We start from the raw sequence: 57,671 nt of genomic DNA, 5'->3' as shown, positions 1-57,671 counted from the left end.
AAGCATCACCGTGGTGAAGATTGTGCATGGCAAGGGCTATAGCCTGGATACCGGCGGCTCATTGCTGAAGACATGCGTCAACGGCTGGCTGCAACAGCACCCCGCCGTGCTGGCTTTCTGCAGCGCCACCTCCAAGGATGGCGGCAACGGTGCGGTGCTGGTGTTGCTGAAACGACAGGCTCCCGCTGCGAATGCTGGATAATCCACAGATTGCACCCCGAGACTGGAATTCGGGGTTTGTAACCTTTACCCTGTGCCCGCTTTCCGCTAGGGTGCGCCTACCCGTCCGCTTTGTATGAGACAAACCATGGAAAAAGCCTACGCTTCGATCATCAGCGCCGTTGGCGAAGACCTGACCCGCCCCGGTCTGGCCGATACGCCCAAACGCGCCGCCAAAGCCTTCCAGTACCTCTGCAAGGGTTATCAGGACGATCTGGACACGCTGGTCAACAACGCTATTTTCCCGTCGGACAACGACGAGATGGTGATTGTGAAAGACATTGAGCTGTATTCCCTGTGCGAACATCACCTGCTGCCGTTTATCGGCAAGTGCCATGTCGCCTACCTTCCGGACGGCAAGGTGCTGGGCTTGTCCAAATTTGCCCGCATCGTGGACATGTACGCGCGCCGCCTGCAAATCCAGGAAAACCTGACCAAGCAGATTGCCGACGCCGTGTTGCTGGTGACCGGGGCCAAAGGCGTGGCCGTGACCATTGAAGCCAAGCACATGTGCATGATGATGCGCGGTGTGGAGAAACAGAATTCGGTGATGAAGTCGTCGGTGATGCTGGGCCGGTTCCGCGACAGCCCGCAGACCCGCAACGAATATCTCAGCCTGATTGGTTGCTGAGATTGCGCCCCCGGCCGTGATTGTCGCCGGGGGCTGTACAGCCTGCCATTCCCTGCTATCCTGTTTGTCCTGATGTCCCCCACATAATAACTATAATTCATGAACAGCCAGAACATGCTGGACGCGTTGATGAACAACACGAACCGGCTGATTTACTTCAAGGATCTGGAAGGCCGTTATACCTTCGTCAACCGTGAGTGGTTGCGCAAAGCCTTTCAGGACGAACACAACGTCATTGGCCGCACCGACCCGGAGCTGTTTGGGCCGGAATGGGGAGACCTGTTCCGTCGCAACGACCTGAAGGTGCTGCAAACCCGCTCCCCCCTTGACTTTGAGGAGCAAATCACTTTGCCGGACGGCACGGTGATCATCCACCAATCCATCAAGTTTCCGGTTTATGACAATCAGGGTTCGCTGTGCGGCACCGGCGGCATTTCTTCGGACATTACCGAACGCAAGCACCTGGAAAACTCGCTGAAGCTGTCCAACCAGACCAAGGACAAGTTCTTTTCCATTATTGCCCATGATTTGAAAAACCCGCTGAACGGTTTGCTGGGCCTGACGGACTTGTTGCTGGACGATTATGTTCTGGCCAGCCCGGTGCAGATTGAGAAGGAACTGCGGCTGATCAACCAGACCACCAAGGTGCTGCACAATCTGCTGGACAATCTGCTGACCTGGGCGCGTTCCCAGACCGGATTGCTGGAGTTTCGGCCTCGAAGCCTGCCGTTGTGTGCGTTGGTGCAGGAATGCGTGGAGCTGGTGCAGCCTTCGTTGCAGGCCAAGAATTTGAGGCTGGAAATTGAGTGCGATCAGGGTTTGCTGGTGCATGCCGATCCGCAGATGACCTCCACCATTTTGCGCAACTTTCTGGCGAACGCCATCAAGTACAGTTTTCCGGATAATACGGTGCATCTTTCCGCCCGCCACGGGGGTGATCAGGTGGTGGTTGAGGTCAGGGATGCCGGGATCGGGATTTCGGCGTCCCGTATGGACAAGCTGTTTCGGCTGGAGAGCAAGTCGTCGACGCCGGGCACCGGGGGGGAATTGGGCAGTGGTTTGGGGTTGCTGTTGTGCAAGGATTTTGCGGAGCGGCAGCAAGGGCGGGTGGAGGTGAGCAGTGAGTTGGGTAAAGGGACGGTTATGCGGGTGTTGATTCCGCATGGGGGAGCGGAGGCTATCGGGAATTTGAATGTGGCTTGAATGGCTCTCCGCAACAATCCTGCGTAGGGGCGCAGTGCCTGCGCCCTCTCGACCGAGCACGCTGTTTTTGCCGAAAATGCCCTCCTGTTCGATGGAGATGGGCGCAAGAATTGCGCGCCCAAGAGGCGAAATCAAGACGGGTCAAACGGCGCTCATCTATTGCTTTGACCACTATTTCCTTTATTCGTTGCACTGACCTATTTTTGCCCTTCATATTCCTTGCGCCCCCAAACATCCACAATTCCAGGAAAAAATTTCCGAATTCTGATCGCCTCATTTTCACTGAAACAATTTCCAACAAGTCCAAGCTTTTTCAATTTACTGAGCGCCCTGAATTCTTCAGGAACCAACGACAATTTATTATCAGATGCATACAACTCTTTTAAGTTTTCTAATTGTCCAATTTCCATTGGAAGCGAATGAAGATTATTATTACCAATTTCCAATCTTTTTAGATGATAAAGTCTATTAATATCTGAAGGAATGGCTGAAATATCTGTTCCTCGTATAGTTAATTCTCGCAACTCGCTAAGCGAACAGATCCATTCTGGGAATTCATTTAACGGAACATTTAATATCCGCAATACGCGAAGCTTTTTCAATGATGCAATATCTAACGGAATTATCGATGCAGTAGACCAGCTTATGTCAAGATTTTTCAGGCTGGTAAATTGTGAAAAACGGCCTTCATAACTTGAAATATCAACATTCCAGAGCCGAAGGTATTTTACTCTCTTAGGTTTATTTTCTGCTTCTTCCACCGAGGCATAATATTTATTACTGAATAGCATCATTCCCTGTCTCCCCCTCACTGGAATACCTAAATTTCCGCGCAAGTACAAGCTCAAAAAAAATCGGTAATCACTGAATCTGAAAATATTTATGTTGCTCTGTTCCTAATTTCCTACTAATTTCCCTACCACCGCCCGCCGCATCCGCTCCGGCAACAAATACACTACCGCCACCCGCTGCAAATCCGCAATACTCACCTTCAGTAAAGCCGATCGCATCTCCCGACTCTGCTCCGGCGAACGCCCGTACAACGCATTATGGAAATGCACTGCACAACCATTTGTTGCTCTGACCGTATTTTCCTATCCTTTTATTGATGAAGCGTTTGTTGATAAGCATCCAATGATCTACAATTACCCACCTCAAGTGTTACGCTATCATTATTTTTAGAAGTACACTTAACAATTTTTCTATCATTGCCATCTCGTGCAGACAACGGAATAACTGGCTGCACTTGCGTCCTAATATCAGTCGCCGCTTTACATTCCCGATGCGTCAAATAGCTATAAGACCCATCCACAGCTGTGCATCTTGACATATCCGAAGCTAATGCTGAAGGCACCAAAAACAGTAACAATAACCCTAAATTTATTTCACAATTATTTTTCATATTAACCCAAAAATAAAGGCAAGTATAACTTTTTTACAGAAACACACTCATGACTGTAACAATTAAAATAGATGACACAATAATCACCCCTGTGCCTAGAAAAAACTTCTTTGTTGAATTTAATTTCGACCATGAATCTTCGACCTCAGAAATAGGCTGATTGGATATTAATTCAATTAAACCTACCAGCGCAACCATAGCAGGAAGACACATAATTATGACTCCTCCTATCCCAGCAGGATATAAACCAAATGGGTAGGTATTTGGATGAGCTATCCAGGATACAATTTTAGCAAAAATCAAAGCCCCGAAAACCAGCTCAAAAAATCCAATAAACCTAATCATTACTAACCCTTTCACTACGACGACGCAATTCGCCATAAATAAAATCAGCCCAGAATGGATTTCCTTTTATAACCTACCCTTTAATATCAGCAGCTTACTCATTTATCCTAAAAAAACCGGCTCTCGGTGACCGAAGCCCAACGGACTACGCTCCCCGAAAACTAGCACCACAACTATCTATCGTCAACCGCCTCTCTCTTGAAAAAATCCATCTCAGCAAACAACAGGGAACCCCGCCGCCCATCTCCGGCGCAAGATTCCCCCAAAACCTCAAATCTTCTCCACCACAAACCCCATCTTCTCCAACACCCCCGCCTGCCCATGCGGCGCCACCACCGCCCTCCTCATCCGCTCCGGCAACAAATACACCCCCGCCACCCGCTGCAAATCCGCAATACTCACCCTCAACAACGCCGACCGCATCTCCCGACGCTGCTCCGGTGAACGCCCGTACAACGCATTATGGAACGCACTGCGCGCCTCACCCGACGGCGACAACGGCTTGTCCAAAGAAGCAATAATCCCAAGAATCGCCTCCTCCAACTGCCGCTCCTCATGCGCGTTTTCCTGCAACCACACCAGACTGGCCAGGAAATCCGCATACGTCGCTTCCAAACGCGGATCGCGATAGGAAAAGAAACGGAACGCACAGGCATTGCTGTCATAACCCGCCCCGCCGCCATACGCACCACCCTGCTCGCGAATGGCCCGATGCAGGAAACCGTTACGCAGGAAACCGCCCAGCACCATGAACGCCGGAGCATCCGGATGGTTCACCGGCACCGCCGGATACGCCGCCGCACAGAACTGCACCTGACTGTTCACCAGCCACGCAAAATCACGCGGCGCATCGGCAGGCACACCGCTCACCACACCGGCAGCAACCGCACCCACCGCCTGCAGCGGCGTGTCTTGCCACACCTTCTGCAGCTCGGCCACCAGACCGGGCAAACGCTCCTGCTCGGCAATCAGCAAAAACTGGCGCGGGGCAGCCAGCACCTTGGCATGCAGCGCTTTCAGCGACGCCAGCAACTCCGCAATCCCGGCCTCCTCCTGCACCGCCAGCACCTGCTTGCGCAAACGCGGCAAGGCCGGCAAGCCGGAAATACGGTATTCCATGGCCGCCACCGCGCTCATGCCATGACTGGCGGTTTGCATGGCCAGGCCGTGGCCGCTGTCGGTAATGCTGGCCTCAAAACGCGCCTTGCGCTGACCCAGAAACTCCCGCACCCGCTCGCTTTCCTCAAACCGCAAATCCTGCAGGCTGGTGCGCACCAGCTCAAAACTGTCGGCGTGGTAATGCAGCGCCTTGCTCGACACCACCAGATGCCCTTGACCATAAAGGGGATTGTCCAGCGAAGTGCGCATGCTGAGGCCCATGCGTACACCGCCGCTGACCCGCGACTGCCATTGCTGCATGGCCAGATAATCGTTTTCCCCGGCGCCCAGCTCGCTGAGCAGACCGGCGTACAAGGGCAACAGCACCTGCTCGTCGGCATCCAGCAGCGGCAGGTCAATGATAATCTGGTGATAGAACAGGCCGTTGGTGCCGGCGGCAAACGTAGTCAGCGGCATACTTTGCCCGGCCAGCGTCAAGGTGGTGGTTTGGCCTTCGGCAATCTTCAGGTCGGCCGGAACATCCACCAGACCCACTTTCGGCAAAATGCTGACATCGTCCACCATGGTCTGGCGTTCGGTCAGGGCCAGGGCGCGGTCGATAATGGCCTGTTTTTCCGACTCGGGCAGCTGCGACTGGATCTTGGCCAGACGCGCCGCTTCCGCCGCCTGCTGGCGGGCGCTGAGGCCGGTGTCGGGCTTCAGGGTGAGGCGGACACGGTGCGGATTATCCAGCAGGTTCTGTTGCAGCAGGCCGCGGATATAGTCCGGATTGCGGATCGATTCGCGCATTTCCGCCAGCACCGCATCCACATCCCACAGCGCCAGCGGGTCGCTGTCCTGCAAGGCGGCGCTGAGGCCGTTGAGGATCAGTTGCAGGCCATAGGGATAAGAGTCGCCGCCGATTTCCCGCTGCGACAGTTCTACCTGATGCAGCACGGCTTCCACATCTTCCTGCGGCACGCCCTGTTCCGCCACTTGCTTCAAGACAGCCAGAATCCCGTCTTCAATTTCCTGGGCCTTGTCGGCGGCGCTGCCTTCCAGACCGCAGCTGAAGCTCATTTCGCGGCCATTGTCGTCCAGCCCGCACATCGGCGATGGCGACTCCCCCAGCCCGCAGGTTTCCAGATACAGGCGCAACGGCGAGGCGGAGTTTTCCAGCAGCACGCCGTTCAGCAAATGCATGGCCAGACGGTCGCGCACGTCGGCGGTCTGGCCCAGCAGCCAGCTCAGCACCACATGGCACTTTTCACCGTCATCGCCTTCGTCCAGCGGATAGAACTCTTCCACCGTCACCGGCGCCAGATAACGCTTTTCATCACGGCCGCGCACCGGCTCGGAGGCTTCAAAATTGCGCAGCGCCTGATCTTCAAAACGCGCCTGCAGTTCGGCGGCGGGAATGTCGCCATAGGTCATGAACACGGCGTTGCTGGGGTGATAATGCTTGCGGTAGAAAGCCAGCAGGTCGTCATAACCCAGTTCGGGGATTTCAGCGGGATCGCCCCCGGAATTGAAGTGATAGGTGGTGGTGGGAAACACGTACTTGTTGAGCACGTCAGAAAGAATGCTGTGCGGGGAGCTCATGGCCCCTTTCATTTCATTGAAGACCACGCCCTTGTACACCAGCGGGCTGTCCGGGTTTTGCGGTTCGGTGAACTCGACGCGGATGCCTTCCTGCGCAAAATCCAGCGGGTCCAACCGGGCGAAGAACACGGCGTCCAGATACACCGACAGCAGGTTGTCGAAATCCTGGCGGTTCTGGCTGGCGAAGGGATACGCCGTCCAGTCGCTGGAGGTGAAGGCGTTCATGAAGGTATTCAGCGAACGGCGGATCATCAGGAAGAACGGGTCACGCACCGGGTACTTCTGCGAACCGCAAAGCGCGGTATGTTCCAGGATGTGCGCCACCCCGGTGGAGTCCATGGGCATGGTGCGCAGCGCCACCAGGAACACGTTTTCGGGGTTGTCCGCCGCCAGATGGTAGTGCATGGCGCCGGTCTGGATGTGCCGGTATTCCTCCATTTCCAGATTCAGGGAAGGAACGGGAACCTTACGGCACAATTCAAAGGCGGGATGCGTGGCGGCAACGGTCACAGGCGGACTCCGGAAACAGGATGGCAAGGAGGATGATTATCCGGCTGGGGCCGTCAATGTAAACAGCGCATGGCCGGTTTTTGCGGAAATGATACGCAATGACGAACAAGACCTGTCCCTGAACGGCAAAAGCGGCGAAAGGCTCCGCAAATTTCGCTAGAATCCGCTTCCAACCCAGAATCCCCACGGAGCACAACCATGGCCTCCAGCCTGCTGGCGCTGATTGATGACATCGCCACCCTGCTTGACGACGTTGCCCTGATGAGCAAGGTCGCCGCCAAGAAAACCTCCGGGGTGCTGGGGGACGATCTGGCGCTGAACGCCCAGCAGGTGGCCGGGATTCAGGCCGACCGCGAGCTGCCGGTGGTCTGGGCGGTGGCCAAGGGCTCGTTGCGCAATAAAGCCATTCTGGTGCCAGCGGCGCTGGCCATCAGCGCGCTGCTGCCCTGGGCCATTACGCCGTTGCTGATGCTGGGCGGCCTGTTCCTGTGTTTCGAGGGCTTCGAGAAGCTGGCGCACAAATACCTGCATGGCGCAGAGGATGAACAGCATCACGCCGAGAAGATCGAGGCGCTGGCCAATCCGGCGGTGGACATGGTGGCGTTCGAGCAGGAAAAAATCAAAGGCGCGGTGCGCACCGACTTCATCCTCTCCGCCGAGATCATTGTCATTACCCTGGGCACGGTGTCCAGCGCGCCCTTCACCAGCCAGGTGATGGTGCTGAGCCTGATTGCGCTGATCATGACTGTGGGCGTGTACGGTATTGTCGCCGCTATCGTCAAGATGGATGACGCCGGTCTGTATCTGAGCCGTCGTCCCGGTGAAAGCCTGGCGGCCGGGTTACAACGCCAATTCGGGGAACTGTTGCTGAAGGCTGCGCCGCTGTTGATGAAAACCCTGTCGGTGGCGGGAACCGTGGCCATGTTCATGGTCGGCGGCGGCATCCTGATGCACGGGGTGCCGGGCGCGCATGAGCTGTTCCATCATCTGGCGCATGGCTTGTCGGGTGTTCCCGGCGTCGGTGGCGCGCTGGCGGCCGTTACACCCAGCCTGCTGGATGCCGTGTCCGGCGTCCTGGCCGGGGCGCTGGCGCTGGCCGCTGTCACGGCAGCCGTCAAGTTGACGGCTCTGATCCGTCGCTGAGATTCAGCCCAGTTCGCCCGCCACCACCGCCACGGAGGCAGTGTCCGGCAAATGCGCCAGGCTGGCCAGCAGGCTGTCCTTGACGATCGCCTGCAACTCGGCAAGCCGGGACAGGGTGATGTCCATATCGGCGGCCAGCCCGTTCAACACGGTTTGTTCCTGGGCGGAACAGTGACCGTCGGCGTAGGCCGTCAGCACACACAGGGTCAGCAACAGTTCACGGTTTTCGCTGTCGCTGAAACGGGCGGCATCGACATGGAAATCGCCGGTGCTGGAGGACAGGATATCGTCAAACAGGGGCAATCCCGAGGTTTCGACACCGTCTTCATAGAATGCACGGATCAGGGCGACTTCGGCCGGGTGAATGCCATCGGTATGGGCCACCTTGAGCATGGCGCGGGCGGCAATGCTGATCTCGGTATCCGACAACTGTCCGGCTGCGGCAAATGGCAACATGATGAACTCCTTTGTAGTTATTCGTTGATCTGCAGGCGCAGGGCCTGCAGTTGCTGGTGGACATTTTCAGCGCTGAGGCTGCGGAAGCGCGCCGGTAACATGGAACGGCGTGAACATTCAAAAACGGCCAGCATTTCCATGAAACGGATCATGGCGATGTCCTGCGGCGGCATGAAGTCATCCATGGCGCGCGCCAGCAGGGCTTCGCTGAACGGCAGCCCTTCCCGCCCGGCAAACTCCAGCGCCAGCAGCGCCACCGCTTCCAGATCCGCATTTGAATAGCCTTCCAGCCGCCCCATCAGGCTTTCCGCCAGGGGCCAGTCGGTCTGGCCGGTGCTGACATAACGGCCAAGAATGGCCTTGATGATGGCCAGCCGTTCGGCGGCGGTTTCGGCATAGAAAAAGGGAATCTTGCGGTCGAGGCGACCGGGGCGCTTGATGTCGGCATCCAGCTTGTCCGGGCGGTTGGTCATCAGGATGAACAGCACCTGCCCCCGGTTTTCGGTATCCGACATGAACTCCTTCAACCGGGCGATGATGCGGGAACTGGTGCCGCCGTCCGAGTCTTCGCTCTGGCGGCCGAAACTGCGGTCGCCTTCATCAATGATGACCGCAATCGGTCCCATGGCCTTGACCGCACCCAGCACCCGTTCCAGGTTGGCTTCAGTGGAACCCACCCATTTGGAACGGAAATTCTTCAGCGCGACGCCGGTCAGCCCGGCTTCCTTGAGGAAGGCCTTGATGACAAAGGTCTTGCCCGCCCCCATCGGCCCCACCGCCAGCAAGCCCATGGGGCAACGGGCACGCTCGCCCGAACGGATGGCGCGGGCGATTTCCATCAATTCCGCCTTGATGCCTTCATTGCCGCCAACCACGCTGAGACCGTGTTTCGGTTCAATGAACTCGATCAGCCCGGCGCACTCTTTCTCAATCAGTTCGCGTTTGCGGCGGCGCACCAGCGCCAGCATTTCTTCCTGCGGCGAGGCGGAATCCGGCAAGGGCCGCGTCGGGTCCACCATCTGCCGGATTTCCTCCGGGGTCATACCGGCGGTGATGCCCGCCAAACGACCGGCGCGCTCGTCCGCCTGCGGCTGACCGGACAGCAGCCCGGCAATCAGGCGACGGCGTTCTTCTTCATTCAGACCCTGTCCGCCGTCACCCGCCACTATGCCCGCCAGCTGGATGACCCGCAGTCCGGCCGTGTGTTCAGCCATTTGCCGCAACTGTTCGGCGGGCATTTGCGGCGCATAATGTCGGATGGCGCGCTCACGCTCGGCCAGGTCGGGCACCGGGACTTCGACGGCGGATACACGGGGATTGGTCAGCAGCGCCGGGCTGATTTCCGACAGTGACTCGCAAATCAGGATGATGACATTGTCGTTGGCGTTGATTTCGTCATCCAGCGACCAGCGGTGCAAGGTGGTCTGGGCGCTGCGGTCGTCCACGGACAGGAATTGCGGGTCACCGGCCGGAATCACCGTCCCGGCGTAGGGAATCAGCACGCCATTGGAACGATGCTCACGCAATCGCCGCTCCACGGAGGCCAGGATGCCCGGCATGCCCTTGGCTTCGAGGTGCTCATACAAGGCGGCCTTTTCGTCCGCCGCAATCCCGGAAAGCACCCGCAAGCCGCGATCAACACTGATTTCGAAAAGGCGTTCCTTGTTGCCCTTGAGCAGCACCCCGGCGAGGAAGTCGACCATTGAAGGCGCTTTCCCGTCGACCAGATATCGGTCAAACACATTGCGATAGAGCACAAAAACCGAGGCTTCCCCCGCCAGATAACGGGCGCGCACGGTTTCGGCCCATGCCGGCAATACTGGTCGGATCTCCGGGGCGCTCATGGCTACATGCTCTTGCCGGTGCTGTTCGCCGCCGCTTGCGCGGCCTTGGCGCGCTTCATTTCCTCCAGCTCCTGGCGGGCGGTGACGGCGCCGCTGCTCTGGCGCAGTTGGGCCAAACGGACATCCAGGTCGGATTCGCGCAGCTCCTTACCCAAGTTAGCCTGGGCAACGGTATTCTTGATGTGGTCGCGGACGTTTTCCAGCGCCCGGACTTCGGCATCCACCGACAGCCCTTCCAGCTGGTCGTTGATTTTGATGCGGGCCTGCGCACTTTGCATCTGCGCCAGCATCCGGTCTTTTTCAGCCTTCAGCTTGTCAATTTCACCCTTCACCTGCAGCAACGACGACTTGGCGTCCTCGGCATCGCGGGTGGCGATATCACTGTCGGCCTTCAGGGTGGCCACGCTGGCGGTGAGCGCATTCTTCTTCTGGATCAACACCACGGCCAGATCATCCTGCCCGGTGGCCACGGCGGTTTCCAGATCGCGGCTGATCGAAGCCAGATCGGCTTCCTCGCGGCCAAGGCGGGTTTCAATATCCTGGCGGCGGCGAATTATGGCGGCCGTTGCGGATTTAAGCTTGTCGTACTTGCCGATCATGCTGTCAATGGAATTCTGGTAGGCGATTTCCGGATGCCGCTTCTCGACATCGGTAATCCACAGCGAAACGAATCCGCTCCACAGATTGGAAAGTCGGGCGATAAAATTGCTGTCAGCCATGTTGAATATCCCTGGTGGTCTGTTGTGGCGAACCCAGTCGCCGGTTGGTATGGGGTGTCATCCGGATTTGCCCTGACGCAGGGGAACGGGCCTGACCGGCGCTGCCGAAGCTACAGTCCGGCTGCCGAACGACGGCAGCGCTTCACCCAGGTCAGACGCCAGTTCCGCTTCAATATCCTCTTCCAGCCGCAGCCGGGCAATCGATTCCTCCAGCCGCGAATCAAGACCGCCGGCGGAGGGCGCAGAAATGATCGACTGGTAAATTTCTTCCATCTGGTCCGGCATTGACAGCATGGCGGCTTCGATGGACCGACGGCGGCTGAGCATGCGCCGGTGACGCACCGTCAGACTCTGGTATTCAGAGCGCGCCTTCTGCAATTGCCTGACATCGGTTCCCAGCCCGCCCTGTTCAATCTCATGATCCAGTTCGCGGATACGGCGCTCGACGTCGGTCAGGCTGACCACCTCGGCGCGGTCATCAATCACCAGCGCCGCCAGCCAGATGCCCAGATAATCCAGAGTCGAATCATCCAGCCGTTCGACATCCCGCAACGACAGCCGGGCGCTGTTGTCACGGGCGAACCGGTACAGCGACTCGACCCGCTCCACCATGCGGTTATAGGCCTCCAGCGAGCCAATGTGCATTTTCCGGCTTTCGGTGCGCTTGCGGATTTCATCCTGCAACTGCCAGCGGGCGTTCTTCCGTGCCTGGTCCCGGTAGGATTTGTCGACCTTGGCGCGGAAATGCGGCAGGGATGGCACATAGAGGGCGGCAATCGCCTCCCCGGCAGCGAAGACCACCAATGGCACCAGCGCCATGCCCAGGCCGAAAGGAATGGACAGCACCACCCCGGTCGCCACTGAGGTCAGGAAGGCATAGACATTGGTCTGGCTCTTCAGCATTTCACCCAGGTACGACGGCTGGCTGTTCTCGCTCACGGGCATTTCCCCTTAGACAGATACACGCAGCGAGCCCTTGCCGGGGCTGACCTTGTGCAATTGGGCGAGAATGCGCTCTTCCAGCGCCAGCGCTTCCGGACCGCGTTGCCAGCCGGCCGCACGCGGGCGCGGCTCTCGAATCAGGAAGTCATCGGCAATGGTGGCAGGCTGCGTGGACAGCACGATGACCCGGTCGCCCAGCCGCAAGGCTTCCGTGACATCGTGGGTGACAAACATGACCATGCACGGATGCGTGTCATACAACCGGATCAGCAAACTCTGCATTTCCTCGCGGGTCTGGGCATCCAGCGCGCCGAAGGGTTCATCCATCAGCAGGATGCGCGGCCGCAGCACCAGCGCCCTCGCCAGCGCCACCCGCTGGTTCTGGCCGCCGGACAGTTGCCGGGGATACAGCTTCTGCTTGTCGGTGAGGCCCACGGCCTCGACCAGTTCGTTGACGCGGGCGCGCCATTCAGACTCCGGAACGCGTTTCTTCCAGAGGGCGAAACGGAACGGGAAGGCCACGTTTTCCCAGACCGTCAGGTCGGGTCGGTTGGCATAGCGCTGGAAGACCATGATCGAATCATCATGGGCATCATGGCACGGGTCGCCGTCAATCAGGATGGAACCGGACGTCGGCGTCTGCACACCCATCGGCCGCACACCCCCCAGCATGTGCAGTAAGGTGCTCTTGCCGCAACCGGAAGGCCCCAGCAACATGTTGATGCCGGGCTTGTCGAAATCCAGGCTGATGTTGTCGAGCACGCGGGTTACCCCGCCTCCGGGCTTGGGGTATTCCTGGATGATGTTGCGAACAGCAATGCTGACCTGCCGGGGTGTGGGCGTCTTGGCGGCGTCGCTCATTGTGTACCCTCCCAGGGATAGAGGCGGCGCTTGGCCATCACCATCAGCTGATAAGTCACCAGCGCCAGCGCAATAATGACGAGAATTCCGGCAAATACCTGATCCATGGCGCTGAAACGGCGTGCGTTCTGGATCAGTTGTCCCAAGCCTTCGCGGGCGTTGACGTATTCGGCAACGGTAATATACGTCCAGCTGACCGAGACACTGACAATCACCGCATCGGCAATGCGCGGCATGGCAATGGGTACAATAGCCTTGGTCACGCACTCCCAGGGCTTGCCGCCCAGGTCACGGGCGCTGGTCCAGTAACTTTGCGGCACCGCCTGGATGGCATCGCGGACCATGGGTATCAGGTAGACCACCGCCCCGATGAACAGGAAGGCAATCTTCATCGCTTCACCAATGCCCAGCCACATCACCAGGATTGGCAGCAGCGCCACGACCGGCGCCGAACGAAAGGGGTCAATCAGCGGCGACAGCACGGCGTTGATACGCGGCGCAGCCCCCATCAGGATACCCACCGGAATGCCGATCACCACCACCAGCAATGCCGCCGACAACACCCGGCCCATCGACCACAAAGTGGCCGTCAGCAACAGGCTGTCGCCTTCATGCCAGGACAAATAACCCAGCGCCTGCAGCACGCTCCACGGCGCGGGCAGCTTGTTCGGCCCCACCAGCCCGGTTCCTGACAGCAGGCTCCAGACCAACAGTACGGCGGCCACGGCGCCAATACCCAGCCAGCGGCGGGTGCCGGCCGGCAGATTCTCGTAGGGACTCCAAAGACTATTCATGCATCACCGCGAGTACACAGCCACACGGGTGGAGCGATTGAGGGCGCGGCACTCTTCCAGACTCATGCCCTCGCCCGCAGCGGTGGCTTCGTTGCAAATGGGCTTGTCAGGGCCATTGCCGACAATCTTGAAACGCTCACGCGGAAACTCCCACTGCGCCGCCAGGTATTCCACCACGGCGGCGGCGCGGGCGCGGGACAGGTTCATGTTGGTGTCACGTGCGCCGGTGGCGTCGGTGTTGCCGCTGATCTCGAAATAGGCCTTGCCGTTGTTTTCAATGAAGGGAACCATGTCGGTATCAATGGTCTTCTGCGCACGCTTGGTCAGTTCGGCAGAACCGGAGGCGAAGCTCACGGTCACCGGCTTGGTGACCTGGGCCTCCTTGCCGGACGCTTCGTCCAGCGCCTGACGGCTGAATGTTTCCGCCGGTTTGGCCGCCGCCACGGAGGCTGCGCTGTTCTTGGCCAGCATGGCCTTGATGAAGCGGTAATCAAAACTGTCCTGCGGCGCAATCACCGGCGAATTGGGATTGGCCAAGGCCCCGGCGCGACGGTAAATTTCGTCAAAACGCTGGTAGACGCGTTCGTAATGGTTGGCCCCGCCCGCCAGACCAAGAATGCGTGCATTGTCTTCCAGACCGGTCCAGACGACATTTGCAAACAGGCTCTTGATGAAGGGCAAGCCTTCCTGTTTGCCCAGCAGGCCGAAGAATTCCTCGGTTTGCACCAGCGCATTGGCGGCGGTGTCATGATCCGCGCGCGCGGCCTTAACGCCTTCCATCCAGCCTTCCACAAACTTCTGGAACACCGCTTCGTTGGCCGGTTGGTTGAGGGCGCGGGTATCGCAAACCATGACGTCAAAAATCAGGTTGGACGCGGTCTTGGTGGAATAGATGACCTTGGCGCCCTTGACGTTGCGCAGCGCCAGCGCCAGGTCGGGGTCCCACAACGCGGCGGCGTCCACATTGCCCGATTCCAGCGCCGCCCGCACCCCGGCTGTGCCTTCCTCGGCGTTGATGTAGACATACTTGACGCTGGATTTCTTGCGCGCCGTCATGGAGGAGTTGTCCACGGCATCAATGGTCATGCCATGCGAGGGGGTGAATTGCAGCAAGGCGATGGAGTGATCCGCCAGATCCTCAACGGTATTGATGGCCGGATTTCGGGTAATAATCGCATCGCCGCCCTGGGTATTGTCGACTATCATCACGGCCCGGCCGTCCTGACCGGCATTGCGCAGGTTGGGTTGTTCCTGCGCCCAGAAGTCGGAGGTGCGCCAGGCGCACTGGGCTGTCCCGGATTCAAAAATGGTGGCCAGCGTCGGAATATCGTCCTGAATGACGAACTCCACATTCAGGCCGGCTTTGCTGTAAATGGAGCCGGGCCGCGTCTTCAGGCTGCTACCGTTGGCGACAATGGCCGGAGCATAGCCGTGAAAGCTGACCAGACTGACCCGCAGCGGGTTTTCCGGAGTTCCCAGCGGCGCCCCGTTGTCCGGCCTGGCGGAAACCTGACCGGCAACCGCTTTGCCGTCCTTGCCCTTGATCATGTCCTTCACGCCAAGATGCCAGGCGGCTGACGAAGCGGCGGCAATAATAATGACTGCAATCAGTCCTTTCGCAAGGGGGGTGGCCTGTGCCATGAGCAATCCTCTGTAAATTGAGCGCCGGATTAAGGCTGGGTCGACGGTGTTGCCGGAGGGGTGAAGTGGGCAGGTATTTCACGCAGCCGCTCGATTTCCTGATCGACACGGCGCGCTTCACGGGCGGCGGTTTCACGGGAGGCGCGCAACGCCGCTTCCAGCTCACCGGCCTGCCGGGCCGATTGGGCGATGTCTTCCTGAAGCAACTGCTCCAGTTCGGTCATTTTGCGGCGGATGATATCGGCGTTTTCCGCCTGTGAACGATGTACTTCACTGATGCGGGCCGCTGTCTGTTCTTCCGTCTCGCGAATGCGGGCTGTCAACGATTGCTTGTAGCCGTCCAGAATACGGATCTTCAGCCCGGCGTCGGCAATCGGATCATCAATGACCCAGCTGTCGTCGGCGGCGTCCATGGCCAGCACCGCCATTTTGCGGGTGGCGGCATCCATTGCGCGCAGGCCATCCAGCAGTTTCAGCAACCGTTCGGCAGGAAAGGGTGAATGAGGCAGTCCGGCATTGGTGTAGATGATGTCAAATCCCAGCCCTTCAACCACCGCGCTTCCGTCCGGGGAAACCGGCAGGCTGACGGCAACGGGCTCGGGCTCGACGGGGAGCGGTTCCGCCACGGGGTCGATAGCAGAAACCGCCGATTCCGTACCGGCATCGGCCAATTCGTCATCGGACAGCTCCACCAGCCTGGCCTTGGCCAGAAACCTCATCAGACCTTTCACGCGGTCCACTCCCTGCAATAGGTTTTGAATTGTCGTTGTACAGCGGACATGGGGACGAAAACCGGCCCATGATGCACTTTTGCCAACAGTAACGGGATGTTTTCGGCAAATCAAGCAAGGGATGGACGCTGCCGGAGCCCTTTCAGCCCGCTCCCGCTTAAATCGGTTACACCATGCGCTTAAACTTCGCCGGCTTTTCAGGTATAAAGGCGCTTTCCAGACAACCCTGCCGCCAAAGGCCGATTCCATGTCCCTTGATTTGTATGCCATCGGCAATGCCCTCGTTGACAGCGAGTATCTGGTCAGCGAGGAATTCCTGGTCCGCCACACCCTGGAAAAGGGCTGCATGACCCTGATTGATGGCGACCGCCAGCGCGACCTTATTGACGCCCTGAACCGGGAGTTCAGCTGCGCCAAGCGCGCCTCCGGCGGTTCGGCGGCCAACAGTGTCATCGCGTTCAGCGCCTTCGGCGGCAGCGCGTTTTATGCCTGCAAGGTTTCAGACGACGACAATGGCGCGTTTTACCTGCATGACCTGCAACAGGCCGGTGTCAGCGCCCCGGCTCATGCCCGTGTTCCCGGCGGCGTCACCGGCACCTGCGTGGTGATGGTGACCCCCGATGCCGAACGCACCATGAACACCCACCTCGGCATTACCGCCGAGATGAGCGCCTCGGAACTGGATCTGGAGCAACTGGAGCAGGCCCGCTTCCTGTATATAGAAGGTTATTTGTCCACGTCTGACAGCGCCCGGCATGCGGTCGCTACCGCCCGGCAGATTGCCGCAAAACACGGTATCCGCACCGCCCTGACTTTTTCCGATCCTGCCATGGTGCAATACGCCCGTCATGGTTTGCAGGCTATGCTGGCGGACGGTGTCGACATCCTGTTCTGCAATGAATCGGAAGCCATGCTGTGGGCGCAAACCGACCATCTGGATCAGGCGCTGGAAGTGCTGCACCGCCACAGCCCACTGGTGGTGGTGACCTGCGGCAGTCGCGGCGCGGTGGTCAGCGAGGCCGGAAAACAGATCGTCATTGACGCCGTACCGGTCAAAGCCGTGGACACCAACGGTGCGGGTGACGCCTTCGCCGGCGCTTTCCTGTTCGGACTGAGCCGTGACTGGTCGCTGGAAGCCTGCGGCAAGCTGGCGGCGCGCACCGCCGCACAGGTGGTGAGCTGTTTTGGCCCGCGTCTTGCTAATGAAAACTATCAGGCTATCCTCAACGGGGAGGCCTGACACTGATGCACCGTCTTTGCACCCTGGGCGACATACCCGACCACGATGCACGCGGCTTCCGCACTCCGGAAGGCGACATCGTGGTAGCGCGTCAGGGAATGGAGGTTTTTGCTTATCGCAACCGCTGTCCGCATATCGGCATCTGTCTGAATTTCCAGCCGGATGTCTTTATGGACCTGACCGGGCGCCACCTGTTGTGTTCCAATCATGGTGCGCTGTTCCGGGTCAAGGATGGTTACTGCCTGCGCGGCCCCTGCAGCGGACAGTCCCTCCGGAAAGTGGAGGTGGTGATTGAAAACGGGGTCATCTGGATGCCGCCTTCCGCGGCGAAATAGTATCCGGATATTGCGGTGCGGGCTTTTGGCCGGGCCGTTGTTTGCAGGAGCCACGGGTTCCTGATATAGCTATCCGTTAACGTTTGTGTTTTGCCTGTTTGAGGAGGGTCAAATAATGACCGCAACCGCCGCCGCAACCCGAAAAGAAAAAGAAAGCATGCTGATTTACGGCTTTGCTCCGTACCAGCCCAAAGCCGGCGAAGAGTATATGAGCCCGGAGCAGATTGCACATTTCCGGGGCATTCTGCTGGCCTGGAAAAACGATCTGATGGAAGAAGTGGACCGTACCGTGCACCACATGCAGGACGAATCCGCCAACCTGCCGGACCCCAATGACCGCGCCACCCAGGAAGAAGAGTTCTCGCTGGAACTGCGCGCCCGTGACCGGGAACGCAAGTTGATCAGAAAGATCGACGAAGCGCTGAAGGATATTGATGGCGGAGACTATGGCTACTGTCAGGCCTGCGGCATCGAAATCGGCATCCGCCGTCTGGAGGCCCGTCCCACTGCAACCCAGTGCATTGACTGCAAGACACTGGCGGAAATCAAAGAGAAGCAACTGGGGGGCTAATCCCCGGTGCCTGTCTATATTGGCCGGTTTGCGCCGTCACCGACCGGGCCGCTGCATTTTGGCTCGTTGCTGACGGCTGTCGCCGGCTGGTGTGACGCCCGCGCCGCTTCCGGACGCTGGTTGCTGCGTATTGAGGATGTGGACGAAGTCCGCACCCGTCCCGGCGCAGCCGACGGCATCCGCTATACCCTGGAGGCTTTTGGGCTGGCGTGGGATGGCGATATCCGCGTGCAAAGCCTGTGCAAGGATCGTTACTACGCCTGTCTTGAGCTACTGCGGCAACAAGGCGATATCTATTGGTGCACCTGCACCCGTCGTGACCTGGCCCTTTACGGGCAATCTGTCTATCCCGGCTTGTGCCGCGCCCATGTTTCTCCCCGCCCCGATGCCGCCATCCGCCTGAAGGTTCCCGCTCCCTGCCCTGTGCATTTTCACGACCGGGTTTTTGGCAGGCAGCAGGAGGATGTTGCGCTGACTACCGGCGACTTCGTGATCCGGCGGCGTGACGGCTTCTTTGCTTACCAACTGGCGGTGGTGGTGGATGACGCCGACCAGGGCGTGACTCACATCGTGCGCGGCGCCGACTTGCTGGACAACACCTGCCGCCAGATTGTCCTGCAACAGCGCCTGGGCTTTGCCACCCCCATCTATGCCCACATCCCGCTGGTGGTAAATGCCCGGGGCGAAAAACTGTCAAAGCAGACCGGCGCGCTGGGACTGGATGCCGCCAACCCCGGCCCGGTGCTGTGGCTGGCGCTGGAATTGCTGGGGCAGCAGCTGGAATCGGCTTTACGGGAAGCCAAACCGGAAGTGATTTTGCAGGAAGCCGTCCGCCGTTGGGACATCAATAATGTGCCGGCAGCCCTGCAACTGCCTTCGGACAACCGGGTGGCGGTGGATGCGGCTTACGGAGCAAAGCCCGAACAAGCCCCAACATCCGATTCCCCCACACACCCGTCCGGGTTATCCTAAGTCATTATTCCTTTATCGCCGTGCGTTCGGCTCACCCGGGATTCGCCATGTACATTGACCGGCTGGTGCTCATCTTCATTCTGGGAGCCTACCTGCTCTCGCCCGCCATCATTGAATGGTGGAGCGTCGGCGGAACCGCGTGGCTGCGCCCCTATTTCATCTGGATCATCCTGATCGTCCTCAGCTACTGGATCGGCAAGAGCCGCGACCTCCATGATCTTTGAACCGTCCATCCTGCTCGGCCTGGGGCTGGGCTACCTGCTGATCCTGTTCCTGGCCGCCCACCTCAGCGAAACCGGCATCATCCCCACCCGCTGGATTCGCAATCCCGTGGTTTACGTCTTGTCGCTGGGGGTCTATGTCAGCGCCTGGGGCATTTACGGCATCGTCGGTTTTGCCTATGAAACCGGTTACAACTTCCTGGCGTTCTATCTGGGTGTTTCCGGCGCGTTTTTGCTGGCGCCGGTGATGCTGAGCCCCATACTGCGGCTGTCAAAGAACCATCAACTGGGCTCCCTGCCCGACCTGTTCGCCTACCGCTATCGCAGCCAGACCGCCGGTTCACTGACCACCATCGCCATGGTGCTGGGCTTGCTGCCCTTGCTGGCGCTGCAGATACGCACCGTTGCCGATACCGCCGAGATACTGACCCAGGGCCTGCACCATCAGGTGATCGCCATTACTTTCTGCGTCATCATTACCCTGTTCACCCTGCTGTTCGGCGCCAAGCCGCTGACCACCCAGTACAAGCACGACGGGCTGGTGGTGGCCATTGCCGTCGAGTCCGTGATTAAACTGACCATGATGCTGGTGCTGTCCGGCTATGCCCTGTATTCGGTCTTTGGCGGCCCTTCCGGACTGGAACAGTGGCTGACCCAACACCCCGATGCCCTGGAATTGCTGTATTTGCCGCTCAAGGAAAGCGGCATCTGGCACAGCATGATCCTGGCCTTCCTGTTCTCGGCCGTGGTAATGCCCTACATGTACCACATGGTCTTCACCGAGAATTTCCAGCCGCGTGCGCTGCTCTCCGCCAGCTGGGGTTTGCCCTTTTACCTGTTCCTGATTGCTCTGGGCATTCCCGTCATTCTCTGGGCCGGCATCAAGCTGTCGCTGGTGTCTTCCCCGGAGTATTTCTCATTGGGCGTAGCCCTGGCGAGCAACAAGCCGTGGCTGCCGCTGCTGGTTTTTGTCGGTGGCATGGCGGCGGCCAGCGGCACCATCATGGTCACGTCACTGGCCTTGTCCTCCATGGTGCTGAACCATCTGGTGCTGCCGTTCACCCAGCCTGCCCCGGCCTACAACCTCTATCACTGGCTGATCTGGGTCAGGCGCGGCCTGATCATCCTGATCACGGCGCTGGCCTATACCTTTTACCGCCTGTTCACCCGCGAACACAGCCTCACCGAAATGGCGATGCTGACGTTCATTGCCACGCTGCAGTTTGCCCCGGGTCTCATCGGCGTATTGTTCTGGCCCCGCGCCAACCGCGCCGGATTCGTCTCCGGGCTGCTGGTGGGGCTGAGCATCTGGTTTGTAGTGCTGGTCATGCCCTACCTGCTGGACTTGCCCGCCCTGTTCCCGCATTTCGCCAACTACAACTTTTCCTTTTTTGCCGATCCTGTCTACTGGCACCATGTCGGACTGGGCAGCACGGTCATCAATGCCGCTATCCTGGTTGTGGTTTCGCTCTCCACCAAGCAAAACGCCTCGGAACAGATGGCCGCCAACAGTTGCGCGGTTGACAACCTGCGCCGCCCCTACCGCTGGTCACTGAAAGCCCGGGATGTGGATGACTTCAGCATCGCCCTGACCAAGGCCCTGGGGAATCTGGCTGCGGAACGCGAAGTGAACCGGGCCTTGCATGACCTGGCCATGTCCCGCGATGAAAAACGCCCTTATGCCTTGCGACGCCTGCGCGACCAGATTGAGTCCAACCTCTCGGGCCTGCTGGGGCCGTCGGTGGCGCATGAAATTCTCGACACCCACCTGCCCTACCAGATTCGCCCCGAAAACGCCGGGGGTGAAGACATCTACTACATTGAATCGCGGCTGGAAGAATACCGGCACAAGCTGTCCGGCCTGGCGGCGGAACTGGACGCCCTGCGCCGTTTCCACCGGCAAACGCTGTACGACCTGCCCATTGGCGTCTGCTCGCTGGGGCGTGATCTGGAAATCCTCAGCTGGAACCGCTCACTGATGGAAATGACCGGCATCAGTGATGAAGACATCATCGGCTCCCGCCTCAGCAGCCTGCCCGAGCCCTGGCAGCGGCTGCTGAACGACTTCCTGCACAGCCCCAGCGTGCAACTCTATAACGAGGAAGTGGTTAGTCATGGCCGCGACCGCCGCATCAACCTGCACCGCGCTTTTATCGGTGAAGAAGAACACAGTGAAGACATGGGCGGCAGCCAGGTCATCGTGATGGAAGATGTCACGGAACTGGACCGTCTGGAGGCGCAACTGGCGCATAATGAACGGCTGGCGGCCATTGGCCGGCTGGCGGCCGGGGTGGCGCACGAAATCGGCAACCCCATTACCGGCATTGCCTGCCTGGCGCAAAACCTGAAGGCGGAAAGCGCCGAGGAAGAAACGCGCGAAGCCAGCGAACAGATCCTGACCCAGACCAAGCGTGTCAGTGAGATCGTCAAGTCGCTGGTGGGCTTTGCCCGCGCTGACCAACAAATCAGCACCTACAGCTATGGCGCGGTCAACCTGTTCCATGTGGTGAATGAAGCCATTCAGTTGTTGATGCTGACCGGCAGCAAGGACTACCATTTCGATAACTTCTGCCCCGATGACCTGCTGGTGCGGGGCAATGGACCGCGACTGACGCAGGTGTTCATCAACCTGCTGAACAATGCCCGCGACGCCAGCCCGTCCGGCAGTCATATCCTGGTGGAGGCCCGCCCCAACGGCATGATGATTCATGTGGAAGTGGAAGATTTCGGGCACGGCCTGCCGGGCGGCAACATCCGCGACAGCCTGTTTGAACCTTTTGTCACCACCAAGGAAACCGGCAAGGGCACCGGCCTGGGACTGGCGCTGGTGCACGGCATCATTGGCGAACACGGCGGCCGCATCCAGCTGATGGACAAAGCGGATTATGACCAGGGACACGGCGTTATTGTGCAATTGACCTTGCCCGCCTGCGAGGCGGATACACCTGAAGGGGAACGCTGAGTGAAGCATCATATTCTGGTCGTGGAAGACGAAGCCATTATCCGCAGCAGCCTGAAACGGCTGCTGGAGCGGAACGGCTATCGTGTCAGCGAAGCCGGTTCGGTACGCGAGGCCGCTGACAACTTCCGCCTGCCTGAATTCGACCTGGTGATTACCGACCTGCGCCTGCCCGGTGAGCACGGCACCGCGCTGATTGAACTGTCCAAGCCCGCGCCGGTGCTGATCATGACCAGTTTCGGCACGCTGAAATCCGCCGTGGACGCCATGAAGCAAGGCGCGGTGGACTACATCTCCAAACCCTTCGACCACGATGAAATGCTGCTCAGCGTCTCGCGCATTTTGCGCGAGCAGCAACTGACCACCGAGAACGTGGCGCTGAAACAGACCGTCACCGTGCCAGACAGCGGCATCATCGGTAGCTCTCCCTCCATGCAGGAGCTGTTCCGCCGCATCAGCAAGGTGGCCCCGATGTCGTCCACGGTGCTGGTTCGCGGCGAATCCGGCACCGGCAAGGAACTGGTGGCCCGCGCCCTGCACCAGCAAAGCCCCCGCCGCGACAACGCCCTGATTTCCGTCAACTGCGCTGCCATTCCTGAGTCGCTGATTGAGGCGGAACTGTTCGGTTATGAAAAAGGCGCGTTCACCGGCGCCAACACCCAGCGCAAAGGCCTGGTGGAAGCCGCAGACGGCGGCACCCTGTTCCTGGATGAAATCGGGGAACTGCCGCTGGAAGCCCAGGCCCGGATGCTGCGTTTGCTGCAGGAAAAGGAAGTGCGCCGTCTGGGCGCCACCCAGACCCGCTCGGTGGATGTGCGGCTGGTGGCGGCCACGCACCGCAACCTGAAGCAGCTGGCTGCTGAAGGCCGGTTCCGGGAAGACTTGTATTACCGCCTGAACGTGGTGGAACTGACGCTGCCGCCGTTGCGTGAACGCGGCGCGGACATCATTGAAATCGCCAACTTCCTGCTGACGAAAACCTGCGAACGGCTGAACGTGAAACCGCTGAGCTTCCATTCCGCCACCCTCGCCGCCATGATGGCCTACAAGTGGCCCGGCAATGTGCGGGAGCTGGAAAACGCCATTGAACGGGCGGTGATTCTGGCGGAAGACTCGGAAATTACCCCGGATCTGTTGGCCATTGATGTGGATGTGCCGGTGCTGGATGAAACTGACCATCTGCCGCCGGTCATGCAGGCTCAGGCGGAGGTTGCGGTGTCTGACGTGGCTGACCCGCCGGCGGGCATGTCGCTGGAAGATTATTTCCAGAGTTTTGTGCTGGCGCATCAGGAACAGATGTCAGAAACCGAGCTGGCGCGGAAACTGGGTATCAGCCGCAAGTCGTTGTGGGAGCGCCGTCAACGCCTGGGCATTCCGCGTCGCCGTTCCACCAATTCTCCGGATGGCGACATCTGATGTTACCGGCGGCGCCATTCCCGTCTCGGCGGAGGTGGCGTGTGTTACCCCGGTGTTACTCCGTTGTTACCGGCACACCCGAAAGTGTTACCTGACATTGTCAGGATGTTACCGGCGTCACGTTTCCGCATTTGCCTTCTCCTCGAGATTTTTCACAAGCCATTGTTTTTAAATGTTTTTATCTCTTAAGTGAAAGTTGGCACGGCTTCTGCATTGTTATAGATGCGCAACCAAGAACAATAACAGCGCTGCAAACAACAAGATAATGATGGCAATAATAACTATAAGGCCATGATGAGATGACGGGCAGGCTAACAACGATAACAAGGTCTGGCTGTTGAAGTGAGATTACAAGAAGAACATGTGCCAACAATAACAACGCAAGGTTAACTCAGCGCACGCGGGGACTCCGGTCCCCGCGCCTCCTCCCGGTTTTCAAAATACCGCATGAATGCCCTCCTTCACTATCATTCAGCGGACTTCAAGACGATTTCCCCAACGCAGTCGTTCATTCCTTGAATAGCGTCTCAAGAGTCGATCAAAACGCGCTGTTTCCAACCGTCGAAGCCGTGTAAACTGCTCTATCAGGCGACCCCGCAAGCTTCACGCAAAGGGATCAACGCCTTAAAAAAAGCACTCAATCAACCGCCCTTTTATCTCAAAATGAACGAAACACAGTCAGCACCTCTCCCGGAGCCGCGCCATTTATCAAAGCCTCAGCAATTATCAAAAAACAAAACGATACATAGGCAAGATGCCCCATGAATGCAGTAGAAATCGAATCCGCCATTTCCGATCTGGCAGAACAGCCCTTTGACGCAGATGAATTCCCCTACGCATTTCTGGCAGCGTTCGGCAACAAGGATACGACTCTCAAACGCTTGCGCACCGGTAACAACAACGCTTCAGATGTGACCGGCGGAGTGCTTCAACGCAATAACATCCACATTGCCGTTTGTGCGGAAGGTGCTGTCGGTGACACCCTTAAAACCTTGCGCACCAGTCCATCTACAACCAAAGCCAAAGCCCGGTTCATTCTGGCCACGGACGGCCAGACGCTGGAAGCCGAGGAACTGGCTGGCGGTGAAACCGTCGCCTGCGCCTACGCCGATTTCCCGAATCACTTTGGTTTTTTTCTGCCCTTGGCGGGCATATCTACCATCAAGGAAATCAAGGACAACCCCGTTGATGTGCGCGCCACCGGCCGCCTGAACAAGTTGTACGTTGAGTTGCTGCGCGAAAACCCGGATTGGGCCACAGATGAACGCCGGCATGACATGAATCATTTCATGGCGCGGCTGATTTTCTGCTTCTTTGCGGAAGACACCGGGATATTCAACAACACGGGCCTGTTCACCAAGACGGTGGAGCAGATGAGTGAGCGCGACGGCTCCAACACTCATGATGTGCTGGAGTGCATCTTCCGGGCAATGAATATCAAATACGATGATCGTGCAAATGTTCAGCCCCGTTTGCCGGTGTGGACGAATAACTTTCCTTATGTGAACGGTGGGCTGTTTTCGGGCAGTACGGAGGCGCCGCGTTTTACGCGGATGGCGCGCAGTTATTTGTCGCACGCGGGCAATCTTAACTGGCAGCAGATCAATCCTGATATTTTCGGCAGCATGATCCAGGCGGTGGCCGATGATGAGGAGCGCGGAGCGCTGGGGATGCACTACACCAGTGTGCCGAATATTCTGAAGGTGTTGAATCCGCTGTTTCTGGATGATTTGCGGGCGCAGTTGGCCGAGGCGGGAGATAACGAGCGCAAGCTGTTGAATTTGCGCAAGCGCATGGCGCGTATCCGGGTGTTTGATCCGGCCTGCGGGTCGGGTAATTTTCTGGTGATTGCGTACAAGCAGATGCGGGAGATTGAGGCGGAGGTCAATCGGCGTCGGGGGGAGGAACATCTGGGCAGTGAGATTCCGTTGACGAACTTCCGGGGGATTGAGCTGCGGGATTTTCCGGCGGAAATTGCGCGGTTGGCGTTGATTATTGCGGAGTTTCAGTGTGATGTGTTGTATCGGGGGCAGCAGGATGCGTTGCAGGAGTTTTTGCCGTTGGATGCGCAGAATTGGATCGTGTGCGGGAATGCGTTGCGGCTGGATTGGTTGAGTGTTTGTCCGCCGACGGGAGCGCGGGTGAAAGCGTTTGCGTATGATTTGTTTCAGTCGCAGAAGCAGGCGGAGATTGGTTTTGAGAATGAGGGGGGAGAGACGTTTATTTGTGGGAATCCGCCTTATCTTGGATTTACTTGGCAGTCAGCTGACCAAAAGTCTGATTTGCATTCAATTTTTGATGGTAGAACGTCCAGCTGGAAATCATTGGATTATGTATGTGCCTGGTTTATGAAGGCAGCCGATTATGGCTCCTCAACACTCGCAGCATCGGCATTTGTTTGTACAAACTCTATATGTCAAGGTGAGCAAGTTCCAATACTATGGCCTTTAATATTTGAGGCCGGGCACGATATTTTTTTTGCGCATACATCTTTCAAGTGGGCAAATTTAGCTAGCAATAAAGCAGTTGTTACAGTCGCAATTGTTGGAATATCAAGTGCATATAGACGAAAAAGACGCTTGTTTTCATTGGCGGATGATGGCGTTTCTGTTATTGAGAAGCAAGTAGATTTTATAAATGCTTACCTTGTAACCGGACCAAATGTAATAGTCTCTCCAATTTCAAAGCCATCTGATGCACGTGGAAAAATGGAGTGGGGTAATAAACCATCAGATGGCGGTGGCCTTGTTTTATCATTGGCGGAGGCTGAAAACGTTATTAGGGTTGACCCCTTAGCTTCCAGGTTTATTTATGACTTTGTTGGTGCTCAAGAATTTGTGCGAGGTGTAGTCAGAAGATGCCTTTGGATTGGGGATTCTGATGCTGAGGAAGCAAAAAAAAATGATTTTATAGCCTCTCGACTTGCTGCTGTACGCAAAATGCGATTGGAGAGTCCTGCCTCATCAACGCAAGCGTATGCAAGTAAGCCACATCGATTCCGGCAAATCCAAGGAATTAGCAAGGAATGGTCGATTGTTGTCCCGAAGGTGACATCAGAGTCCCGTCTTTATCTGCCTGTTGGTTTATTACCGTCTCATTCCATCGTCTCTGACAATGCCTTCGCTCTCTACGACGCTCCACTTTGGAATATGGCCCTGATCGCATCTCGCCTCCATTTGGTCTGGATCGGCACCGTCTGTGGCAAAATGAAAACCGATTTTCGCTACTCCAATACGATGGGCTGGAACACCTTCCCCGTCCCCCTGCTCACCGAACAAAACAAAGCCGACCTCACCCGTTGCGCCGAAAATATCCTGCTGGCCCGCGAAGCCCACTTCCCCGCCACCATCGCCGACTTGTATGAAGTCAAAGACGGCGTAAGCCAGATGCCGGACAACCTGCGCCACGCCCACGAACACAACGACGAAGTCCTGGAACGCATCTACATCGGCCGCCGCTTCAAGAACGACACCGAACGACTGGAAAAACTGTTCGAGCTTTACACCAAAATGACGGCGGAAACCGCCAAGGGCAAGCCTCCCGCAAAGGCCGCCAGAGGAAAAAAAGTATGAGCTCGCAACTTGTCGTCCCTTCGTTGGACAACACACCCTGAGGAACAGCGAATGCAGCCCTACATACCTAACGTACTGCCACTCACGGAGTTGGACTTTCGCCGCCTTCTCCCCTTGGTGGGGCAAGCCAATGCTGCCTTGGCGCGCTACGATGGCCTACTGCAAGGCATCCCGAATCCAGCAGTCATGCTGTCACCACTGACCACTCAAGAAGCTGTCTTGTCGTCCAAAATCGAAGGCACGCAAGCCACCGTGGACGAGGTGCTGGAACAAGAAGCCGGACTCCTCAAACAAGGTGAAAAATACGAAGACATTCGGGAAATATCCAATTACCGCCAGGCTTTGTTTTCCGCGCGTGCGCACTTGCAGGACTACCCCATCCGCTTGGGTTTTGTGCGTGAATTGCACCGCATACTCATGAATAGCGTGCGCGGAAAAGACAAGACACCCGGTGAGTTTCGGCGGGATCAGAACTGGATAGGCAAACATGGATGCACTATGGAACAGGCAACATTTGTCCCCCCCAGTCCATTGCAACTGCTGGATCACTTACAGGCTTGGGAGACGTATCTGGACAGCAACGATATGGATTTCCTGCTTCAAACAGCGATAGTACATGCTCAATTTGAGCTGCTGCACCCCTTCAAGGACGGCAATGGGCGAATTGGTCGCATCTTGATCCCGCTGTTCCTTTACCAGAAACGCGCCTTATCCCAACCCATGTTTTACCTGTCAGAGTATCTGGAAAGTCATCGGGAAGAGTACTACCTGCGTCTCAAGGCCATTTCAGCCGACGGTGACTGGAACGGCTGGATCGACTTTTTTCTGAGGGCCATCATCTATCAGGCCAGTCAGAACAGTGTCCGCGTGACGGCCATTCAGGCGCTCTATGAAGAAATGAAGCTGGCCATCCAGGCCGCCACGCACTCGCAGTACACCATGCATGTGCTGGATGCTATTTTCAGTAAGCCCATCTTTCGATCCTCTGATCTGGCCCAGCAGCTTTTTAATGAGTTTGGTATCCATGAGAAGACCACGCTTGGATTGTTGCGTCAGATGCGAGATACCGGGATCTTGCGTGAACTCGTGCCAGGCAGCGGACGGCGCCCGGCCACGCTGTGCTTTCCACGGCTGATCAATCTGGCGGAAGGTCGGGAGGTCTTATGACCCCTTTGTGGAGCGGCTGCACTCCGGAAAAACACTAGTGGAGTCTTTTTTTGCGAATAGACTCCACTAGTGTTTTTGTGACGTACACAGGCTCCGCAAAGACATCGACAGCGGCAGTCGGGAATCAAAGATTTGATCGGGTTTTGATTGGGCTTGCAAAATTTCGCAAACCCTTCGGCCTGATGTTGTAAAAGTTTAATGAAAACATGTATTTAAATTCATTGTGCGTGGTCGTAAAGATTTGATCGGGTTTTGACTCCCCGCCAACCGCCATGTTGACTGAGACCGGATATCCATGAAAACAACGATGAACCCCACCAACGCCTACACCGTGCCGTCCGTCTCCATCGCCACGGCGCGCACCGGCGCGTCCAGCAAGGCCAATGAACTGGGCATGCGCACCATGCAGGAACGCGCCTACGCCAAGCGCGGCGAGCAATACCTGCTGATCAAGTCGCCGCCCGCGTCCGGCAAGTCCCGCGCCCTGATGTTCATCGCGCTCGACAAGCTCCACAACCAGGGGCTGCGCCAAGCCATTGTCGTGGTGCCGGAGCGCTCGATTGGTGGCAGCTTCGCGGATGAGCCGCTGAGCCGCAACGGCTTCTATTGGGATTGGCAAGTCGCCCCGCAATGGAATCTATGCAACGCCCCCGGCGCGGATGATGTTAGGGTGGCCAAATCAAAGGTCAAGGCCGTGGGTGAGTTTCTGGCCAGCGAAGACAAAGTGCTGGTCTGCACGCACGCCACCTTTCGCTTCGCGGTGGACGAACTGGGCATTGAAGCCTTCGATGACCGCTTGATTGCCGTAGACGAATTCCACCATGTTTCCTCCAATCCGGACAATAAACTTGGCAGCCAGTTGGGTGAATTCATCACCCGCGACAAAGTTCATCTGGTTGCCATGACAGGTTCTTATTTTCGGGGTGACAGCGAAGCGGTGCTGACTCCGACGGATGAGGCCAAGTTTGAGACTATCACCTACACCTATTACGAACAGCTTAACGGCTATCGCTGGCTCAAATCGCTGGATATCGGTTATTTCTTCTATACCGGCCCATACGTCAACGCGGTGACTAAAGTGCTGGACCCGGCGCTGAAAACCATTGTCCACATTCCCAATGTCAATGCGCGGGAGAGCCTCAAGGACAAACAGCGTGAAGTGGAAGAAATCATGCACGGTCTGGGGGAATGGCATGGGGTTGATCCTGTGACCGGTTTCCATCAGGTGCAAACACCGGGTGGGCGCATGTTGAAAGTGGCGGATCTGGTGGATGACAGCAACCCGGCCACGCGCAGCAAGGTGCTTGCCGCCCTGAAAGATCCGGCCCAGAAAGAGAACCGAGATAATGTGGATATCATCATTGCGCTGGGCATGGCCAAGGAAGGGTTTGACTGGATTTGGTGCGAGCACGCCCTGACCATCGGCTATCGCAGCAGCCTGACGGAAATCGTGCAGATCATCGGTCGCGCCACCCGTGATGCAGAAGGCAAAGAGAGATCACGTTTTACCAATCTGATTGCCGAACCGGCGGCCGAACAATCGGCGGTGGCTGAAGCGGTGAACGATATGCTGAAAGCCATTTCCGCCAGTCTGTTGATGGAGCAGGTGCTGGCGCCACGCTATGAGTTCACGCCCAAGAATAGCGGCCCCAAAGAGGGTTTTGATTACAACGATGGAGCAGGCTATCAGGAAGGCCGCGCCAATGTGGGCGTCAACGAGGCTACCGGCCAATACCATGTCGAAATCAACGGGCTGGTGACACCCCAGACGGCCGAGGCCACGCGCATCTGCAAGGAAGACCTGAATGAAGTGGTCACCAGCTTCTTGCAGGACAAAACCGTGCTGGAGCGGGGTCTGTTTGACAAGGAAAACACCCTGCCCGAGGAATTGACGCAGTTACGGATGGGCAAGATCGTTCGTGAACGGTATCCCGAACTTAGCGAAACCGACCAAGAGGCGATTCGCCAGCACGCCATTGCGGCGATGAACATCACCCAACAGGCCAAACTGGCGCTGGCCCGGGCGGATGCTGAAGGGGACGGAACGGCACAAGGCAATACAGCGCTGTTGGACGGAGTGCGTAAATTCGTCAACGTCCGCGATCTGGATATTGACCTGATCGACCGCATCAACCCCTTCGAAGCGGCTTATGCCGTGCTTGCAAAAGCCATGGATGAGAAGTCGCTGCGGCAGGTGCAGGCCAGCATCGCCGCGAAAAAGGTCAGTATTCCTGAAGACGAGGCGCGTGAACTGGCCAGACGGGCCTTGCAGTTCAAAAACGAGCGCGGCCGCTTGCCGGACATCAACTCCGCCGATGCTTGGGAAAAGAAAATGGGTGAGGGGGTGGAGGCTCTCAGGCGATATCGTGCAATCGCCAAGGCGGCGCAGCTTCAGGGAGATTCCAGCAATGGCTGAAATGGATGATGACGAACTGCTGGAGGCCTTGGGCGTTGAAGTCACACCGCTCAAGGTTTCAAGCCGGACGCCGCGCGAAGAGCGCATTATCGCCGGTTTCGAGGATATCCTGCGTTTCCACCAGAACCATGGCCGCGCCCCGCAACATGGCGAAGATCGCGATATTTTTGAGCGACTTTATGCGGTGCGGCTGGACCAGATACGCAAGCTGCCTGAGGCGCAGGCACTGCTTTCCGAACTGGATACGACCGGATTATTGACCGGCGTGGCCGACCCAATAGATGTCGATGCTCTTGATGAAGACGCCCTTCTGGCAGAGTTGGGTATTGAGGACATCGCCCCCGCACAGGACGATATCCGTGTACTGAGGCATGTCCGGCCGTATGTCGAAATCAAGGCGGCTGAGGACATCGCCAATCGCACGCCGTGCGAAGATTTTGAAGCCTTTAAACCTTTGTTCGAGGAAGCTGAAAACGGCCTCAAGACCGGTGACTGGATGACCAAGCCGTTCCTGAAGAACGCAGGGATCGAGGTTGGTGATTACTTCATAATCGGCGGCCAAATTGCCTACGTCGGGGAAATACAGGCCGGTGGCAAAACCAAGGATGGACGCGATAATCCGCGATTGCGGGTCATTTTTGATAACCAAACCGAGAGTAACCTGTTACTGCGCTCGCTTTCACGTTCACTCTACCCGGATGGCGATACGCCTGTGGGGAGGCGGCTTATCCGCCGGGATGACGGTCCGCTGTTTGGCAGCGTAGCGGAGCCTGATGACATTGAGACAGGAACGATATACGTGCTTCGCAGCTTGTCTAACCACCCTTTTGTCGCTGAGCACCGAGAGTTGATTCACAAGATTGGTGTGACAGGTGGCAAGGTAGAGACACGGATCGCAGGCGCTCAAAAGGACGCAACCTATTTACTTGCCGACGTGGAAGTTATCGCCACTTACAAGCTTCATAATGTGAACCGCACCAAACTGGAAAAAATACTTCACCGTTTGTTCGGAGCGGTGCAACTCGACTTGACCATAGAAGACCGCTTTGGCCAGCCGGTCAAGCCGAAGGAGTGGTTTCTAGTGCCGCTTCAAGTGATTGACGAAGCAGTACACCACATCAAGGACGGTTCAATAACAGACTTAGTCTACGACCCGAATACGGCTAAGTTGGTAGACTGTCCATGACCACAGGCTCGCAGGCTCCCTCATAGGGAGCCATACCCGGTACGCTCCCTCTACAACAACGCCTCCACCCCCAACTGAATCGCCAACACCCTCACCTTCGCATCCAGCTCCGGCGACCGCGCCATCCGCTCCCGCAACACCGGCACCCCCGCCTCACGCGCCTCCGGCGTCATAAACCGGATCACATCCACCAGCGGCTGCCACATCCCCCCGCCATGCGCCTGATCAATCACCGCCCCCAGGAAATGCTCACCCCGCGCCGTCACAATCGTACCCAGCATCTCGCGCTGCGGCGTGGACATATACTCCACCAACGGCAGCAACGTCGTCCACAAACCATAAATATCGGTATTCACCACCACCGCTTCCAGCACATCCGGCCTCGACATGGCCGCCACATTGATCAGGCGGAACTGCGTGCCAGGCGACATGCAGGCAAACAACGGCAAGGCATCCTTCCACAAATCCAGCGCAAACACCGTATCCGTCAGGTCATCCAGCATTTCCGGATTCTGCTCAACCGCAATATCCCCCATCTGCCGCTTCAGCTCGTCTTCCATATGCACCATCAGCGCCAGCGCCTCGGGCCACAACTCGCGATGGTTCTGCATTTCACCCACCAGCTTACGCAAGCGGTTTTCCGGCAGCATGCGGATGATCTCGCTGATCTGGTGCTTGCCGTCCATGAAGAAACCGATGTGCAGCAAGTCCTTTTCAGAAATGTCGCCGATAATGGCGCGCATCTGGTTTTCCTGCATATAGTTGACGAAGCCGCCCAGCACCAGGTATTCGCCGCGACGGATCAGCTCCTTCGCCACCGCCTTCAGGTGGTTGACCGGCAGGTTGCGGATAATGTCGCTGACCCGTTTCGGATCAATCTGGATGGTCACTTCCGCCAGGAAAGGAATGCTCATCTTCAACGACAGGTCCACCGCACGCTGATACGGCATTTCACCGGCCACGCGGGCGCACAGCAAGGGGCCGAAAGCCTTCTCCGCAATCATCGCTGTCAGGCTGTTGGGCATCAGCTTGCTGGCGGAGGCCAGATTCTGGAACAGCTTGCGGCCGTCGCTGAACACCCGTTCGGTAGCCAGTTCGCGCACTTTCACCAGTGAGGCCAGCGGCACATCTTCCAGAAAGGCCAGATCGGCTTCCGTCACCTGGGTCAGGCGCGACAGCTTGATGAGTTCGGCGCGGGTATCAAGTTTGCTCATGGATTGCTCTCCGGTTAACCGCGCACAATTTTCTTGACCGCACCGCGCAACAGCGCCGGTACGTGATCCAGACCGCGGTCAATGGCTGCCTTCATGGCTTCATGCTGGCGATGCAGTGCATTGACCAGCATCGTGTCCAGTTGTTCCACCTGCTCCGGTGTCAGTCCGTCCAGTCCCTTCAGTTCGGCAGTCGTGGTTTTCAGAGTGGCGGCCAGCCGCTGCAACGCGATGTCATAGCTCATCAGCAAAGTTCCAGTACAGGGAGGAAATTGGGGGAATAATGCGGGTGTGAAACCTGAAAAACAATGGCTTTGCGGGACGAAAACCCCGTCGATCAAGCCATTTTCTGCTTGCGGTACTGGCTGGGCGTCACCTGGTACTGGCGGCGGAAGGCCTGGCTGAACGCGGTTTCCGAGGTGTAGCCCACGCGCTCGCTGATGCGGTTGATGCCGATGTCCTGCTGCGCCAGCAACGAAGCCGCCAGCCGCAAGCGGTATTCGGTGAGATAGGCTAGCGGCGGTGTGCCGATAATGCCGGAAAAGCGTTCGTGGAATGCGGAACGGGACAGGCAGCTCAAGCCTGACAAATCTGCCACCGACCAGGGGTGCGCCGGGTTGGCATGGATGGCGCTGAGCACCGGCGACAGATAGGGGTCGCGCACGGCATTCAGCCAGTTGTTGCCTTCTTCCGGCAACTGCTCCACATAGTCCCGCACGCATTCAATCAGGAACATGCTGATCAGGCGGTTGATCAAGGTGTCGCGGCCGGGCCGGTGCAGTTCCGTTTCCAAGGCCAGGAAATTTAGGCCGATGCGCAGCCACTCCGGCCCTTGGTTGTCCAGGCCCTGCCGGATCACCATGCACGGCGGCAAAGATGACAGCAAAGGGCGCGCCATATCGGAATCCAGCAGGCAGCGCACCGTCAGCATCAGATTGCCGGACAAGCCTTCGCCCAGCGTCACCGGTTCATTGCAGTGACCGCGAAAACGTTCCATCAGCCAGACCGGTGACTGTTGCGGCGCATCGGGGTGCTGCAGGTGGTGTTCGTCACCGGCGGGCATGAAGGCGATGTCGCCGGTTTCCAGCCGATGGACGCCATGACCGGGCAGGCGCACCTGCACCGGGCCGTTGAGCACAATATGGAAGGCTGTCGCCCCCTTCAGGCCAAAGTTCCACGTCCCCATGCCGTTGACGTACAGGTACTCGGCGCCGCTGAGATGAATATCGTCAAGAATGTGGCTGAGAGCATCCATGGGATGGCAGTTTTTCTCGTTTTTGTCGGAAAACCCTAAAATTTATAGGCCAATGTGACATTGGTCAATGTCGGATTCCCACGATAGTTTTAAAGATTCCGGCCACTAGGCGCGGCCCCGGATTGCCTGCAAGATTGTCCTACAAGTCAATTGCGGATTATTTCCATGAACGCCAAAACGCCGGACGAACTTCTGAATGCTGCCAGTAATACCAACGCGAAGCAATGGCGTGACGGAAAACGCTACCTGTGGATGTTGAGCCCGGCAGTTCCGGTGATTGGCGCTGCGGCGCTGACTGCATACGCTATTGCCCCCCAAAAACTGCGCGCGCTGGCCTGGGCCGGTCCGGCGCTGATTCACGGCATCATTCCTGCCATTGACCGCCTGATTGGCGCGGACAAGACCAACCCACCCGAATCCGCTGTTCAGCAACTGGAAAACGACAAGTATTATCACCGCGTGGTGCTGTCCTTCCTGCCTGCACAATATGCCTGCACCCTGCTTGGCACCTGGCTGGGTACGCGCAAGAATGTGCCGCTGGCCGACCGCATCGGCATTGCCGCCACCGTCGGCGTCATCAACGGCATTGCCATCAACACCGCCCACGAACTGGGCCACAAGCACGACCGCGCCAGCCGCCTGCTGGCCATGGCCGCCCTCGCCCCCACCGGCTACACCCACTTCGCCGTGGAACACAACTTCGGCCACCACAAGCGCGCCGCCACCCCGGAAGATCCGGCCAGCAGCCGTCTGGGTGAAAGCTTCTGGAAGTTCCTGCCGCGCACCGTCATTGGTGGCTACAAGTCGGCCGTGGTGATTGAGAAGGAACGTCTGGCGCGCAAGGGCAAGGGCTTCTGGTCGTTGGACAACGAACTTCTGCAGGGCTGGGCGATGAGCGCCGGTCTGCTGGGCGTGTCCACGGCCCTGTTCGGGCCGCGCGCCATTCCCTTCCTGGTGGCTCAGGGCGCATACGGCGCCAGCCTGCTGGAAGTGATCAACTATGTGGAACATTATGGCCTGAAGCGTGAAAAGCTGGCCAACGGCAAGTATGTGCGCGTTTCGCCGGAGCACAGCTGGAACAACAACAACGTGGTCACCAACCTGTTCCTGTACCAGTTGCAGCGTCACAGCGACCACCATGCGCATCCCAGCCGCAGCTTCCAGGCGCTGCGCCACTTTGAGGATGCCCCGCAACTGCCTGCCGGTTACGCCAGTATGCTGCTGCCAGCCTACATTCCGTCGCTGTGGTACAAGATCATGGACAAGCGTGTGCTGGCGCATTATGACGGCGACATCACCAAGGCCAACATCGACCCGGAACGTCGTGAAGAAATCCTGGTGAAGTACGGCAAGCCCGTCTCTGAACTGGATGAAATCACGGAAGCAACGCCGGCCCGCCTTGAAGAAAAGGCCGCTGCCTGACGCACAACTCACTGAACCGCTTTACACCGTCCCGGTTGTCCTTACCGGGACGGTTTTTTTATGCCTGAACACTAAGCCCAACCGACGTCTACCCGAAACACGTATTGCAGCGGAAACATCGAGCGCATTAGTATTCGGCGATGGTACTCATCTGTGGAAAGCGCCTTGGCCCACGCATCTCAAGAAGCTTACTTCAACACGCTTTGCCCTGAAGCGCGGGCCATGCTCGAAGTCATACAGGCTGAAGTTGAAATACGGATTCCGGCAGCCCTGCGCTGCATCGGCTACAACATGCCCGCCTTCCGGGGGAAACGGATCTTTTTCTATTTTGCCGCCTTCAAAAAGCACATCGGCATCTACCCGCCCCTGACTCAGGGTGCCGGACTGATTGCCGAGCTCGCTCCGTGGCGGGGACCGAAAGGGAACCTTTCTTTCCCCCGGAACCAGCCGCTGCCCATCGAGCTGATCGGCCGGGTGGCTGTAGCGCTGTATCGGGAATATGGCGTTTAACCCAGCGGCCGTTCTGGCTTTCACTTCCTGACAAAAACCCAAAACGGTCCAATCCGAAGGCGGACAGCAATCCATGCTGCGAATTCAGAGACAGCGCAGCGACCGCAAGCAGGAAGGCCATTAAGATAGCGGATAAAGTTCATGGTCTATCTCTTTTAATCCACCGCCCGGACGACATGCGCGGCCTTGATCAATGCTGTACCGCGAAGGTCCCGCGCAATGCCATGCCCTTCCACGTTCTTGCCATTGAAGACAGGAGCCAGGCGCATTGGAGTTTGCCGCAATTGACATTCGCGTTATATATCCTTGTACATACTGCAGAAGCCGCGCCCTATAATTCCCTACTGTTTTTGTAAGATACACCACATACAGTGACATTGCACAATGGCGGATTCCTGCGATAATTTGCCGGATTCTGGCAACTGGCCACCTCACCCCCTTCAAGCGCAATATGCTCATACGGTAACTGCAACTGAACAAGGTGACTAACAATGAACGCCAAAACCCCCGATGACCTGCTGCAACAAACCAGCGAAAAGCAAAGCGGCAAATGGAAGGATCCCAAGCGTTACAAGTGGCTGCTGAGTCCCGCCCTGCCCGTCATCGGCATCGCCGCACTCGCCGCTTATGCGGTTGCCCCCAAGAAACTGCGCGCACTTGCCTGGGTTGGCCCGGCGCTGGTTCACGGCGCCGTCCCCGCCCTGGACCGCCTCATTGGTGAAGACGCCAGCAATCCTCCGGATGACGGCATCCGCGAGATGGAAAATGACAAGTACTACAACCTGATCACCAAAGCCTTCATTCCGTCGCAATACGTTCTGACCATCTTCGGTGCCTGGCTGGCCACCCGCAAGGATGTTCCGATGATGGATCGTATCGGCCTCACGGTTTCTGTCGGCGCCCTGAACGGCATCGCCATTGTTACCGGCCATGAACTGGGTCACAAGCACGAGCGCCATAACCGCATCGGCGCCATGCTCGCCCTCGCCCCAACCTTTTATACCCACTTCGCCGTGGAACATAACTTCGGCCACCACAAGCGCGTCGCCACCCCGGAAGATCCGGCCTCCAGCCGCATGGGTGAAAGTTTCTGGAAGTTCCTGCCGCGCACCGTCATCGGCGGCTTCAAGTCGGCCGTGGAAATCGAGACCAAGCGTCTGGAGCGCAAGGGCAAGGGTTTCTGGAGCCTGGAAAACGAATTGCTTCAGGGCTGGGCGATTTCCGCCGGCTTGGTCGGCGTCACCACTGCCATTTGCGGCCCGCGCGCCATTCCCTTCCTGGTGGCCCAGGGAGCCTACGGCGCCAGCCTGCTGGAAGTCGTGAACTACATTGAGCACTATGGCCTGCTGCGTCAAAAGGACGAAAACGGCAAATATGAGCGCACCCGTCCCGAACACAGCTGGAACAGCAACTACGTGATTACCAACCTGGTGCTGTACCAACTGCAGCGTCACAGCGACCATCATGCTTACCCGGCGCGCAGCTTCCAGTCGTTGCGCCACTTCGAAGGGACTCCGCAGCTGCCAGGCGGCTATGCCTCCATGCTGTTGCCTGCCTACATCCCGTCCTGGTGGTATGCCTTGATGGACCAGAAGGTGGTGGATCACTACAAGGGCGACATGTCCCGGATCAACTTCGACCCGGAACGCCGCGAAGAACTGATCGCCAAGTTCGCTCCCAAGTCCATCGAAGCCACACCGGCCGAGAACGTCACCTTGACCATTGAAGACAAGGCTGCTGCTTGAATCTTCCCCGGTTGAACCCGAAAACCCCGCCACCCCGGCGGGGTTTTTGCTATTTGCGGAGGGCTGTGTTATTCAGGACGAACCGCCCTAATCGTCTGACTCCCCATGGCCGTCGTTGAAAGCAAACAGTTCATTCATGCCCCGCGTGACGAGGTTTATCTCGCCTCTCAGGACTATGACCAGCGAACGGATTGGGACCCGTTCCCGGACGAGATCCGTCTGGAAAAACCGGAGCTTGGCATCTGTGTCAACCAGCACGCATTCATCAGGGCGCACTCCGGGCTGTCCATGGAAGTGGAGTTCATTCAGGTTTCACCGCGCTCCACGTCCATCCGCATGGTGCACGGACCGTTCTTTCTGGATCGTTTTGCCGGGAGCTGGCTGTTTGAAGACCGCAACGGCATTACCTTCGCCCGCTTCAAGTACGTCCTGACCCTGAAAAAATGGATGTTGCCCTGGCTGACGGAGTGGGTGGCCGGCTGGTATTTCCAGAAACAAACCGACAAGCGGCTGGCCGCGCTCAAGGCTTGGTGTGAATCGCGCCGCAGCGGCCAGGTTCAGGTCTTTCAGCCGCAATCACCCTGCGTCAAGCATTAGACATTACACAGGACAGTCATCATGACAGCCCCCTACGAACACATTCTCGATTTCTGGTTTGGCCCCCGCTCCGAGGATGGCATCACCGCCAACCGGCAGGCTGGCCTGTGGTGGTCCAAGGACCCGGCCGTGGATGCTGACATCCGCGCCCGTTTTGAAAAGCTGATCCAGGCTGCCGCCGACGGCCAGCATGCCGACTGGCATCAGGATGCGCGGGGACGGCTGGCCCTGATCATCTTGTTGGACCAGTTCAGCCGCAACATCTGGCGAGACACGCCCAAGGCTTTCCGTTTCGACGCGCTGGCCCGGCAATGGTGCAAGGAAGGCCTGGCCGCCCGTCAGGACACCCAGTTGCGGCCGATTGAACGGGTGTTTTTCTACCTGCCGCTGGAACACTCCGAAGACCGGGATGACCAGCAGCGCAGCGTCACCCTGTTCCGTGAACTGGCGGCATCTGCCCCGACTGACGCCATGAAGACCTTCGCCTTCTTCCTTAACTATGCCTTGCAACATCAGGATATTATTGAAAAATATGGAAGGTTTCCGCACCGGAACAAGATACTGGGCCGGGAATCCACACCCGAAGAAACCGCCTTCCTGAAAGAGCCGGGTTCTTCATTCTGAACCGGCTTTTATTCACCTCTACTGCTGCAGTGAGCTGTCATGATTATCGTCCACCATCTCAACAACTCCCGTTCGCAACGTATTCTCTGGATGCTGGAGGAACTGGGCATTCCTTATGAAATCCGCCACTACCAGCGCGACAAGAAAACCATGCTGGCTCCGGCGTCGCTGAAGCAGGTGCATCCGCTGGGCAAGTCCCCGGTAATCACCGATGGCGACATCACGGTGGCGGAATCCGGCGCCATCATTGAATACCTGGCTTATACCTACGCCCGAGACACCCTGCTGCCCGCCCCCGGTTCAGCAGAACACCGCGACTACACCTACTGGATGCATTTTGCCGAAGGCTCGCTGATGCCGCCGTTCGTGATGAAACTGGTTTTCGACAAGGTGCGCAGCGCGCCGGTGCCGTTTTTCCTGAAACCGGTGACCAAGGGCATCGCCGACAAGGTGATGAACTCCTTTGTGGGGCCGAACATCAAGAACAACATGGATTTTATTGAGTCGACCCTGGCCGGGCGCGAATGGTTTGCCGGATCCCGACTGACCGGGGCCGATTTCCAGATGAGCTTTCCGCTGGAAGCAGCCGTCGCGGGCCGCGCCACGGGCAACTTCCCCCACATCACCGCCTGGGTCAAAAAAGTGCAGGCCCGCCCCGCCTACCAGCGCGCCCTGAAAGCCGGCGGTCCTTATGACTATGCCTGAACAGCTGCGGATTCCGGCCTGACCATGTGCTCCGGTGTGGAAGTGAATGACCGCATCATCACCTTCGGTGAAAGCGCACCGGCGTTGCCGGTATTGCTGAGGTCGGGTGAAGTACTGTGGTTGCGCTGGGGGGAACGCCATGGCATCGATTCGCCATGGGTGGCCGGGCCTTGTGCCCGTCTGGACAGCATTCGCGGTGGAAAGTGGGATCGCTTCCGGCCAGTGCCGGTGAAATTGCCGGTACAGCGCTACATGGAGCGGAATGCAAGCAACAAGCCTTATTGGGCAAAATTACAGCCGGGGGAATATGTGCAGGGGCTGGTGGCGACAATCGGGGAAGAACAGCGGGTCTATGTGGTAACGGACGAAACGCCGCCAGCTTACCGGCATGTCAGTGATCGCTGGCCGCGTATTATCCGTGACGATGCAACCGAAAATTCGGATTAAAGCCGCATTCCCTCTTGCTGAGCATGGGGGGGCACATCGATATACAAGGGTTCCAGATATTCCACAAAACCCAGCAACTCTTCAGCATTGAGCGCCGGAACCAGCTTGCGGATGGCCGCATCTGACGCCTTCTCAATACCCGCCCCGCCGATATCCACCAGCTTGCGGGCAATCATGCCCAGCTTCAGTGACTGCATGGACTCCACGTAGAAATGCTGGTGGGCAATACGTGAAAACCGCAGAACGGCCTCCGCGAATTCGCGTTGCACCGAGAGGTCACCCTGCCGGATGGCGGCAAAACAGCGGCGGTAAGTGGCGGCCAGATCATCAGGCACCACAAAGCTGATATAGGTGCGGTCACCGACTTCAAGACGGCGGGCGCGGATCTGGTTGGCCACCGGCGTCATGTCGCTGTTGGACATCTTGTGCAGCACCTGGCGGTTCATGGTATGCGAGGTGGCCTTGATCACCGAGGCCACCCCTTCCAGCACTTTGCGCGCCATGCTGTCTTGGGGCATCATTTCACTGTTGCCCAGCACCATCACCTGCACAATCACGTCGGTGTAGTCGTTGGCGACTTCGATCAGCAGCGGCGCCAGCGGATCACGCGATCCCTGATCCAGTTTGTCGATCATGCGGGCAAAGTTATCGCGCAACTTGTCCGGACAGGGAATCGCGTAATAGGTGGTCATGACGGCTCCTTAACGCTCAACCAGCATGGCGCGGATGTAATCGGCCAGATGCTTCAGTTCTTCGTTTTTCAGGGCGCGGACCATTTTCGGTAGTACCGAGTGCAGTTCCTTGTGCAGCGCGGAACGGGTCATGGCCGTGGTCTTGCGCAGGATCATGCCCAGGTCGAGCGTGGCGATGAACTCATCGTAGTAGTGTTCCAGCGACAGGTCGGAGAAACGCATCATGGCCTGCACAATGGCTTCAATGTGCTCCTTGCCCTGACCGGCGTCGACGGCGGCGAAATGCTTCTGGAATTCGTCATACAGGTCGTGCGGCAGCGGGAAGCCCAGGCGCGGGGAGTCGTCCGGCAGGTTGAGGAAACGGGCGCGGATGAACACGGCGCGATTGGCGACTTCAGCGTTGTTGGCCTTGCCCAGCATCATCTTCAACATCACGTGCATGGTCTTCTTCAGGAAGCCGCCCAGGAAGTTGATCATGTTGCTGCCTTCACCGTTGCCCATGTTGTTGACCATGTTCAGCAACAGGTTGTCGATGATCTCGTCGGTCATCTTGCTGGCAATGCCGTTGGCAAGATGGTACTGCGGCTCGGAGGCCTTGCGATCCAGATTGCCCAGCAAGGTGCGAATGTCAGTTTGCAGCGAATCGCTGGGTACGAAACCGAGGTAGGCGGTCATGCGATGTTCTCCCTGTTGTGGGTGGTTCTTTGAAATTAGGCAGGCCTGATTGTGGCGACTGATTTAGACAATGGCAAGTATTCTCAGTTCATTGCCGCGCCAGACGCGGCAGCTGAGCTGGAACCGGCTGGAAATTGCTGCGCCAGGGGTTGATGTCCAGCCCGCCGCGACGGGTATAGCAGGCAAACACCGTCAGCTGCTCGGGGCGGCATTGGGTCAGGATATCCCGGAAGATCCTTTCCACACATTGCTCATGGAAGTCGTTGTGTTCGCGGAAGGAAATCAGGTAACGCAACAGCCCTTCCCGGTCAATTTTCGGCCCCCGGTACTGAATCTGCACGCTGCCCCAATCCGGCTGCCCGGTGACCGGACAGTTGCTGCGCAACAGGTTGGAATGCAGGGTTTCTTCCACCGCTTGTCCGGGTTCAGCCCGCAAGTAACCGGGATTGGGCTGGAAATCGCAATCCTGTAACGGCAGGTCGTCCAGGCAGTCTCCGGCAAGGGTGGCCAGCGTATAGGACTGATTGACCGGCAGCAGCTCCACCCGGACGTTTCCACCCGAGGAATGACTGAGGTCCGCGCTGACACAATCGATCACAGCTTGACGGTCGGCAAAGCGGTGCTGGTTCAGCGAGTTGAAATAAAGTTTCATCGACTTGGATTCAATGAGGCACGGCGAATCGGCCGGCACCACGATGCGGGCGATGACGACACAGGGCTTGCCCTGCCCGTCCAGCCACGACACTTCGTAGTTGTGCCAGATATCGGCGCCATAAAATGGCAACTCCGCCGTCAACCCCAGCGCATCGCGCCCTTCCTTCCGCACCAATGGGCACAGCAGCCCTGCATCGTAGGCATGGATGTAGTCGGTTTTCTGCCCCAGCTGCGTCTTTTCGTACCAAGCCATGACTCACTCCTTCATGCCGCGGCCGCTTTTCAGCAGGCGGTAGGCATAGATGTACAGCGCCACCGTCACCAGCGTCACCATGGCCAGCGACAGCCAGACATTGACGTCGCTGACGCCGAGGATGCCGTAGCGGAAGGCGTTGACCATGTACACGATCGGGTTCAGCAGTGACAGGTTCTGCCAGAACGGCGACAGCTGGTCCATGGAATAGAACACGCCGCCCAAATACGTCAACGGTGTCAGCACGAAGGTGGGAATGATGGAGATATCGTCAAAGGACTTGGCGAACACTGCATTGATGAAGCCGCCCAGCGAGAACAGCGCCGCTGTCATCAGGATGGTGTAGACGATGACGAAGAGATGGTGCAGGTGCAGGCTGGTGAAGAACAGCGACAACACCGTGACAATGGCCCCGACCGCCAGCCCCCGGGCAATGCCGCCCATGACATAGCCGCAGAGAATGACATGGTGCGGTACCGGCGACACCAGCAGTTCCTCGATGCTGCGCTGGAACTTGGCGCTGTAGAAACTGGACACCACGTTGGAGTAGGAGTTGGTGATCACGGCCATCATGATCAGGCCGGGCACAATGTACTGCATGTAGTGGAAGCCGCCCATTTCGCCGATGCGGCTGCCGACCAGGTTACCGAAAATGACGAAGTACAGGGTCATGGTAATGGCCGGCGGCAGCAGGGTTTGCGCCCAGATGCGGGTAAAGCGGCGCACTTCCTTGACGAGGATGGTTTGCAGGGCAACAAGGGTTTGGTCACGATTCATGGATTCAGGCCGTCTTCAGGTTCTTTTCAACCATCGCCACGAAGAGCTCTTCGAGGCGGTTGGACTTGTTGCGCAGGCTGAGCACTTCAATGCCCTGTTCGCCCAGCAGCGTGAACACCCGGTTGACCGACTGACCCTTGGCCACCGCCACTTCCAGCGTGCGGTCGTCCACCCGCTTGACCGGATAATCCCCCAGGTTGGGCGCGGCTGTCAGCGGATGCAGCAGGTCGAGAATGAAATGCTCCACCTGCAGCGTGGCCAGCAGCGACTTCATGTCGGTGTCCTCAACGATGTTGCCCTTGTCGATGATGGCGATATTGCGGCACAGCACTTCCGCTTCTTCCAGATAATGCGTGGTGAGAATGATGGTGGTGCCCTGCGCGTTCAGCTCGGTGAGGAAATCCCACATGGAACGGCGCAGTTCAATGTCCACCCCGGCGGTGGGTTCATCCAGAATCAGCAGGCGCGGTTCATGCACCATGGCGCGGGCAATCATCAGCCGTCGCTTCATGCCGCCGGACAGCATGCGGGCGGCGACATCGCGCTTTTCCCACAGGCCCAGCTTGTTCAGGTATTTCTCGGCTCGTTCGCGTCCCAGCTTGGCGGGAATGCCGTAATAACCGGCCTGGGTGACGAGAATGTCAAACACCTTCTCGAACATGCCGAAGTTGAATTCCTGCGGCACCACGCCCAGTTGCTGCTTGGCCAGCGACAGGTCCTGATCGATGTCATGGCCGAAGATCTTCACCGTACCGGTGCTTTTCTGCACCAGCGAACTGATGATGCCGATGGTGGTGGACTTGCCAGCGCCATTGGGGCCCAGCAAGGCATAAAAATCGCCTTCACGGACAGTCAGGTCGATACCCTTGAGGGCCTGGAAGCCGTTACGGTAGGTCTTGCTGAGGTCGCGGAGGATCAGGGCCTCGGTCATACGGGTCTCACAGATAGGGTTCAAGGGGGCGGGAACCAGGTTGGCCGCGCCAGATCCAGTGCAGGTGTTCGTCATCAAACCAGAGCCAAGCGCCTTCCATCATCCATGGCCAGTCGTCTTCGCTGATTTCGCGGCGGTCCTGCAAATGATAAATGAATGCCGCCAGAATGGTGTCATGCGTGACATGAACCGCCAGTTCGCCCGCGCCGGGCTGGTTCTGATGCAGGTGCCGTATCAAGCGCGCCGCGCCTTCCTCCGGACTCAGCAGTCCTTCCAGCGGCGTGCTGAAATGATGGTTGGCGAAGGCCAGCGGCCCCATCTGCAGGAACAACGGCCCGATCTGCCGGATGCTCTGCACATAACAGCCCGGCTCCACCAGTTGCAGGGTGCGCTGGATGTCCGGTTCAGACATTCCTGCGCCTCGCGCCATGGCCAGCGCCGTGTCCACACAACGCCCCACCGGGCTGGAATGGAAACGGGTCATGGGCCGGTTGATACGCTTGCCCCAGCTTTCGGCCAGCGCCACGCCTTCCGGGGTTAGCGGCAAATCGTAGCCGGGAACGCCGTTGGGGTCCTTGGCCAGCTCACGCAGGGAATGCCGGGTCAGCAGGATCAGCGGTTTTTCCTGGGGGGGCAACAGCAGGGAACGCTCAAGTTCGGGATGAAGCATGATGACGGGATCGAAAGGCGGCTGATGGCGGCAATGTAGCATAGATGGGGATGGCGGAACGATTTGCAATCCGCAAAAAGCCTTCGGGACAGGCGGCCGCACCCGCCCCGGAAAGCCAACAACATTCAGGCCGGAACAGCTGCCGGCGTTTGCAGTTTGCCCGCAATGACCTCATCCGTGCGTACCACAAATTTCTCCAGCACATTCGGACCGAAGGTGGTGGTGATGGCCACATCAGAGGCATCCCGACCGCGCGCAATCAGCACCCGGCCAATGCGGGGAACGTTGTTGCGGGCGTCGAAGGTGTACCACTGACCGCCCAGATAAGCCTCGAACCAGCCTGCAAAGTCCATGGTGCCGTAGGGCGGCGGCATGCCGATATCCCCAAGATAACCCGTGCAATAGCGCGCCGGGATGTTCATGCACCGGCAAAAGGCAATGGCGAGGTGGGCGTAATCACGGCAGACACCGCGCTTTTCATGGAAAACCTGCGCGGCAGTCTTGGTGGCGTTGGCATGCTCGTAACCGAAGGCGATGTGGCGGTGCACATAATCGCAGATGGCCTGCACCCGCGCCCAACCGGTGGGGCCGTGGCCGAACAAGGCCCAGGCCGTGGTGGACAAAACATCGGTCTCACAATAACGGCTGCCCAGCAGATAGACCAGCGTCTCCTGTGGCAAGTCCTGGATGGCATGCTGCATGGCTTGCGGCACAATGATGTCCGGCAGGCCGCTGTCATTGACCAAGGCCTCTGAACTGATCCGCAACCGCCCGGCAGGCGCCACGATCCGCGTGCAGCGGTTACCGAAACCGTCCATGTAGGTGGTAAAGGGGATAGCGGGTTCCGTCACCAGATGATCGGGCATCAGCACATCAGGCAGGCGGCTGTCGTGAATGTGCAGCATCAGGATCATCGGGGTGGGTTGCGGGCACTGGTAGACCAGTTCGTAACCGACTCGGATTTGCATGGGGTAAACCTCTTGGGTGACTGGCCGGATTTAGGAAGGCATGGCTTACAGAGAAGCAAGAACGGGGCCAAGTCTTTACCCCGCTGAATTTTGGCCGGCGGGCGCCCTGAAACCCGCCCAATTGAAAAAACTGCCGGGTGCATCATGCGCCTGTTTTGGAACAGTGACTAGATCGTTCTCGTTCCGGAACTTATAGCGATCTCCGGCCAACGCTGCGCCGGCTGAATGACAATATATATCTGTATATTATTTCATTAATGATTAAAAGCGATTGCTAGCAAACCTCTGTCCCATACCGAAAATCCGTGTCTGGTGCTGATTGACATTACTTGAATCAGTTACATGATTTTTTATTCAAATTCCGAATCCTGACTTAAATTTATTGCTTTGCAGCAGATTTCCATTAACACTAGCCAAGCTCATAAATGAGCCTTTTTTCGTTATCCCAATGGCGGATGCGGTAAAATCAGCCAATGCGGCAGGGATCAGGCATGAATAAAACCACAAAAAAAATACGGGTTGAGAATCAACCGGATATCTCGGTATCTACATATCACTCCATTGCTGAAATTAACGAAAGCCCTGTTGTAACTCTCCCTTTCACCATCCTGTTCATCAAGCCCTTTCAGGAAGCCAGAAACAATCATTACGGTCCGCCGCTGGGCATCCTCACCCTGATTGCAGGCATTCGGCAGCATTTCGGTGATACAGTGACTGTCCACTTCTGGGACATGATGCTCTACAACGACAAACCCGAGGCATTGGCGGAACGCATTGACGAATTCCGGCCCGATATCATCGGCGTCTCTGCCTTGAATTGCGAGGCGGCAGCCAGTTTTGCCATCGCAGCGGCGGCCAAGGTTTGTGCCCCGAAAGCCATTACGGTCATCGGTGGTCCGTTTACGTTGCGCCAAGCCGACCTGATTTTTGGTGAAAGCCTTTTTGACTGGGTGTTTGAGGGCGCCGCAGACCGCAGCTTCCTTCAGGCCCTGACCCGGCAATTTTCCGGTCAGCCGCTGGGTGACGACATCCCGGGCTTCAGCCACCGCACGGCAAGCGGCGAAATCGTGTACAACCACAAACAGGATCTCATAACCGATCTTGACGCCATTCCCCTGCCCGCTTGGGATCTGCTGGATTTTGAGCGCTATCGCAAGCGCGACCGCAAACGCATGATTACCAATGTAGATGAACGGAAATACGCCTATCTGTTCACCTCCCGGGGCTGTCCGTATCTGTGCAATTATTGCCATGATATTTTCACCAAGCGCTTTGTCTATCGAAGTGATGAAAATGTGCTGGAGGAAATCCGCATACTTTATGAGGATTATGGGGTTACCGAGTTCCATATTATTGATGACATTTTCAACCTGCACCGGCCAAGGGCGCAATCCATCATGCGGGCCATTCAGGCACGCTGGCCAGGAAAACTGTTCCTGGCCTTTCCGAACGGGTTGCGAGGCGATATCCTGGATCAGGAAACAATTCAGGCCATGGCTGATGCCGGAACCTATAACGCATCAATTTCAATAGAAACAGTCACTCCCCGGCTACAAGTCCTGGCTGAAAAATATCTGGATATTGAGAAAGCCAAGTGGGCCATCGAAGAGTTCACGCGTCAGGGTGTGGTCGTACATGGGGCATTGATGCTTGGATTTCCTTCGGAAACGGAGGAAGAAATTGAGGCAACCCTGAGCTATGCCATCAGCAGCCCTTTGATGCATGTACACTTGTTTGCCGTGGTTCCCCAGCCCCAAACCCCGATTTATGAGCTGGCGCTCCAAGCTTCAGCAGAGGCTACCATACGGGGCGCTGCTGATGAACGGGAAAGCGGCGACTACCACAGCCTGACTCCCTGGTATACCCGCGCCTACGGCTATGACCTGCGCAAGAAGCTTTCCTACACCTATGTCCGGTTTTACCTGCACCCACCGCGTTTGTTGCGCATGTTGCGAACCTATCCACTGATAAACCTGTTGCATGGTGGATTTTTTGTGTTGCAGGGCCTGATGGCGACGGCGCAAATGGCGTTGCTCGGGTTATGCCGGAAAATGCGACTCATTGACCCACCGGCATTGTCCAAACAGCCCAAGTCGCTGAAAGTGCCTGACCACTCAGCGCCCTAAGACCTCCGCCGCCTGAGGAAGCAGGCGCAGCAGGCGCTCCACCCAGGCGCGCTGCCCGGCGGCATTGATGATCAGGTCCTGACGGATTTCCAGCTCCACATGCGGCAGGCCGTTGCGCTCGCCATGCACCGGAATGCTGTAGTCTGACGCATCGCTGACCGAATAAGGCTCGTTGTCGCCAATCACCAGTCCAGGCTCCTTGCGCAGCAAATCCCGCAGGGCATGCGCCAGCCGTGTGTCGCGGTGATACAGCACCCCGGCATGCCACGGACGGTTCTGGCCGTGGTAAACCGGCGTAAAACTGTGTAGTGAAATGAGGATGGTGGGACGCCCCGCCTGCTTGCGGGCCTGCAATTCCTGGCGGATACGGTTGTGGTAAGGATGGAAAATGGCCTGCGCACGGCGGCTGCCTTCCCCCGGGCTGACATGCTGGTTGCCGGGAACCGGGGTATTTTCGCTGTGGCTGGCAATGGAGTCAGGTGCCAGCAGCGGCCGGTTGCAGTCGATGACCAGACGGGAATAGTTCTGGCGGATAAGGCAGGCATCCATGCGGGCGGCCAACTGGCTGGCCAGACCGGCAATCCCGATATCCCAGGCGATATGGCGCTGCAAATCCGCCGATTCCAGTCCCAGATAGCCCAACTGACGGGGAATATGACGCCCGGCATGATCGGCAATCAGCAAAAAGGGGGACTGCCCTTCCGGACGTTCGACCTCAAAGACTACAGGATCGTCACGGCCCAGCAGGGAAAGGGTTTCAGGCATGGCAACCGGACTCTTCGGATTCAAAAGAAACAGGATACAGGATTGGTGAACGATTGACAGTTCCTGTATCACATCCTTCGAGTTCTAGGCCTGAATCCGCCGCCATCCGCCCTGCGCCTGTTCCAGTTCAAACGCCAGCTCCAGCAAGGTTTTTTCATCGCCATGCGCCCCTGAGAAATGCACCGCAATCGGCAGGCCCTCGCGGGTGGAGCCGGTCGGCAGGGAAATAGCCGGGCTGCCGGCGGCATTGTTCAGGGGCGTAAAGCACACGTATTGCAGCAGGCGCTGGAACAAGGACTCAAAATCCTGCTCCGGCGACAGCCAGCCCAGCTTGGGCGTGGTGTGCGATAGTACCGGTGACAGCACCACATCATAGTCCCGGAACATGCGTGCATAGTCATCCTGCGACTTCTTCAGGCGATAGAGAACCATCGGCGTCTTCAGGGAGTTCTTCATATAATGTTTCGCCAGACCGCGACTGAGGTTGTCCAATTGTGACCGGTCAAAATCCGGACTCATCAACTGCTTGCCAAAGGTCGATACCAGAAAGGAGAGCATGCCCCAGTAAATGCTGAAATCGTCGGCGAAGTTGCTGTTAACGGACAGCGGCATCTCCTGGACGCGATGACCCAAACCCTCCAGTACCCTGGCCGTCTGCAACACGGCGGCGCGCGTTTCGGCATCGGTGGCCGTTCCGTTGATCGAGTCCAGCACCAGCCCCACCCGCAGCCTGCGTTTACCCGGCCCTTCCACCAGACCCACGCCCGGCAGACGACGATTCTTGTACACCTGCTCCATGCCCGAAAAGAACAGGGCCGTGTCACGCACCGAGCGAGTCACCACGCCTTCCCCGACAATGTTCACCGGCAAGGCGCTGGCACTTTCCGCATCAATAAAGCGTCCCCGGGTCGGCTTCAGCCCCACCAAGCCGCAGGCCGCTGCCGGAATACGGATGGAACCGCCGCCGTCATTGGCATGGGCAATAGGCGCCACGCCCGCCGCCACCAGCGCCGCCGCCCCGCCCGACGATGCGCCGCTGGAGTATTCCGTATTCCACGGATTGCGCACCGGGTCCATCCCCAGGTATTCGGTGCTGGCATTGAAGCCGAACTCCGGCATGCGGCTTTTGCCCAGCGTTACAAAGCCCTGCGCCAGTAACTGCTTGGCAAACGCACCGTCTTCCTTGGCCGGTCGCGCATTGACCGCTGCCGAACCCTGGTTGGTGGGCAGCCCCTTCAGGTCGGTGTTGTCCTTGATGAAGGTGGGAACCCCGGCGAAAACACCGGTGCGGACGCTTTCCGCCTCTCTCAACGCAGCCTCGAACATGGGCAGTTCAATGGCGTTGATCTGCGGCTGCATGCGGTGCGCACGGTTAATGGCGGCCTCGGCCACCTCGCGGGCGCTCAGCTCGCCGCGACGGATCAACTCGGCAATGGCTGTGGCGTCATGATCGGCCAGGGCATCGTTGGTGAAGGCATGTAAGGTTTTGGCGGTTGTCATAGTCAAGTTGGTACGCTGGTTCTGTTTTCCCGACTTTGCGACAAGTTGACGCCGCTGTCCAGAACCATTCAGGCCACCCACCCGGAACGTTTGCGGACAACTACCCGGCACCGACAAAAATGTATAGGACAAAAGCTTGCGCATGCTGAAACTATAGGCTAATGTTCAATCACAGCCACTTTTGTACTATACAAAATGAAGATCGCCATTATCGGTTCCGGCATCGCCGGACTCAGCACCGCCTGGTTACTGGCCAGCCGCCATCAGGTCACCGTTTTCGAAGCGGGCTCCTATGCGGGCGGCCACAGCAATGCCGTGGATGTGACCCTCGACGGCTATACCCACCCGGTCGACACCGGCTTTCTCGTCTTCAATGAGCGCACCTATCCCAACCTGATCGCCCTGTTTGAGCAATTGGGGGTCAAGGACTTCAACAGCGAGATGAGCTTCAGCGTCAAGCTGCCGGACGAAAACCTGGAATGGGCCGGCAGCAACCTGTCCGCGCTGTTTGCCCAGCGCGGTAACCTCTTCCGGCCGCGTTTCTGGCGCATGATTGCCGACATCCTGCGCTTCAACCGTGATGCAAACCGCCTGTTGGAACGGTCGCAACGCGAGGCCCTGACGTTGGGGGAACTGTTGCAACGCGAGGGTTACAGCGACACTTTTGCCCACTGGTACCTGCTGCCCATGGGCGCGGCCATCTGGTCCACCCCGGTGAATGGCATGCTGGATTTTCCGGCCGCCACCTTCCTGGTGTTCTGCCAGAACCACGGACTGCTGCAAATTACCAACCGCCCGCAATGGAAAACCGTCGTCGGCAGTTCACGCGACTATGTGCGGCGTCTGGTGGCCGGTATTGGTGATGTGCGCCTGAATACGCCGGTGACCTCGGTGCGCCGTCAGGACGGAGGCGTCCTGATTCAGGCCGGCGGTGAAGACCAGCATTTTGATGCCGTGGTCATGGCCTGTCACTCCGACCAGTCACTGGCGCTGTTGAAGGATGCCGACGTCGAGGAACGCGCTGTCCTTTCCAACGTGCGCTATGCGCCCAACACCGCCTGGCTGCATACCGACGCCTCGGTGATGCCGGTTCGCCAGTCGGCCTGGTGCGCCTGGAATTATTACCGGGCGGCCGGGGCGGACCGTTCCCAACCGGTGGCCGTGACTTACTGGCTGAACCGTTTGCAGCCCCTGCCCTTCACCACGCCGGTGTTTGTCACCCTGAACCCGCCGCAGCCCATTGCCGCCGACAAGGTGCTGCAGCGATTTGAGTATGACCATCCGCAACTGGACGCCGCCGCCTGGCAGGCCCAGCAGCGCGTGGCTGCCCTTCAGGGACGGAATCATGTTTATTTCGCCGGGGCCTGGACCGGCTATGGTTTCCACGAGGACGGCCTGAAATCCGGTATCCGCGTGGCCAAATTGCTGGGGGCCGTCATGCCCTGGCCCGCCGTGACGGACTGAGGACAGCTTCATGACCGCCGACCCGCGCCATTGGCTCTATACCGGCAAGGTTTTCCACCGCCGGGTGGGTGCTGCCGCCCATGCCTTTGTCTATCCGGCGCTGTTCCTGTGCTTTCCGCTCAGCCGCCGCGCCGAACTGACCGGCGGCGTCATGAGCTACAACCGTTTCAACCTGTTTTCGTTTCATGAAGCGGATCACGGAGATGGCAAGGATGCTCTTGCCTGGATACACGGCATCCTGCGTGACGCAGGATTGGGCGGATTGACCGCCGGTGAAGTCTGGTTGCAGACCCAGCCCCGTGTGTTCGGCTTTGTTTTCAACCCGGTGAGCTTCTGGTTTTGCCACGACCGCGACGGCTATTTGAAAGCCGTGCTGGCCGAAGTCAAGAATACCTTTGGTGAGCGCCATTGTTACCTGTTGACCGCACCCGGCCAGGCTGCGATCACCGACAAAACCGTGCTGGACTGCCGCAAGTGCTTCCACGTCTCGCCGTTTCATCCGGTGGCCGGGGAATACCGCTTCCGTTTTCATCGCACCCCGCAACGCAGCACGGTGGCCATCGACTATTTCATTGAAGACCGGCTGCAACTGAAAACCGCCATTACCGGCGTCGCGCGGCCGCTGTCTTCCCGCGAATTACTGAAGGCCCTGTGGCAACAGGGCTGGAGCACCTTGCTGGTGGTGCTGCGCATTCACCGGCAAGCCCTGACCCTGTGGCGCAAAGGCGCTGTTTTTCACCGCAAGCCGGCCCCGCCGGTTCTGGAGATTTCGTCATGACCCTGCAAAGCACCTTGCCGACCGTGAACCTGCCGCTGAAAGCTTCGTTGTTTTTCCGTATGCTGGAAAAACTGCAGGCCGGTTCTATGGCCGTCACCATTCCCAACGGTGAAACCATTCATTTTCAAAGCCACCAGCCGGGCCCCAAGGCCGACCTGCTGATCCGGGACTGGCGGGGAATCAGCCGCATACTCTCCGGCGGCGATATCGGCGTGGCGGAAGCCTACCGTGACGGCTGGATTGACAGCCCTGACATGCTGCAGGTGCTGCTGCTGGCGCTGGCCAATGAACAGGCGCTGGACCGGGCCTTGCACGGCAGTTTCCTGGGAACGGTGCTGTACCGCATCCGGCACCTGCTGAACCGCAATACCCGGCGTAACAGCCGCCGCAACATCCATGCCCATTACGACATCGGCAACAGCTTTTACCGCGTGTGGCTGGATGAAGGCATGACCTATTCATCTGCCCTGTTCAGCCACGCAGGCCAGTCGCTGGCCGACGCCCAGACCGCCAAATATGACCGCCTGCTGCAAGCATTGCAGGTGAAGCCTGGCGACCACATACTGGAAATCGGTTGCGGCTGGGGGGCATTTGCCGAATATGCAGCGACCGCTTACGGTTGTTTTGTCACCGGCGTTTCGCTGTCGCAGGAACAACTGGCCTGGGCTCGTGCGCGCATTCAGGGCACCGCCGCCGAAGGCAAGGTGAAGTTCCACTACCGCGATTACCGCGACCTGAGCGGTCACTATGACGCCATAGTCTCGGTGGAAATGCTGGAGGCGGTGGGCGAAGAATGGTGGCCGGTGTATTTCGACAAATTGAAACAGTTGCTGAAACCGGGCGGCCGGGCGGCAATCCAGACCATTACCATCGCCAACGACCGCTTCGACAGTTACCGGTCAAAAACCGACTTCATCCAGCAATACATTTTCCCCGGCGGCATGCTGCCCTCGCCGCAACGTCTGGACAAGGAAGTACAACGCGCAGGGTTGCAGGAGGAAGACCGTTTCTTCTTCGGCCAGGATTATGCTGAAACCCTGAAGCAATGGCGGACGGCCTTTGACCGGCACCTGCCCGCCATCCGCAGTCAGGGTTTTGACGATGCCTTCATCAAGCTGTGGCGTTTCTATTACTGGTATTGCGAAGCCGGGTTCCTGACCGGACGAACCGATGTCTGCCAACTGGTGCTGCGTAAATGAGGACGACCCCATGAATACCCTGCCCGCGTTGGTTGACTGGTATCAGAACCTGACGGCGGAAAACCTGCCCGCCATCCGCACCTTTTATGCGGAAAACTGCTACTTCAAGGACCCGTTCAACGAGTTTCGCCAGCGCCGCCAAGTAGAGCAGTTGTTTGCGGAAATGTTCCAGAAACTGGACAATCCGCGCTTTGTGATTACCGAGGTGGTGCAGCAAGAACGCAGCGCCTTTCTCGTCTGGACCTTTGATTTCCGGGTGCGCCGCCGAAGCCTGAGCATCGTGGGAACCTCGCACCTGAAATTCGATGAACAAGGCCGCGTGCAATACCATCGTGATTATTGGGACGCCGCCGAAGAACTGTACGAAAAACTGCCCGTGATCGGATTCCTGATCCGGCAACTGAAAAAACTGGCCTGAAGAGGGTAACGAACATGACTGACGCCATTATTGCCGAGTCCGCACCCGCCACGCGTCACCCCGGCCTGCTGCCCATCAATGCCGTTGAACGTGAAACCGGCATTTCCAAGGAACTGCTGCGGATGTGGGAACGCCGTTACGGCTTCCCCAATCCTGACCGTGACGCCCAGGGCGACCGCCTGTACGGCCCCGACCAGATCAACAAGCTGCGCGTCATCCGCCGCCTGCTGGACGCGGGTTTCCGCCCCGGCAAGATCATCAGCCTGGAGATGCCCGAACTGGAAAAACTGGTCGCCTCCAGCCATGGCAACCCCAGCCCGATTCTGCCGCCCGATCTGGAAAAGGAACTGATTGAAATACTGCAAAGCCGCGAACCGCACCGGGTACGTGAGTACCTGAACCACCAGATGGTGGGCATGGGCCTGCAATCGTTCATCCTCGACCTGATGCAGCACGCCAACACCATCGTCGGCGATGCGTGGATGGGCGGCAAGATCGAGATTTTCGAGGAACACCTCTACACCGAGGAACTGCAAAGCCTGATCCGCCATACCATTGGCTCGTTGCGCCCCGCCACGCAGGCCCCGCGCGTGATGCTGACCACCGCCCCGGACGAACATCACAGTCTGGGCATCCTGATGGTGGAAGCGCTGTTGCGACTGGACCAGGTAGATGCCGTGTCCTTTGGCGTGCAGATGCCGGTGCGCGACATTGTGCAAGCCGTCAGCCGTCACAAGATGGACATTGTCATCCTCTCCTTCAGCGCCGCCTTCCCCAGCAACCGCGCCATCGAGTTTCTGGAAGAACTGCGTTTCCGCCTGCCGTTGAGCGTGCAGATCTGGGCGGGCGGCGGCTGCATGCGCACCACCCGGCGCAGCATTGAAGCGGTGCAGATTTTCTCTGACCTGCAAAGTGTGCGTCAGGGAGCGGCGCAATGGCGGCGCATCAAGGGTGTTCGTGCGGCATGAAACGTCACCTGCTGTGGCTGCGCGCCGACCTGCGCAGCATCGACAACTCCGCCCTGCATGAGGCCTGCCTCGATCCGTCGGCGCTGGTGGCGGCGGTCTGGTTCATCACCCCGGAGCAATGGCGTCGGCACGACAAGGCCGGGGTGCAGCTGGACCTGGAACTGCGGACGCTGCAAAAACTTTCCGCCACGCTGGCGTCCTTGAATATTCCGTTGCTGATCCGGACTGTCCCGGACTTTGCCGCCATTCCGCAACACCTGCTGGCGCTGTGTCAGGCGGAAGCGGTGGATGCGGTGTTCTGGAACCGCCAGTATGAATGGAACGAGCGTGTGCGCGACAAGGCCGCTTCCGCGTTGCTGGAGCAGCATGGCATTGCCCGCCACGCCTTTCATGACCAATGCCTGGTAAAGCCCGGTGACGTGCTGACGGGCGACGGATGTTTCTATTCGGTGTTTACGCCGTTCAAGAAAAACTGGTTGCAGCAGATACATCGCCATGGTGTGGAAGTCTTGCCGGCCCCCGCTGCCCGCCCTGTCGCGTGGACTCATGCCGACGCGGTTCCGGACTCCGTATCCGGTTTTGTGTCGCATGTCGCGCCCGAACGGGCAGCTGCTTTGTGGCCCGCCGGGGAAGAAGCCGCCCTCGCCCGGCTGGAAGATTTTGTGGAGCATCACATTCGCCGTTATCGGGATCTGCGCGACATTCCGTCACTGACCGACGCCACCAGCCGCTTGTCACCCTATCTGGCCATTGGTGCGATATCGCCGCGTCAATGCTGGCAGGCGGCCCTTAACGAGATACAGGCTTACGGGCCTTCCGCCGATATTGATCAGTGGATCAGCGAGTTGGGATGGCGTGAGTTCTACAAACACATCCTGGTGGGTTTTCCCCGCGTCAACAAGCATTTGCCGTTTCGCATGGATACGGTGAACTTGCGCTGGAATGACGATGAGGCTGCGTTTCAGCGCTGGTGTGAGGGTAAAACCGGTTTTCCGATTGTGGATGCGGCGATGCGGCAGTTGCGTGAAACCGGCTGGATGCATAACCGCATGCGCATGGTGACGGCGATGTTCCTGACCAAGGATTTGTTTGTGGACTGGCGTTGGGGTGAGCGGTTTTTCATGCAGCATTTGGTGGATGGGGATTTGGCGGCAAATAATGGCGGTTGGCAGTGGAGTGCTTCGACCGGGAATGATGCGGCGCCCTATTTCCGGATTTTCAATCCGCGTTTGCAGAGTGAAAAGTTTGATCCGGAGGGGGTGTTTATCCGGCGTTTTGTGCCGGAGCTGGCGGGTTTGGACCGGAAGCGGATTCATGAGCCGCATGGCAAGCAGCGGGATTTTTTGCTGGATTATCCGTTGCCGATGGTGGATCACCGGGCGGCGTGTGAGTTTACGGTGGCGCAATTCAAGAAGTTGGGGGAGTTACCGGTGGGTCGGGCGGATAATAAGGCTGATTCGTTCAATGTTTAGGTCATTCCCGCGAAGGCGGGAATCCACCGATGACAACATCGGGTGTTCAATGGTCGGTGGATTTCGGGTTGACGAGGGGGTGGGCGTGGTGCTAGTTTTCGGGCGGTTCTGTACGTTGGATTTCGGTCGGCGAAAACGGTGAGTTGCTTGAGGATTTGCCTGTAAGGTGTTGGTTTTACAGGGGGTTATTTGGGCTGCGAGTCGGCTTAGGCGAATTTGATTTACGGCGACAGGTGTCGGCGAAGTGAAGTTAGATTGTTATGGATTTTATGAAAAAATTATCATGGAAGTCATTGATTGGTCTGTTACCTATTTATATTTTGTTAAATATGACGGGTTGTGTACGTTTTTTTCTAGATGATGAAAAGTACGCAATCTTGAGAGAAATATACTCGACAGATCCAGCTTTGTTTTTATGGTTATTGTTCTCTACCATAATAGTGTTTCCAATGACATTGTGCATTTATTGGTTGTCTAATAAAACGATATTCTTGTTACGTGGGTATATTGCAGCTGTCAGCTTGTTTTGTATGTTTCAAATGTTTCAAATGTTTCAAATGTTTCAAATGTTTCAAATGTTTCAAATGTTTCAAATGTTTCAAATGTTTCAAATGTTTCAAATGTTTCAAATGTTTCAAATGTTTCAAAT

51 protein-coding genes and 1 pseudogene (1 of these 52 running past the window's edge) are annotated in these 57,671 nt (G+C 57.9%); 29 read left to right on the top strand and 23 right to left on the bottom strand.

Annotation, left to right across the window (positions count from 1 at the left end):
• From Q7T36_RS02665 to Q7T36_RS02655, 3 genes are all read left to right on the top strand, one after another.
• Window positions 1-202, top strand: the 3' end of a protein-coding gene (locus tag Q7T36_RS02665) for a Smr/MutS family protein (protein WP_304843732.1). It extends 455 nt beyond the left edge of the window; only the last 202 of its 657 coding nucleotides appear in the window; its start codon lies beyond the left edge, outside the window; its stop codon occupies window positions 200-202.
• A 93-nt stretch (window positions 203-295) separates the two neighbouring features.
• The gene (folE, locus tag Q7T36_RS02660; protein WP_370690037.1) at window positions 296-850 is read left to right on the top strand and encodes a GTP cyclohydrolase I FolE; all 555 of its coding nucleotides are present in this window, start codon (window positions 296-298) and stop codon (window positions 848-850) included.
• A gap of 99 nt (window positions 851-949) precedes the next feature.
• Window positions 950-2,053: a PAS domain-containing sensor histidine kinase gene (locus tag Q7T36_RS02655; protein WP_304843728.1), complete on the top strand. Its 1,104-nt coding sequence runs from the start codon at window positions 950-952 to the stop codon at window positions 2,051-2,053.
• Between the two features lie 197 nt (window positions 2,054-2,250).
• Here Q7T36_RS02655 and Q7T36_RS02650 read toward each other — a convergent pair whose 3' ends face one another.
• The 3 genes from Q7T36_RS02650 to Q7T36_RS02640 form a co-directional block, all read right to left on the bottom strand.
• Window positions 2,251-2,847 (bottom strand): leucine-rich repeat domain-containing protein, encoded by a 597-nt coding sequence (locus Q7T36_RS02650; protein WP_304843725.1) that lies wholly within the window; start codon window positions 2,845-2,847, stop codon window positions 2,251-2,253.
• Between the two features lie 641 nt (window positions 2,848-3,488).
• Complete coding sequence (locus Q7T36_RS02645; RefSeq protein WP_304843723.1) at window positions 3,489-3,800, bottom strand: hypothetical protein; 312 nt, start codon at window positions 3,798-3,800, stop codon at window positions 3,489-3,491.
• A gap of 270 nt (window positions 3,801-4,070) precedes the next feature.
• Window positions 4,071-7,010 carry an insulinase family protein gene (locus Q7T36_RS02640; protein ID WP_304843721.1) on the bottom strand — a complete coding sequence of 980 codons (2,940 nt, stop codon included), beginning with the start codon at window positions 7,008-7,010 and terminating at the stop codon, window positions 4,071-4,073.
• Between the two features lie 198 nt (window positions 7,011-7,208).
• On the opposite strand from Q7T36_RS02640, the gene Q7T36_RS02635 reads away from it, so the two are divergent.
• Complete coding sequence (locus tag Q7T36_RS02635; protein ID WP_304843719.1) at window positions 7,209-8,153, top strand: DUF808 domain-containing protein; 945 nt, start codon at window positions 7,209-7,211, stop codon at window positions 8,151-8,153.
• Between the two features lie 3 nt (window positions 8,154-8,156).
• On the opposite strand, the gene Q7T36_RS02630 is transcribed toward Q7T36_RS02635, so the two are convergent.
• Genes Q7T36_RS02630 through Q7T36_RS02595 form a run of 8 tightly spaced genes read right to left on the bottom strand, consistent with a single transcriptional unit; the run spans window position 8,157 to window position 16,141 of the window.
• Window positions 8,157-8,609, bottom strand: coding sequence for a TerB family tellurite resistance protein (locus tag Q7T36_RS02630; RefSeq protein ID WP_304843717.1), 453 nt, complete (start codon window positions 8,607-8,609; stop codon window positions 8,157-8,159).
• 17 nt (window positions 8,610-8,626) lie between these two features.
• A complete protein-coding gene (locus Q7T36_RS02625) occupies window positions 8,627-10,453 on the bottom strand; it encodes an ATP-binding protein (protein ID WP_304843714.1) in 1,827 nt (608 codons plus the stop codon).
• A 2-nt stretch (window positions 10,454-10,455) separates the two neighbouring features.
• A complete protein-coding gene (locus Q7T36_RS02620) occupies window positions 10,456-11,172 on the bottom strand; it encodes a PspA/IM30 family protein (protein WP_304843712.1) in 717 nt (238 codons plus the stop codon).
• A 57-nt stretch (window positions 11,173-11,229) separates the two neighbouring features.
• Window positions 11,230-12,111 (bottom strand): hypothetical protein, encoded by an 882-nt coding sequence (locus Q7T36_RS02615; protein ID WP_304843710.1) that lies wholly within the window; start codon window positions 12,109-12,111, stop codon window positions 11,230-11,232.
• Between the two features lie 12 nt (window positions 12,112-12,123).
• Entirely contained in the window at window positions 12,124-12,975 is an 852-nt protein-coding gene (locus Q7T36_RS02610; RefSeq protein ID WP_304843708.1) for an ABC transporter ATP-binding protein, read from the bottom strand.
• Entirely contained in the window at window positions 12,972-13,769 is a 798-nt protein-coding gene (locus Q7T36_RS02605) for an ABC transporter permease (protein ID WP_304843706.1), read from the bottom strand. Before Q7T36_RS02605 ends, Q7T36_RS02610 begins: the two co-directional genes overlap by 4 nt.
• A 3-nt stretch (window positions 13,770-13,772) precedes the next feature.
• Window positions 13,773-15,410 (bottom strand): phosphate ABC transporter substrate-binding/OmpA family protein, encoded by a 1,638-nt coding sequence (locus Q7T36_RS02600; protein ID WP_304843704.1) that lies wholly within the window; start codon window positions 15,408-15,410, stop codon window positions 13,773-13,775.
• Window positions 15,411-15,439: 29 nt separating this feature from the next.
• Window positions 15,440-16,141, bottom strand: coding sequence for a hypothetical protein (locus tag Q7T36_RS02595; RefSeq protein ID WP_304843702.1), 702 nt, complete (start codon window positions 16,139-16,141; stop codon window positions 15,440-15,442).
• 247 nt (window positions 16,142-16,388) lie between these two features.
• Between Q7T36_RS02595 and Q7T36_RS02590 the strand changes: the two genes are divergently transcribed.
• The 11 genes and pseudogenes from Q7T36_RS02590 to Q7T36_RS02540 all read left to right on the top strand — a co-directional run bounded on the left by Q7T36_RS02590 (window position 16,389) and on the right by Q7T36_RS02540 (window position 32,196).
• Entirely contained in the window at window positions 16,389-17,381 is a 993-nt protein-coding gene (locus Q7T36_RS02590; RefSeq protein WP_304843700.1) for an adenosine kinase, read from the top strand.
• A 5-nt stretch (window positions 17,382-17,386) separates the two neighbouring features.
• Entirely contained in the window at window positions 17,387-17,716 is a 330-nt protein-coding gene (locus Q7T36_RS02585) for a Rieske 2Fe-2S domain-containing protein (protein ID WP_304843698.1), read from the top strand.
• A 163-nt stretch (window positions 17,717-17,879) separates the two neighbouring features.
• Window positions 17,880-18,287: pseudogene (dksA, locus tag Q7T36_RS02580) on the top strand (RNA polymerase-binding protein DksA); the annotation flags it as partial.
• Between the two features lie 6 nt (window positions 18,288-18,293).
• Window positions 18,294-19,259: a tRNA glutamyl-Q(34) synthetase GluQRS gene (gluQRS, locus tag Q7T36_RS02575; RefSeq protein ID WP_304843694.1), complete on the top strand. Its 966-nt coding sequence runs from the start codon at window positions 18,294-18,296 to the stop codon at window positions 19,257-19,259.
• A 47-nt stretch (window positions 19,260-19,306) separates the two neighbouring features.
• Window positions 19,307-19,483, top strand: coding sequence for a hypothetical protein (locus tag Q7T36_RS02570; protein WP_304843692.1), 177 nt, complete (start codon window positions 19,307-19,309; stop codon window positions 19,481-19,483).
• Window positions 19,473-22,442 (top strand): ATP-binding protein, encoded by a 2,970-nt coding sequence (locus Q7T36_RS02565; RefSeq protein ID WP_304843690.1) that lies wholly within the window; start codon window positions 19,473-19,475, stop codon window positions 22,440-22,442. Before Q7T36_RS02570 ends, Q7T36_RS02565 begins: the two co-directional genes overlap by 11 nt.
• Window positions 22,443-23,855 carry a sigma-54 dependent transcriptional regulator gene (locus tag Q7T36_RS02560; RefSeq protein ID WP_304843688.1) on the top strand — a complete coding sequence of 471 codons (1,413 nt, stop codon included), beginning with the start codon at window positions 22,443-22,445 and terminating at the stop codon, window positions 23,853-23,855.
• Between the two features lie 761 nt (window positions 23,856-24,616).
• Window positions 24,617-27,427, top strand: coding sequence for a DNA methyltransferase (locus Q7T36_RS02555; RefSeq protein WP_304843686.1), 2,811 nt, complete (start codon window positions 24,617-24,619; stop codon window positions 27,425-27,427).
• Between the two features lie 51 nt (window positions 27,428-27,478).
• Entirely contained in the window at window positions 27,479-28,594 is a 1,116-nt protein-coding gene (locus Q7T36_RS02550) for a Fic family protein (RefSeq protein ID WP_304843684.1), read from the top strand.
• 295 nt (window positions 28,595-28,889) lie between these two features.
• Window positions 28,890-31,010, top strand: a complete 2,121-nt coding sequence (locus tag Q7T36_RS02545; protein WP_304843682.1) for a DEAD/DEAH box helicase — start codon at window positions 28,890-28,892, stop codon at window positions 31,008-31,010.
• Complete coding sequence (locus Q7T36_RS02540; RefSeq protein WP_304843680.1) at window positions 31,003-32,196, top strand: GIY-YIG nuclease family protein; 1,194 nt, start codon at window positions 31,003-31,005, stop codon at window positions 32,194-32,196. Before Q7T36_RS02545 ends, Q7T36_RS02540 begins: the two co-directional genes overlap by 8 nt.
• A gap of 50 nt (window positions 32,197-32,246) precedes the next feature.
• Here the strand turns inward: Q7T36_RS02540 and Q7T36_RS02535 are convergent, their stop codons facing one another.
• The 3 genes from Q7T36_RS02535 to Q7T36_RS02525 form a co-directional block, all read right to left on the bottom strand.
• Window positions 32,247-33,410 (bottom strand): hypothetical protein, encoded by a 1,164-nt coding sequence (locus Q7T36_RS02535; protein WP_304843678.1) that lies wholly within the window; start codon window positions 33,408-33,410, stop codon window positions 32,247-32,249.
• A gap of 14 nt (window positions 33,411-33,424) precedes the next feature.
• Window positions 33,425-33,652, bottom strand: a complete 228-nt coding sequence (locus Q7T36_RS02530) for a hypothetical protein (protein ID WP_304843676.1) — start codon at window positions 33,650-33,652, stop codon at window positions 33,425-33,427.
• A 92-nt stretch (window positions 33,653-33,744) separates the two neighbouring features.
• Window positions 33,745-34,662: an AraC family transcriptional regulator gene (locus tag Q7T36_RS02525; protein WP_304843674.1), complete on the bottom strand. Its 918-nt coding sequence runs from the start codon at window positions 34,660-34,662 to the stop codon at window positions 33,745-33,747.
• 165 nt (window positions 34,663-34,827) lie between these two features.
• Here Q7T36_RS02525 and Q7T36_RS02520 point away from each other — a divergent pair, with 165 nt between their 5' ends.
• The 7 genes from Q7T36_RS02520 to Q7T36_RS02490 all read left to right on the top strand — a co-directional run bounded on the left by Q7T36_RS02520 (window position 34,828) and on the right by Q7T36_RS02490 (window position 40,712).
• Complete coding sequence (locus tag Q7T36_RS02520; RefSeq protein ID WP_304843672.1) at window positions 34,828-36,084, top strand: alkane 1-monooxygenase; 1,257 nt, start codon at window positions 34,828-34,830, stop codon at window positions 36,082-36,084.
• Window positions 36,085-36,249: 165 nt separating this feature from the next.
• On the top strand, window positions 36,250-36,594 hold the full coding sequence (locus Q7T36_RS02515) for an iron chaperone (protein WP_304843670.1): 345 nt from the start codon (window positions 36,250-36,252) through the stop codon (window positions 36,592-36,594).
• A gap of 491 nt (window positions 36,595-37,085) precedes the next feature.
• The gene (locus tag Q7T36_RS02510) at window positions 37,086-38,339 is read left to right on the top strand and encodes an alkane 1-monooxygenase (RefSeq protein ID WP_304843668.1); all 1,254 of its coding nucleotides are present in this window, start codon (window positions 37,086-37,088) and stop codon (window positions 38,337-38,339) included.
• 105 nt (window positions 38,340-38,444) lie between these two features.
• Window positions 38,445-38,936, top strand: a complete 492-nt coding sequence (locus tag Q7T36_RS02505; RefSeq protein ID WP_304843666.1) for an SRPBCC family protein — start codon at window positions 38,445-38,447, stop codon at window positions 38,934-38,936.
• Window positions 38,937-38,957: 21 nt separating this feature from the next.
• Entirely contained in the window at window positions 38,958-39,560 is a 603-nt protein-coding gene (locus Q7T36_RS02500) for a DUF924 family protein (RefSeq protein WP_304843664.1), read from the top strand.
• A gap of 39 nt (window positions 39,561-39,599) precedes the next feature.
• Window positions 39,600-40,265, top strand: coding sequence for a glutathione S-transferase family protein (locus tag Q7T36_RS02495; RefSeq protein WP_304843662.1), 666 nt, complete (start codon window positions 39,600-39,602; stop codon window positions 40,263-40,265).
• A 24-nt stretch (window positions 40,266-40,289) separates the two neighbouring features.
• Complete coding sequence (locus Q7T36_RS02490) at window positions 40,290-40,712, top strand: hypothetical protein (protein ID WP_304843660.1); 423 nt, start codon at window positions 40,290-40,292, stop codon at window positions 40,710-40,712.
• Here Q7T36_RS02490 and Q7T36_RS02485 read toward each other — a convergent pair.
• From Q7T36_RS02485 to Q7T36_RS02455, 7 genes are all read right to left on the bottom strand, one after another.
• Window positions 40,709-41,404 carry a hypothetical protein gene (locus Q7T36_RS02485; RefSeq protein WP_304843658.1) on the bottom strand — a complete coding sequence of 232 codons (696 nt, stop codon included), beginning with the start codon at window positions 41,402-41,404 and terminating at the stop codon, window positions 40,709-40,711. The two genes, Q7T36_RS02490 and Q7T36_RS02485, sit on opposite strands and share 4 nt — an antisense overlap.
• A 9-nt stretch (window positions 41,405-41,413) precedes the next feature.
• Entirely contained in the window at window positions 41,414-42,079 is a 666-nt protein-coding gene (locus Q7T36_RS02480; protein ID WP_304843656.1) for a hypothetical protein, read from the bottom strand.
• An 88-nt stretch (window positions 42,080-42,167) separates the two neighbouring features.
• A complete protein-coding gene (gene queF, locus Q7T36_RS02475; protein ID WP_304843654.1) occupies window positions 42,168-42,986 on the bottom strand; it encodes an NADPH-dependent 7-cyano-7-deazaguanine reductase QueF in 819 nt (272 codons plus the stop codon).
• Window positions 42,987-42,989: 3 nt separating this feature from the next.
• The gene (locus Q7T36_RS02470) at window positions 42,990-43,763 is read right to left on the bottom strand and encodes an ABC transporter permease (RefSeq protein ID WP_304843652.1); all 774 of its coding nucleotides are present in this window, start codon (window positions 43,761-43,763) and stop codon (window positions 42,990-42,992) included.
• Between the two features lie 4 nt (window positions 43,764-43,767).
• The gene (locus Q7T36_RS02465) at window positions 43,768-44,694 is read right to left on the bottom strand and encodes an ABC transporter ATP-binding protein (protein WP_304843650.1); all 927 of its coding nucleotides are present in this window, start codon (window positions 44,692-44,694) and stop codon (window positions 43,768-43,770) included.
• A 7-nt stretch (window positions 44,695-44,701) separates the two neighbouring features.
• Entirely contained in the window at window positions 44,702-45,364 is a 663-nt protein-coding gene (locus tag Q7T36_RS02460) for a histidine phosphatase family protein (protein ID WP_304843648.1), read from the bottom strand.
• Between the two features lie 125 nt (window positions 45,365-45,489).
• Window positions 45,490-46,332 (bottom strand): transglutaminase family protein, encoded by an 843-nt coding sequence (locus tag Q7T36_RS02455; protein ID WP_304843646.1) that lies wholly within the window; start codon window positions 46,330-46,332, stop codon window positions 45,490-45,492.
• A gap of 491 nt (window positions 46,333-46,823) precedes the next feature.
• Between Q7T36_RS02455 and Q7T36_RS02450 the strand changes: the two genes are divergently transcribed.
• The gene (locus tag Q7T36_RS02450) at window positions 46,824-48,458 is read left to right on the top strand and encodes a B12-binding domain-containing radical SAM protein (RefSeq protein ID WP_304843644.1); all 1,635 of its coding nucleotides are present in this window, start codon (window positions 46,824-46,826) and stop codon (window positions 48,456-48,458) included.
• Here the strand turns inward: Q7T36_RS02450 and Q7T36_RS02445 are convergent.
• The gene (locus Q7T36_RS02445) at window positions 48,447-49,223 is read right to left on the bottom strand and encodes an N-formylglutamate amidohydrolase (RefSeq protein ID WP_304843642.1); all 777 of its coding nucleotides are present in this window, start codon (window positions 49,221-49,223) and stop codon (window positions 48,447-48,449) included. The genes Q7T36_RS02450 and Q7T36_RS02445 overlap by 12 nt on opposite strands.
• A gap of 84 nt (window positions 49,224-49,307) precedes the next feature.
• Window positions 49,308-50,723, bottom strand: coding sequence for an amidase (locus Q7T36_RS02440; RefSeq protein ID WP_304843640.1), 1,416 nt, complete (start codon window positions 50,721-50,723; stop codon window positions 49,308-49,310).
• Between the two features lie 195 nt (window positions 50,724-50,918).
• Here Q7T36_RS02440 and Q7T36_RS02435 point away from each other — a divergent pair, with 195 nt between their 5' ends.
• Genes Q7T36_RS02435 through phrB form a run of 6 tightly spaced genes read left to right on the top strand, consistent with a single transcriptional unit; the run spans window position 50,919 to window position 57,022 of the window.
• Entirely contained in the window at window positions 50,919-52,187 is a 1,269-nt protein-coding gene (locus Q7T36_RS02435) for an NAD(P)/FAD-dependent oxidoreductase (RefSeq protein WP_304843638.1), read from the top strand.
• 10 nt (window positions 52,188-52,197) lie between these two features.
• Complete coding sequence (locus Q7T36_RS02430) at window positions 52,198-52,965, top strand: DUF1365 domain-containing protein (RefSeq protein WP_304843636.1); 768 nt, start codon at window positions 52,198-52,200, stop codon at window positions 52,963-52,965.
• Window positions 52,962-54,164, top strand: coding sequence for a cyclopropane-fatty-acyl-phospholipid synthase family protein (locus Q7T36_RS02425; protein WP_304843634.1), 1,203 nt, complete (start codon window positions 52,962-52,964; stop codon window positions 54,162-54,164). The genes Q7T36_RS02430 and Q7T36_RS02425 overlap by 4 nt, the downstream gene beginning before the upstream one ends.
• 10 nt (window positions 54,165-54,174) lie before the next feature.
• Window positions 54,175-54,582: a nuclear transport factor 2 family protein gene (locus tag Q7T36_RS02420; protein ID WP_304843632.1), complete on the top strand. Its 408-nt coding sequence runs from the start codon at window positions 54,175-54,177 to the stop codon at window positions 54,580-54,582.
• 14 nt (window positions 54,583-54,596) lie between these two features.
• Window positions 54,597-55,550, top strand: a complete 954-nt coding sequence (locus Q7T36_RS02415; RefSeq protein WP_304843629.1) for a MerR family transcriptional regulator — start codon at window positions 54,597-54,599, stop codon at window positions 55,548-55,550.
• Window positions 55,547-57,022, top strand: coding sequence for a deoxyribodipyrimidine photo-lyase (phrB, locus tag Q7T36_RS02410; protein ID WP_304843627.1), 1,476 nt, complete (start codon window positions 55,547-55,549; stop codon window positions 57,020-57,022). Before Q7T36_RS02415 ends, phrB begins: the two co-directional genes overlap by 4 nt.
• The last annotated feature ends 649 nt before the right edge of the window (window positions 57,023-57,671 follow it).

Origin of the sequence: Fluviicoccus sp., from assembly GCF_030646115.1 — a bacterium.
Classification (GTDB): Bacteria; Pseudomonadota; Gammaproteobacteria; order Pseudomonadales; family Moraxellaceae; genus Fluviicoccus.
Note: the sequence above shows the minus strand (reverse complement) of the source record. Positions and strands in the feature narration are given on the sequence as shown.

Excerpts from the sequence above, each read along its gene's own strand:
- Q7T36_RS02520 (WP_304843672.1), top strand. The coding sequence starts at position 34,828 with ATGAACGCCAAAACGCCGGACGAACTTCTGAATGCTGCCAGTAATACC.
- Q7T36_RS02445 (WP_304843642.1), bottom strand. The coding sequence starts at position 49,223 with ATGCCTGAAACCCTTTCCCTGCTGGGCCGTGACGATCCTGTAGTCTTT.
- Q7T36_RS02495 (WP_304843662.1), top strand. The coding sequence starts at position 39,600 with ATGATTATCGTCCACCATCTCAACAACTCCCGTTCGCAACGTATTCTC.
- Q7T36_RS02460 (WP_304843648.1), bottom strand. The coding sequence starts at position 45,364 with ATGCTTCATCCCGAACTTGAGCGTTCCCTGCTGTTGCCCCCCCAGGAA.
- Q7T36_RS02590 (WP_304843700.1), top strand. The coding sequence starts at position 16,389 with ATGTCCCTTGATTTGTATGCCATCGGCAATGCCCTCGTTGACAGCGAG.
- Q7T36_RS02540 (WP_304843680.1), top strand. The coding sequence starts at position 31,003 with ATGGCTGAAATGGATGATGACGAACTGCTGGAGGCCTTGGGCGTTGAA.
- Q7T36_RS02620 (WP_304843712.1), bottom strand. The coding sequence starts at position 11,172 with ATGGCTGACAGCAATTTTATCGCCCGACTTTCCAATCTGTGGAGCGGA.
- Q7T36_RS02505 (WP_304843666.1), top strand. The coding sequence starts at position 38,445 with ATGGCCGTCGTTGAAAGCAAACAGTTCATTCATGCCCCGCGTGACGAG.
- Q7T36_RS02420 (WP_304843632.1), top strand. The coding sequence starts at position 54,175 with ATGAATACCCTGCCCGCGTTGGTTGACTGGTATCAGAACCTGACGGCG.
- folE (WP_370690037.1), top strand. The coding sequence starts at position 296 with ATGAGACAAACCATGGAAAAAGCCTACGCTTCGATCATCAGCGCCGTT.
- phrB (WP_304843627.1), top strand. The coding sequence starts at position 55,547 with ATGAAACGTCACCTGCTGTGGCTGCGCGCCGACCTGCGCAGCATCGAC.
- Q7T36_RS02500 (WP_304843664.1), top strand. The coding sequence starts at position 38,958 with ATGACAGCCCCCTACGAACACATTCTCGATTTCTGGTTTGGCCCCCGC.
- Q7T36_RS02455 (WP_304843646.1), bottom strand. The coding sequence starts at position 46,332 with ATGCAAATCCGAGTCGGTTACGAACTGGTCTACCAGTGCCCGCAACCC.
- Q7T36_RS02555 (WP_304843686.1), top strand. The coding sequence starts at position 24,617 with ATGAATGCAGTAGAAATCGAATCCGCCATTTCCGATCTGGCAGAACAG.
- Q7T36_RS02635 (WP_304843719.1), top strand. The coding sequence starts at position 7,209 with ATGGCCTCCAGCCTGCTGGCGCTGATTGATGACATCGCCACCCTGCTT.
- Q7T36_RS02600 (WP_304843704.1), bottom strand. The coding sequence starts at position 15,410 with ATGGCACAGGCCACCCCCCTTGCGAAAGGACTGATTGCAGTCATTATT.
- Q7T36_RS02545 (WP_304843682.1), top strand. The coding sequence starts at position 28,890 with ATGAAAACAACGATGAACCCCACCAACGCCTACACCGTGCCGTCCGTC.
- Q7T36_RS02645 (WP_304843723.1), bottom strand. The coding sequence starts at position 3,800 with ATGATTAGGTTTATTGGATTTTTTGAGCTGGTTTTCGGGGCTTTGATT.
- Q7T36_RS02430 (WP_304843636.1), top strand. The coding sequence starts at position 52,198 with ATGACCGCCGACCCGCGCCATTGGCTCTATACCGGCAAGGTTTTCCAC.
- queF (WP_304843654.1), bottom strand. The coding sequence starts at position 42,986 with ATGGCTTGGTACGAAAAGACGCAGCTGGGGCAGAAAACCGACTACATC.
- Q7T36_RS02485 (WP_304843658.1), bottom strand. The coding sequence starts at position 41,404 with ATGACCACCTATTACGCGATTCCCTGTCCGGACAAGTTGCGCGATAAC.
- Q7T36_RS02650 (WP_304843725.1), bottom strand. The coding sequence starts at position 2,847 with ATGATGCTATTCAGTAATAAATATTATGCCTCGGTGGAAGAAGCAGAA.
- Q7T36_RS02630 (WP_304843717.1), bottom strand. The coding sequence starts at position 8,609 with ATGTTGCCATTTGCCGCAGCCGGACAGTTGTCGGATACCGAGATCAGC.
- Q7T36_RS02570 (WP_304843692.1), top strand. The coding sequence starts at position 19,307 with ATGTACATTGACCGGCTGGTGCTCATCTTCATTCTGGGAGCCTACCTG.
- Q7T36_RS02450 (WP_304843644.1), top strand. The coding sequence starts at position 46,824 with ATGAATAAAACCACAAAAAAAATACGGGTTGAGAATCAACCGGATATC.
- Q7T36_RS02440 (WP_304843640.1), bottom strand. The coding sequence starts at position 50,723 with ATGACAACCGCCAAAACCTTACATGCCTTCACCAACGATGCCCTGGCC.
- Q7T36_RS02470 (WP_304843652.1), bottom strand. The coding sequence starts at position 43,763 with ATGAATCGTGACCAAACCCTTGTTGCCCTGCAAACCATCCTCGTCAAG.
- Q7T36_RS02480 (WP_304843656.1), bottom strand. The coding sequence starts at position 42,079 with ATGACCGCCTACCTCGGTTTCGTACCCAGCGATTCGCTGCAAACTGAC.
- Q7T36_RS02625 (WP_304843714.1), bottom strand. The coding sequence starts at position 10,453 with ATGAGCGCCCCGGAGATCCGACCAGTATTGCCGGCATGGGCCGAAACC.
- Q7T36_RS02490 (WP_304843660.1), top strand. The coding sequence starts at position 40,290 with ATGTGCTCCGGTGTGGAAGTGAATGACCGCATCATCACCTTCGGTGAA.
- Q7T36_RS02565 (WP_304843690.1), top strand. The coding sequence starts at position 19,473 with ATGATCTTTGAACCGTCCATCCTGCTCGGCCTGGGGCTGGGCTACCTG.
- Q7T36_RS02510 (WP_304843668.1), top strand. The coding sequence starts at position 37,086 with ATGAACGCCAAAACCCCCGATGACCTGCTGCAACAAACCAGCGAAAAG.
- Q7T36_RS02525 (WP_304843674.1), bottom strand. The coding sequence starts at position 34,662 with ATGGATGCTCTCAGCCACATTCTTGACGATATTCATCTCAGCGGCGCC.
- Q7T36_RS02605 (WP_304843706.1), bottom strand. The coding sequence starts at position 13,769 with ATGAATAGTCTTTGGAGTCCCTACGAGAATCTGCCGGCCGGCACCCGC.
- Q7T36_RS02425 (WP_304843634.1), top strand. The coding sequence starts at position 52,962 with ATGACCCTGCAAAGCACCTTGCCGACCGTGAACCTGCCGCTGAAAGCT.
- Q7T36_RS02535 (WP_304843678.1), bottom strand. The coding sequence starts at position 33,410 with ATGAGCAAACTTGATACCCGCGCCGAACTCATCAAGCTGTCGCGCCTG.
- Q7T36_RS02435 (WP_304843638.1), top strand. The coding sequence starts at position 50,919 with ATGAAGATCGCCATTATCGGTTCCGGCATCGCCGGACTCAGCACCGCC.
- Q7T36_RS02550 (WP_304843684.1), top strand. The coding sequence starts at position 27,479 with ATGCAGCCCTACATACCTAACGTACTGCCACTCACGGAGTTGGACTTT.
- Q7T36_RS02655 (WP_304843728.1), top strand. The coding sequence starts at position 950 with ATGAACAGCCAGAACATGCTGGACGCGTTGATGAACAACACGAACCGG.
- Q7T36_RS02585 (WP_304843698.1), top strand. The coding sequence starts at position 17,387 with ATGCACCGTCTTTGCACCCTGGGCGACATACCCGACCACGATGCACGC.
- Q7T36_RS02610 (WP_304843708.1), bottom strand. The coding sequence starts at position 12,975 with ATGAGCGACGCCGCCAAGACGCCCACACCCCGGCAGGTCAGCATTGCT.
- Q7T36_RS02465 (WP_304843650.1), bottom strand. The coding sequence starts at position 44,694 with ATGACCGAGGCCCTGATCCTCCGCGACCTCAGCAAGACCTACCGTAAC.
- Q7T36_RS02415 (WP_304843629.1), top strand. The coding sequence starts at position 54,597 with ATGACTGACGCCATTATTGCCGAGTCCGCACCCGCCACGCGTCACCCC.
- Q7T36_RS02530 (WP_304843676.1), bottom strand. The coding sequence starts at position 33,652 with ATGAGCTATGACATCGCGTTGCAGCGGCTGGCCGCCACTCTGAAAACC.